Genomic DNA, 55,775 nt, shown 5'->3' on the forward strand with positions numbered 1-55,775 from the left:
TTGTACGTGGCGAGAAGCACCGGGAACGGGGGGCGGCCTACAGCGCAGAGTTTGAATATCAGCAGGCCATGTCCATTGATGAAGAAAATGTTCGTGCCAATTTTGGTTTGGGATTGACGTATCTTGATCGTGGGGACCAGGTGAAGGCCAACGATATTTTTGAACGATTAGTCGGGCTTGAAGCTGCGTTTGAAGCCGAACATAAGCATTTGTTCAACGATTTTGGCATCAATATGCGTAAGAACAAAATGTATGATCAGGCCTTGCAATATTATCTGCGGGCTGAAGAACTGGTGAAGAACGACGAGCATCTTTTTCATAATATTGCCCGGTGTTATTTTGAAAAGGGCAATGTGGAAGAATGCAAGAATTACCTCATTAAGAGTTTGGCAGTTAATCCGGACCTTGAAGCAAGCAAACAATTTTGGACCTATCTCCAAACACAAGGATACGTTAAAGACGGCGAAGGGCCGGGCGTATCTATCGAAGTGCAGCCTCGTGATTCTTCCCAGAGTGGGGAAAATACGGGGAAATCGAATGGGGCGGGCGGTGCTCCTCTTTCCATGAAATTGGATTAACGGGGTTAGAATTCGCTGTATGGCGGATGAGCAGGAGTTTCCATGAATCAAGATAGAGTTCAGGATTTCCTTCGAGAGCTTCCGGGAATGCGTGAGGATTTACCGTTTTCTCCAGAGGTTTTGCAAAAACTTTTTGTTCAGACAGGGAATAGGTCAGTGGCTTCCCTTGAGGATGTGGGCGAGACCTTGAGCGTCGATCAGGGATTAACCACGCGTATTTTGAGTCTCGCCAATTCTGCCTATTACGGTCTGCAAGCCGAGGTTCAGTCTGTCACCCGCGCAGCCGCTGTTCTTGGCATGGCTGAAATTCGTAACATAGTTATCGCGCTGGGTGTTTCTGGCCTGACCAAGGCGTATTCAATTCCAGAAGATTTTGACCTTGGAGAGTACTGGGCGCATCAGTTCCTTGTCGGTATGGTCTCCAAAGAATTGTCCCGTATGACTGACGTGGGAAAGCCCGACAATATGTTCACCGTTGGTTTGCTGCATGATATTGGCAAACTTATTACGGCTTTGAAACGTCCTGATGATTGGCAGGCTATTCGTGAACTGGCTGAAGACGATGAGTTGACCGACTCGGCGGCTGAAGAGGAATACTGGGGATTGGATCACGCCGTTGTCGGCGCGTTGGTGCTCAAATCCTGGGATTTACCTGCGGATCTGGTAGAACCGGTCAACTGGCATCATTCCCCGGCGCTGGCCCCGGACCATTCCCTTGAAGCGAATATTATCTGTCTGGCAGATGCCGTGGTCCGTACCGTTGAAGACTCCGAAAGCTTTTATGCCGAGAAGGTCGAACAGCTTTGTTCGGACGTGGAAGTTGATATGGATGACATAATGGAGACTGCCGAAGAAATGTTTGAATCTGGCGATATCGAACAATTTGTGAAAACACTTTCCTAACCTATCTGGAATATACATTGCCTTGCATTTGGAAACCACGCGGTGAAGAAACCGCCCCAGCCTCTGTCGCGTCGATTGCAGAGGAATTGTCTGTGTCTCCGTTAATCGTTGAAATCATGTGGAATCGTGGCTTGACTGACGTGGAGGAGATGGACAAGTTTCTCAGTCCGTTGCTTCGTCATATGGCGAATCCAGCCGAAATTCCCGGTTTGACACAGGCTGTCGAGACTCTGGCTGAAGGGCTGGCTGAAGGTCGAACTCTTGCGGTCTGGGGCGACTATGATGTGGATGGCATAACGGCCACGGCTGTCATTAAAGAATTTTTCGTCATGCATGACACGGAGATCATGCACCATCTGCCCAATCGTATGGAAGAAGGCTACGGCATGAATGTCCCCGGTGTAGAACGCCTGCACGAACAGGGTGCCACCATGCTGCTTACCGTGGATTGTGGTATTTCCGATATGGAACCTGTGGCTCGTGCTCGCGAACTCGGTATGACCGTGATTGTTTCGGATCACCATCTGCCGGGCGATGGGTTGCCCGATGCCCATGCTATTTGCGACCCGCGTTTGGAAGATGGCGGCCCGTGTGATGACCTTGCCGGAGTGGGTGTGGCTTTTATGCTTATGGTAGCCCTCAATAAATTGCTTCCCGGTGATCCTGTCGATGTTCGTCCGTTGCTCGATCTTGTCGCCCTTGGTACCATCGCTGACATAGTCAAGCTGACCGGCCAGAATCGTATTTTGGTCAAGAATGGTTTGCTTCTTATCAAGGAAGCCAAACGTCCCGGCATGGCCGCGCTCAAGGTTGTCAGTGATTATGAACGCGGTGCGGAACTCGGCGCCGGTCAGATCGGATTCAACCTCGCGCCGCGTATCAATGCAGCCGGACGTATGGGTGACCCGACCAAGGCGCTGAATCTTTTGCTCGCCGATGACTTTGATACGGCTATGCCCATTGCCGAGGAGCTGAATGCCATCAACATGGAGCGTCGCCGGCAGGAGCAGGAGATTTCGGATCAGGCTTTTGAACAGGCGGAAAGCATGCGTCACATGGCCGGTCTGGTTTTGTACGGCGAAGATTGGCATCCCGGCATAATCGGCATTGTGGCTTCTCGTGTTGTTGAGAAATTTTATCGTCCCACGCTCATTTTGTGTTCGCCTGAGGCCTCCGAAGGATTGCTTAAGGGGTCCGGCCGGAGCATTGCTGAATTTAATCTGTATGAAGGTTTGAAAGCAGTCAGTGGGGTGTTGGTCGGGTTTGGTGGACACAAGCAGGCGGCGGGGATGTCTCTTGAGGCTGAAAATTTGACCGCCTTGCGCGAACAATTCAACCAGCACGTGATAGATACGCTCGGTCCAGAGCCTTTGACGCCAACGCTTAAGCTTGACCACGAACTTGGCTTTTCCAACATCAACAATACATTGCTTCAGGAATTGGAGCTTCTCCAGCCGTTTGGCATGGGGAATCCCGAGCCGGTGTTTGCCACCCAGCTTATTACTGTTGCTGAGCATCGAACCTTTGGTCGCGAACGTGAACACGTCAAACTCGTACTTCAGGATAAGGAGACTGGTGCCAAGTTTCCTGGCAAGGCATGGCGCATGGGCGGTAGCCTTCCGAAAGAGATTCAGGGCAGAACCATGCGGTTTGCCTTCACCCCGAAGATCGACCGTTTTCGTGGCATCCCGAAGATCGATCTACGTATCCGAGATTGGCTGTATTGATGCAGTAGAATAAAATAATTCAAACCAGAATGGCGCACCATGCATTAAGCAGGGTGCGCCATTCTGGTTTTGAATTGAGATCCTTAAGTGAGCTGCCAACAGGCAACCTTCGCCGCAGGCGACACTTAAAGTTTTGGAGAGCCCAGAGAACCTTTTTCAAAAGGTTCTCTGGCGGGTCCAGGGCAGGCCAGAGCCGCCGGAGGCTCTACACGAAGTCGGCCGCGTTGTAGCTTGACCGGACGAGTGGTGCGCTGAACATGTGCTTGATGCCGCGTTTCTTGCCTTCCTCGGCGTACATGTCGAAAACTTTTGGCTCTACATAGCGTTTGACCATGGGATGCTGGCGGCTGGGCTGCATGTACTGGCCGATGGTGACGATGTTACAGTCCACGGCTGCGAAATCGTCGAGAACCGTCATGATCTGTTCGTCGTTTTCACCTAGACCGACCATGATGCCGGACTTGGTGGGAATGTTCGGAGCCATGCGTTTGGCGTTGACGAGCACGTCGAGAGACTGACGGTAGTTTGCCTGTGGCCGGATGTCGTCATAGAGGACCGCCACGGTCTCAAGGTTGTGGTTGAGCACGTTGGGACGAGCATCAAGTACGATTTTGAGAGCGTCCTGATCGCCTTGGAAATCTGGGATGAGCACTTCAATGGTGCAATCGGGCATGATTTTTTGCACGGCTTTGATGGTGGCCGCAAAGTGAGCGGAACCGCCGTCTGGTAGGTCATCGCGGGTGACGGATGTGATGACCACGTGTTTGAGCTTGAGGCGTTTGGCTGCCTCGGCCACACGGGCTGGTTCCGTCGGATCAAGTTGTTCGAGATCGCCAGAAACGATGTTGCAGAAGGCGCAGTTGCGCGTGCAGATCGAGCCCATAATCAGGAACGTTGCCACGTTCTTGGAAAAACACTCCCATTTGTTCGGGCATTTGGCGCTCTGGCAGACCGTGTTGAGGTGCAGGTCGGCTATCAGGCCAGAAGTGTTAGTGAAGTTTTCGTTATTTGGCAGCTTGATGCGTAACCATTTCGGAATCCGTAAAGGCTTTTCTGAATTCTTTTTCAAAGACATTTTTAGCGTCCTTCATATCTATTTCTTGTCCGGCTTCTGCCGAGAGGGAAGTGGGAACCGCTCCCTGTATGCCGCACAGTGTGATGGCGTTGAACAGGCTGACGTCACTGCCGATATTGAGAGCCAGACCATGATAGGTGACCCAGCGGCGAACGCCGATGCCCATTGAGCATATTTTTCGTGATTCGTCCACCCATACGCCGGGATGCTTGGGGCGTCGGATGGTCTGCACGCCAAAATGCGCGCAAGTGTTCATGACAGCCTCTTCCATGTCGTGGAAGAATTTTCTCATGCCGCCGGGGCGTTTTTCGACCCGCCAGATGGGGTAAGCCACGAGCTGGCCTGGAAAGTGACAGGTGATGTTTCCGCCACGGGTGGTCTGGGCCAGTTCGATACCGTGTTCGGCCAGTAAAGCCTCATCCATGTGCAGGTTTTCGGCTCCGCCCTGACGGCCAAGCGTAATAACCTTGGGGTGTTCGAGGATGAACACGGTATTGTCTTCGGAACCGGCTGTGACTGCTTCCAATGTTTTGAGTTGCAGGGCTTCGGCTTCTTTGTAGCTGATCAGCCCGAGATCTATGATTTTCATTATTTTTTGGTCGGTTTTGGCGTGTACGGGAGAATTATTGCCTTGGATTTGAGATCAGTCTTCGGCTTTTCAGGCCATGTCGGAATAAACGTTTGGCCCGGGAAGAGTGACCGGGTCTTCGGGGGAATGTCAATGAGAGTCAACCCGCGGTCGGAACAGGCGTATTGGCCTCTGTTGCCGTGCAGTTTGAATGGTTCGGATATAGCCCGAACTGCTCCCCAGCTGTCACTGCCCTTTTGGGAGAAATAGAGAAAGTTAAGGGTGACGTTGTCCTTTTCAAGCTCTGCATCTTTTGAAATCTTTTCCAGCCATTTCGGAGCATCTTTCACAGAGAAGTTGAAGTGACACCACGGGGCACTCTGGGCCATGGCAGGCATAGGACATTCTTCACAGTGCGGGCAGGGGGCGATGGGCTTGAAGCCCTTCTCAAGCATTTGTGTACGCATTTCACAGATAATACGTCCGGTCATACGTACGCCTGTCTCGATCAGCAGGATACGGCCAGTGTCTTTTGTCGAACTCACAATGTGTTTCGACAGCATTTCAGCCTGTGTGCGCGTGGTTCGGCCTGACCAGTCCAGTTCGTTGAATGCGTTGGCGACCATGAGCAGGTCGACTTTTTTATGGAGTCGATCCGTGAACCGGGCTTTGACGGTTTTGATGCGCCACGGGGAATCTTTTCCTGCCATGGCGTGAAAAAGTTTGAGACCTGTCTGCATGGATTTGGGGGAGAGGTCCATACAGGTGAAGTTGAGCTTGCGGGTGCGCAAATGTGGGCGCGACATCCACAGAGCCAGCACGGCAGTCAATGGACCAGAACCGAGATCGGCTATTTCGCCACCGTCAGGGATATCCAGTTCCAGACCGGCAAACAGCCGGGACATGCGATACAGGTTCCAGGGCAGGAAATAGTAGAGATACGGCGACAGGAATTTGTCGTCGGTCATGTATTCCTTGCGGCGTTGGGTGCGCTCATTGGTAAGACCTCGCGACATGTCCCTGATGTCATATTTTAGGTGGTCGCGGTGTTTGCCTTTGAGGGGCCATACCTTTTTCAGGTGAGCACCGAAACGTTCCAACTCTGACGCATTCTTCGGGGTGAGATTGGGAAAGAGTCCATCAATCGACATAGCTAAACCGCATCCTTTGTATAAATTCATCACCAAATCCCGCATCGTTTGTCAGGTCTAGCTGGATCATGGTGTCGGGCAGGGCTTCGGCGAATTGCCGGGCCTGCTTGCTCGTGGTCAGTATTTCAGTTCCTCGCAGGGAGGAGTTGCCTGCCTTAATTGCTTTGTTTTTGCAACCTGCGGGCAGGAATCCGAGAGTTTCTAGATCACCCAGGCTCACATATTCGCCCAGTGCTCCGGCAATGTAAATTTTTTTCAGACCTGCCGGACCGAAGTCGGCAGCGTTAAGCAGAGCGGACATGGCCAGATTGAAGGCTGCTTTTACTTTGAGGATTTCTTCGATGTCTGAAGCAGGAAGGTGGAGCGTGCTGTTGATGACAAAGGCCGGTTCGCCTTGAATGGTTGTTACCTTGTTGGCCAATTTTGCTGCCAACGGAGTCGAGCCTGTACAGAATTGCCCTGATTCGTTCACCACGCCATGCTTGCGCAGGATGGCGACGAGCGAAAGATATCCTGTACCGGTCATGCCGATTCGCTCGGAGGCTGTGTCGTCGAAATAGAGTGCTTCAAGACCACGAGGCGTCAGGGTGAATCCGGTGATGGCTCCGGGGCTTGCGGTGCGTCCAAAGGAGAGTCCAACACCCTCAAGAGCTGGTCCCATGGGGACACTGGCACAGAATCGTTTGTTCGGGGACAGGGCGAGGATGAATTCTCCATTGGTACCGAGGTCGGCCAATAGAAATGGGTAATCGGTCGTTTGTCCGTATTCCAGCGCAGTTAATCCGGCGGAAAGATCTGCGCCTACAAACGGTGCGAGTAGGGGCGGAATGTATACAGCCGGTAGCTCGGTTGTCAGGTGTTGTTCGTCTCCACCAGTGTAAGACAGTGTGTACGGCGCGGTGGCGAGGTCGTCCGGTTTCATGCCGAGCAGGATGTATGTCATTACCGAGTTGCCGGAAATAACGAGCGAGGTACATGAGCCGACGAGCATGGCAGCCGTTGTCTGTACCAACTCTGTGAGTCGATCAAGAATGAGAGCGCGTAACACGGTCCGCCCTTCCGGGGTGGCCGCGACCGCCAATCGAGACATGACCTCGGAACCGAGACCTGTCTGCGGGTTGAGTTCCTGTCCCGATGCCACGGGGACGTCATCAACAAGGGCAGTCCAGTGAATGGATGTGGTGCCGAGATCGACGGCCAGAGAAAAGTTTCCGGTTGTGTCTGCAAGGGTGTGCTTGGTCGGTTTTGAACGTATAGGTTCCGGCAGTTCAATGTCACATGATTTTGACGGGTGCAGACAGGCGAGTCGCCAGCCTTGAGCAACTGCTTCATCGCCGAGTTTTTTTATTTCGTCGGCAGTATGCATCGGAGTATCATTAACATAGCGCACCCGGCACAGCCCACATTTGCCCAGTCCTGAGCAAAGTGGCACGCCATACCACAGGCCACCCAAAAAAATGGTGCGGGCCAAGGTGTCGCCGGAGTTCGGCTCAAGGGCGATATGTTCGCCGGTATGTGTATGAATGCGTATACTCACCATGTTCTCCGTTAGTGTCGGGAGACTATCTTATGGGCCGAGCCATGTAAATGTTGTTAGACGCTCTTGGCAGTGGGGGGACTGGCCTGTTATCATTGTACCCGTAAGGGGAAAACGTGTTCAAAAATCCATTTAAAGTATCGGTCAAACAATCTTCTGGTAAGCGTATCGCTTATCGCGCCAAGATCAGTGGTTTGCACGTCAAGGTTGTCGGGCGGCCTTCCGTGTATTCGGCTTCGGATTTGAGTCCTACGGGGCTTGGATTGTCCGGTTCCACGGGTATGCGCGAGGGGGATGTTTTTGTCTTGAGTTTGTATCTAAAAGGAAAGCGGGTGGCCACTGATCTTCATGCCAAGGTTGTTCGGGCCAAGCAAATGTTTACCGGTCTGGTTTTCGTCAATCCTGACAGACGGCAGATGGATGCCTTGCACGCTCTGGTGCTTGAAGAGCAGAAAGAACAGGCGGAAGAGCGGAAAAAGATTCGATACAGGTTTGATTAGCAGCGGTTCATGCGTTTGAGCGCGTCATCCAGATGCTTGAGCCAAATATCCACCAGCCGGTCGTATTCTCCGGCTCCTTTTAACAGCGGCTCACATTTGATACCTGCTGTTTCAAGGCGGGATTTCCAGCTTGTCTCGGAGTCGCCGATCATGTCGCGTGCAACGTGCCAGCCCGCTCCGAACAGGAAGGGAACAAGGTACGCCTTTTTGACATCGTCCGCTTTGAATCGTTCGATAACGACATCGATGCCCGCTTCTTTCTGATGTTCCATGACTCCCATGTGTACGGTCTTGTCCCGTTTCTGGAAGGCGCGATGCATGGCCTCATAGTAGATGCTGCCGTCATGCCGGGTGCCATGTCCCATGAAGAGCACTGCGTCGTTTTCGCCTTTACCTTCTTCTGCGATAGACATGATGATGTCGGCTACCTGCTCAAGACCTGTCTCTCCTGCCACCAAGGGGAAGCCCACCTCTACGCGGTTGAAGCCGTCTTCCTTGAGCATTTGGTCATTGGCCAGACTGAGGAGTTCATGAAACTCGGTGCCGGGGATGAGGTGGAGTGACTGAATGGCCACATGGGTCACACCGTCTTCAAGGAGCCCTTCAAGTGCCATGGGGACGGAATCCACTGCCTCGCCTGCTTTTTCCATATGACCACGGATGATGCTGGAAGTGTAGGCTACGCGCACTGGCACATCGGGATATGCTTCATTGACCCGTTCGATGATGTGATCGAGAGAGGCCATGGCGTTTTTGTTGCGTGAGCCGAATGCGGCGAGGACAATGGCTGTTTTCATCATTTTTTGTTCTTTTTTACCAATGCCAGCGAAAAATAGTGTGGCGTTTTCGGTGCATCCTTGATGTCCATGAGAATGGATTCGTCATCCATGCCCAACCGGGAGACCAGTACGGTCTTGTCATCCAGGCGGAGCCGGGTCAGGGTCTCCCGTATTTCTTCAAAGTTTTTGTACGCCTTGAGAATAACGGCATTGTCCGCCACGTCAAGCTGTGCTTCCAGTTTTTCAGGGTCTGTGACGCCGGAAGTGATGAGCAGGGATTCTTTGGATTCGCACAGGACCAGTCCTATTTTGGATGCCGCGGCGTGAAAAGAGGTGATCCCGGGGATGGCCTGAAGTTTGATCGACGGGTCTTTGATGAGCAAAGTGCGTTGTAAATATCCATAAGTGGAGTATGTCAGTGGATCGCCCAGCGTCAGGAAGGCCGCGTTTTGGCCGTTATCCAGAACTTCTGCCACAATGTCGGCGTTGGCCGTCCATGCCTTTTCCAACTCGTCCTTGTCCTTGGTCATGGGGAACCCAAGCTGAATGACTCGTACACCTTCCCTGAGGTGCGGTTTGGCAATGGCGTATGCCGTGGAGTAGTCGTTTTTGGTAGATGCGGCGGCAAAGATGACATCGACCTCGCCAAGCGCGCGCACAGCCTTGAGGGTGAGAAGTTCCGGGTCGCCAGGGCCGACGCCTATGCCGTAGAGAATGCCTTTATTCATTACGATATTTCCTTTTGGCAGAGCACTATTACTCGTGCTCTGCTGTGTACCAATGTTAGTTGTGATCTACCCGGTGCAAGAGTTCATGGACTGTTTCGATGCCTTGCAAAAGTCGCATGGTGGGGCGCGATACAAGATGTTCATCTACCAGAAAAACACCGTTGTTCAAGACGGCCATGATGCGGGATGCGGCCGGACCGTTTTTGATGGTGTTGATTGATACCTGATTCATGGGACCTATCTGGGCCAGATAGACATCAATTTTGCTCGATTTTGCCAGCAGTCGTTCCAGTCCATACGAGGCGATGTTTGTGCCACGTCTCGGTCTGGCGTCGGTGGCGACGTTAATTCCGCCCGCTCTTTTGAGAACGAACAGGGGCATGGAGCCGGGGGAGAACGTGGAAAGTTTGGAATGAATGGATTCAAAGAATACCGTGGGGCGTTCGTTGAGTGGGAATTCATCCAGTCGTTTGTCAGCTTCTACCAAGCCGTCCTTGAAATCTTCGATCATATATTCAGCTTGCATTTCTCGACCGGTCAGATGGCCGAGGGTACGCCAGTAGTTGTACATATCGCTGACGGTGTTTGGTTGGAGAGAAACGACCGTGATGCCATGTCGTTTAAGGGTGTTCCATAATGCAGGATAACCACGCTTTAACATGGGGCGGATAAGAATCAGATCCGGCTTGGCTGCAAGAAATTTTTCTACGCCGTCTCGTGCATTAAAAGCGGTTTTTTGCAAGGCAAGGGCCGGGTAGTCTTCGGTTCGACTGACGCCTATTATTTCATCTTTCAGACCGAGGCCAAAGAGGTTCTCGGAATGAGCGGCGTACAGCGATATGATGCGTGTAAACGGTTTATCAAAATTGACAGTTTGCCCGGAGTCGTCGGTGATGGTTCGCGCCAGAGCGGGTGTGCAGAGCATGAGTATGCAGATGAAAGAGAAGAGAATACGAATCAAGAGAGTTCCTTTAAAGCGTAAGAGATGTGCAGGCCTTTGTCCGTGTTCAGGACATGAGCCTGAATGCGGAAAACAGCGTTGATGGTTTCAGGGGTCAGGGTTGTTTCGACGCTTCCATGCGCGTGGACTCGGCCTTTATTCAGGATAACGAGAGTGTCGCAGAAGGCTGCCGCCAGATTAAGGTCGTGTAGTACGGCCACAATGGTCCGGTTTCCTTCGGATGCCAGCCGTTTGAGTTCGGTCATGGTGGTCAGTGCGTGACGAATATCCATGGATGAAGTTGGTTCGTCAAGGAGCAGAGCCGGTGTGTTTTGTGCCAGTCCTCGTGCCACGACAGTACGTTGCTTTTCTCCACCGGACAAGTCGGCCATATATCGATTTTTCAAGTCGCCGAGGTCCATGGATTTCAGCGAGCTTTCGACGATAGAGAGGTCGTTTTTTGATGGACGGGCGAACCGTTGGATATGTGGATGACGCCCCATGAGCACGGTCTCGAAAGCCGTGAATGGAAAATTGAAGTCGAGTTCCTGAGGGACCAGAGCGCACTGCTGAGCAAGTGTCTTTGGGGTGATGGATGTCACCGGAGTTGTGTTGAGTTCAACGGTTCCGTTTGTTGGAGAGCTATGTCCGGCCAACAGGTCAAGCAAGGTGGATTTACCACTGCCGTTGGGGCCGACAATGCCGTATAAGTGGCCTGGCTCAAAGGCAAGGTTGATGTCGCGCAGCACCGGGGTGTCGGTGTAAGCGAAGGAAACAGTATTGAGTGTGAAGGTGGCGGTGTGCATGGGTTACCCCCGGCGCCTTTTGGAGCGGGTGAATATCCAACAAAAGATCGGGCCACCGATGAGCGCGGTGAGAACGCCAATGGGAACTTCATGGGGCAAACCTGTGCGGGTCAGGGTGTCGGCTGCGAGTAATAGTATAGCTCCGTTCAAGCCTGAGGCTGGAAGAAGCCAGCGGTTGTCCGGCCCGATAATCATGCGCATGAGATGAGGAATAATTAATCCCACGAAGCCGATAACCCCGGAGACGGAAACGCAGACCGCGCTGATCAGGGATGCCGTGACCAAAAGTATGAGACGAACTTTGCCCGTATCCACGCCCAGACTTTTGGCAGAGCGAGACCCCAGACTCATGATGTTGAGGTCTCGGGCGAAAAATAGGCAGACCGCAAAGCCGAATATACCGGTTCCGGCGGTCAGGATGACGTCAGTCCAGGTGCGGGCTACGAAGCTGCCCATAAGCCAGAACACGATCACTGATACTTTTTCGTCGGCCAGATATTTGATGCAGCTCAGTCCGGCGGACAGAATGGCGGAAACAATGACGCCTGCCAGGATCAAGTTAGTGGGCGACAATTCTCCGTCGCGTCCTGACATGGCGATGACCGCGAAAAGCGTGGTCGTTGCTCCGGCAAAAGCCATGAGCAACAGTGTTGCCTGCCCGAAGAATGACAGGCCAAGCAAAAGGCTCAAGGCCGCTCCGAATGCTGCGCCGGAAGAGACGCCCAGCGTGAAAGGATCGGCCAGTGGGTTGAGGAGTAACCCTTGAAACACTGTGCCGGCCACTGCAAGGCCAAAGCCCACAGCTGTGGCAGTGAGAATACGGGGAAGACGTACTTCGAAAATAACGCTTGTTTTGAGCGGGTCTATGGAGTCCGTCGCCCCTCGCAGAGCATCCGTCAGCGCTGTCATGACTTCACCCGGTGAGACCGGAATGAAGCCAAGACCGGTAGCAACGATCACCAACGCGGCCAGTGAGACTGCGAGCAGAGTGAGGGTTGCCCCTTTGCTGATGGATATACGAGAAGCGACGGTCATTATATCTTTTTAGGGAAGCATGTGCGTTTGAGCCATGGCGTCTTTCAAGTGGCGTACGTAAATGTCAGCCCATGTGTCGACAGAACCGAGACCGCTCAGGTCGATGGTTACGTCAAAACCCGCCTTGGTCAGCATGACTTTCCATGCATCGTCTTCGTCACCGGCCATATCGTTGGAAGCGTGGTCGCCTGCAACGATCATGAAGGGCTTGAGCAGGATTTTCTTTGACCCTGAAGCTTTGAGGTTTACCAGCATGTCATCGAAAGCAGGATAGCCTTCAACGCAGGCCACAAAGATTGGGTGACCGTATGTTTTCTGCATTTCACTTTGGAACTGGGCGTAAATGCCGGTGGAGAAAAAATCGTTGCCGTGTCCCATGTAGACAAGAGCAGCATTCATTTTTTTGGCGGCATCGACGTCAGCTTTGAGAGCTTTGGTGGCATCGGCGATGTCGTCAGTGTACGGATACACATCTCCGGGCATGCCCAGAGCCGGACGGCCAAGGCGCAAGCTTTTGAAGGGAACGGATTTGGCCTTGAGGGCGCGAATGGAGCGCAAGCCGATCATCGTTTGGGTCAAGTCGGAGAATTCTTCACCGGCAAAAACATGAAGGGACTGCACCGCAATAGCCTTGTAGCCTTCGTCCTGAAGGTCGGCGATGGTTGCCAAAGGACCTTTGACGCTGAGGATGTCAGCAGGCACACCGGCATTTTTTTTCTGCCATGCCGTGTCGTTTTGGCGTTCATGCCAAATGTCACGGATGATGCTTGAGGTGAAAGCGAGTTTGACCGGAGTATCGGGGTAGGCCTTTTCAACTTTGTTGCGAATGTTCAGGATGGATTTGAGTGCTTCGGGATACGATGTTCCGAATGCGGCCAGGACGATAGCGTCTTTGACCGGGCCTTTTTCATGATGTCCGGCCTGCGCCGGGGCCACCATGAGGACCGTGAGAAGACAGGAGAAAAGTACGACATTGAGTCTGTGGATAGACATGACAACTCCAAGAGAGGCTGATTGGGGGAAATGAGAAAACCCTTCCTCGACGATTTTCGAGGAAGGGAAACCGTTTTATCCCTTCGTACCTGTAGTGGTAAGCCCTCGTACCACCGAGGCAAAACCTATGGCTTTCTAGGCAGGTCTTCCGGCTGGCCCCTTCTACTTTCGCCTTCCCAAGGAGAGTCCTCAGTGGCATGAATGAAAGCAGTCTGGCGGGGCGTCACGGCGGCGGGTCCGCTCCCGATTTACACGGGATTCCCTATGAAGTCCTTTCGGACACCTAGAAGGGGTCTACTATGCTTGTAGAGCTGATCGTGTCAAGCTGGCTGTAGCTCCCTGTTCCATACGTTCTTGAAAATGCTGGATCATTTTTTCAGTGTCGATAACCAATGCGTCGGACTCACCCATCATGCCGTAACCGAGGATAGGGATATGGAAGATTTCTTCCACCGGGACTGTGAAGCCCGTGATGACTACTTGCTGTTGTTTGAGCACTTCATCGACCAAAACGGCTGCTTTGTAATCACCTACGCGGACGACAATGGCCTGAGCCATTTCTATATTGTTTTGTTCTGGAATCAGGTCCAGAAGGTCTGCCAGTCTAAGTAGTGAATGAACTTCTCCACGGACGTCCACGGTTTCACGTCCATCGGGCAGCGCGACCACGTCGTTGAGGCGTGGCATGTAAATCTCCATCACATCCCTGCTGGGAACGATAAAGGTATCTCCACCAACTTTGCAGACCAGGGCTTCGACGATGCCTTCGTTGGCTGAGCGATCGAGAGGGATTTCAATGGTAAAGGCTGCCCCTTTGCCCAGTGTACTTTCGATTTCAACATCGCCGTCCAGTGTTACTTTGATGGCGTTGACCACCGCGTCCATCCCGACACCGCGGCCTGATACATCCGTGACCTGTTCAGCTGTGGAAAAGCCGCTCTGGAGGACGAACTGGAGGATTTCTTTTTGTTCGTATTCAGTTTCGGGGTCAGCCAGTCCTTTTTCAAGGGCCTTGGCGAGAATCCTGTCTGGATCAAGTCCACGACCATCATCCTTGACTTGAATATAGGCGTTATCACCTTTACGCCATGCAGCCAGAGTGACGACACCGGCTTCTTTCTTGCCGGCGTTTTTACGACCTTCAGGGTCTTCCAGTCCGTGATCCACAGCGTTTCTCAGCAGGTGGACCAATGGTTCATTGAGGCTCTCAACGATGGTCTTGTCCAGAGCGAGTTCATCACCTTCGACAACGAAGTCGAGTTTTTTGCCGATCTTTTGGCTCAGACTTTTGACCAGACGGTGCATGGGCATAAAAATTTGTTTGAGTGGTACCAAACGGATGGCGTTTACTTCTTGCTGGAGTCTGCTGATGACATTGTCGAGCTCGCGCAGGGAAGAGGCCACCTGATTCATGTTGCTTGCGCCACCTTGGGCGATGACTGCGTAAGTGACCATGAGTTTACCCACCAGTTCGATCACTCGGTCCAGTCTGTCTGTACTGACGCGGATGGATGAGATTGCCTGTGCGGAAGGCTTGGCTTCCGGTTTGGCCTTTTTAGACTCGGTTTTTTCTTTTTCTTTGGGTGCATCAGCCTCTTTTTCCTGTTCGACTTCGGCTGTTGTCGTGGCTGGTTCTTCAAATGCCATGGCCGCTTCGGCTTCAGATTCTTGGACAACAGGTTTGGATTTGGTTTCGATCTTGGCCAGAGCGTCGGCACTGTTGTCGAGCAAGCCCCCCAGAGCGAAGAAGAATTTTTTTTGTGCTTCACAGATACCGAGCATTGCGGTGGTGATGTCTGCGTTGACAGGAGCAATCCCGTCCGAAAGCATGTCGAGAATGGCGATGACTCCGACAGAGGAGAGGCGCATATGCGACAGGCCGAGTGCATCGACAACCTCTCCGGCTCCCTGGCCGGTGGCGTCTACTTCGAGGATCTGTTTTTCTATGTCCTCAATGCACTGAATAATGCTGTCCTGCATGAATTTCCCCTTATTGAGTCGTGAAATAGGTGTCTTCGTCCGGGTAGACGGCAATGGTCTGGTCGAATCCCCAGGAATACAATGTTACTTTGGCATCTGGTGTGAGATTGCAAGCGGCAATCTTGAATGTCGTCCCCATACTGGCCACAGCACCCCAGGCTCCGGAGCCGAAAGTCAGCACTTCGGAGAGGTCGAGCAGAATGGAATCGCCCGGTTCGACTCCCAGAATTGCAGAAATGATCGGTTTGAAGTGTATGTCTTGATGGACGCGGATGTCTTTGACGCGGATGATGGTCACAGTGTCGCGTATTTCCACTTCGACGCCTGCACCAAGGACTTCGGCCTCGGCTATACCGCTGCTTGAAGCTTCGGTTATGAGGGAGAGGACTTCTTCCTGTTCTTCTACGTCGAGGTTGTCGTCACGGAGTTGCTCAAGAACCTGAAAGATCATGTTCACACCCCGCGAAAGCAGGGTGACGTTCTCCGAAGAGGATTCCACTTCACCAGACTGGACCTTTTTCAGGAAGTCCTCGATTTTGTGGGTGAAGTGAGATGCTTCTTCAAAACCCGCCATGAATCCGGTCACGCCCTTAATCGTATGCAACGGGCGTGCGAGTATCTCGATGCCTTCGCCGAGGTCGGCACCTTCAAGCATCTCAAGCCCTTCCATGACTTGGGGGTAATATTTGTCGTTGACCTCGGAGAAGAACTCTTCGATCATAGGATCTTCGCTCATGAGCTATCCTTGGCTACTTGTTCAAGAGTCCGAGTTTTTCCAACTCATCATACAATCTTTCTTTAGCAATCGGCTTGACGATGTAAGCTGAAGCTTCACCGTCGTAAAAAGTTTTTATGACCGTTTGAGGGTCGTCGAGGGCCGTGGTCATTATGACCTTGACCTTTGGTTTATAGCCTCTGTCCGTTTCAATGGATCGAATTTTTTGCAGCGCTTCAATCCCATCAACTTCGGGCATCATGATATCCATGAGAATGAGATCATAGGGCTGTTTTTCTGCATGACTGATTTTGAATGCCTCTACTGCTTCTCTTCCATTGACAACAATGTCCACTTCAAAAAGGGTCATCAAAAATGAACGGAGGACCTTTCGGCTGAGAAATTCATCTTCAACAATAAGTGCGCGCATCATTTTCTCCGGTTATAACCTGATGGAAAAGGGCTTGTTACTCTCTTCTCGACCTTAAAATAGAAAAAAGTCAATATGATGATAAAAAATTATCATACGTATGACATACGTGTTTTTTTGTCTTTTGGACACCCTCTCATGAGTTGTTCACACTTGCAAATCTGCGTGAGAATCGTTACCAACCCGCATGTCTCGCGAAATAACAGAGAAAAGAAAACAACGGATCGATCAGGTTCTAGCCAGACGGCAGAAGGATCTGACTATGGTTATGGACAACATCTGGGATCCGCACAATGTTTCGGCTGTGCTGAGAAGTTGTGACGCTTTTGGCGTGTTCGGAGTCCATTTGTACTATACCACATCGGAGTGGCCGGACTTGGCCAAGAAAAGTTCGGCATCCGCAAAAAAGTGGATTCAGCGTACCCGTCATATTGATGCGGCGAGTATGGTGGACGACTTACGCGGCCAGGGAATGCAGATTCTCAGGACTGGATTTTCCGAAACGGCAAAGCCTGTTACCGCTTTTGATTTTACCCGTCCTACGGCAATAATCTTGAGTAATGAGCATCGGGGAACTTCTCCTGAACTGGCCGAGTTAATTCAAGATGAGATATACATCCCCATGCACGGTATGGTACAGAGCTTTAATGTTTCTGTGGCTGCGGCTATTATTTTGTACGAAGCCTCAACACAGCGGGATCGAGCCGGTATGTATGAAACCTCTTCGTTTTCCGAAGATGAACTCGAAACGCTGAAAGCTGAATGGTATACGCGATAGGAGTATAATTATGCATGATTTACTGAAGGTCATGAACTCCGGCGGCGTCGTTCTCTACCCTACTGAGACGTTGTATGCCGTAGGATGTGACGCAACAAGTCAGGAAGCGTGTGAAAAAGTGGCGACCATCAAAGGTCGTGCAGAAGATAAACCACTTCCGTTGATTATCGGTGGCATGGATATGCTCGAACTGGTTACCGAGGAGAAGTCCTCTCATTTGATTCATTTGGCCGAACTTTTTTGGCCTGGTCCTTTGTCCATTTTGGTCAAGGCGTTGCCAGAATTGCCGGAACTGTTGTCTGATGATGAGGGATATACTTCAGTTCGATATAGCGGACATCCATTCGCCGCAGAGTTGTCCCGTCGTATGAAGAGGCCACTTGTTGCCACCAGTGCAAATATCTCTGACAAGCCCTCGGTGGCTCTTCCCGAAAGCATTGATTCGGAATTGCTTGAACTGGTTGATAAGGCCTACCTTGATCCGCCGTGGCCCCGTGGTAACAAGCCTTCAACGGTTGTCCGGCTGGTTGGTGCTTCTCAGTTGGAAGTTCTCAGAGAAGGTGCGGTGACCGTCAAAATGCTTTGCGACAAAGGATATTCCGTTTCCGTGAAGACATCGTGATTTTGAGTTTATTATTGTTTTAGATCGGCTTCTCTCCATTATGGAGGGAAGCTTTTTTTTGATGGAGATGAAAGAGTTGAAACCGTTTTGCATGTCTTTTGTATCTAGGGGTAAAAATTTGTACTCGAACACACGATAAATGGCGTTTTTCCCGAAGCGGGTAAAAAAAATTGTACTGTTTTGGCAAACAAAGTCGGAGTATGAAATTTAAAATGTTTTTTTAAGCAACTGATATAATAGTATTTATCTAAATTTTATACTTTTTTTATTCGTTTGGCACGAGGGTTGCTATATTAAAAGTATCTTCCTTCTTTATTTTGCACACGAGAAATAAAAGGCTTCACCGGACGGTCCGATGAAGCCTTTCTCGCGTGGTGTGAGTAAAATTTATTTATTGAATAAAATTAGATATTTAAAAGTTTTTAAGATGTTTTGATTCCGTCCTTGTGTATGGGCCTTGATGTGAGTCGCTGGCTGTTTCTTCGTAAACGGGGCGGTTAAAAAAATTGAATTTTGATTCACTGTTTGACTTGGTTGTCCGGTTTATGGAGACTTTACTAAAGTGAACCTGTGATCTGGAGTCTGTCATGGTAAAAATTCGACCGTGTCCCCATTGCGGTGAAGAAATTGAAGTCTATCGAAATCCCACGCCCACCGTGGATGTTGTGATTCTCATGTCGTCTGCCGAAGGAGATGGCGTGGTTCTCGTTGAGCGTAAGAATCCTCCGCTTGGTTGGGCATTACCTGGTGGGTTTGTGGATTATGGTGAGTCTTGTGAGGATGCGGCTATCCGTGAGATGAAGGAAGAAACTGGGCTGGATGTGGAGTTGATGGGGTTGCTTGGAGTTTATTCTGATCCGGAGCGCGACAAGCGGCAACATACCATGAGTGTGGTGTACATCGGCGTACCCAAAGACCCATCGGCATTGGCTGCAGGTGATGATGCCGCTAAGGCAGAAGTTTTTCCATTGGGTGAATGGCCTGAGTTGACCTTTGATCATAATAAGATCTTGGGCGACTTCATGACGTATGTTTCTGAGAACGGTGGAGAAGGGTGTGTTGACGGCTTTCCGACTCAGGCGTAGTTCTCACGCGGATGTTTCATAACCATTTTAAACGAGTTGAATAGATAGTATCATGCGCACATTGTGTATCACTCTTGGCGACCCGTGCGGTCTCGGCCCTGAGCTTGTTGTCCGGCATTTTGTTGATGCTCCTTCGGTCACTGATCGATTCTTGTTGCTTGGATCGCTTTCGGCAATGGATAGGGAGCTTGAAAGAGTCGGTGAGATCCGTTTCTTCGAGGTACTGGATGATCCGGCACAGATCAGCGAAAAAAATGCGGGAGTTTATCTTTTTGAGCCTGCGACACTTTTCGGGTTGGAGTATCCTCTTGGACAGGCCTGCACCAATGGAGGCAGGGCCGCCGGAGTCAGTTTGGATATGGCGGTCGAGGTACTCAAATCCGGTCTGGCTGATGGTTTACTTACTTGTCCATTGAATAAGGCCATGCTTCAGTCTGCTGGATTTGATTTCCCGGGACATACGGAATTTTTGGCTGAAAAACTTGGTGTGGGTGCGGATCAGGTTTGTATGCATCTGTGTGGTCATGATCCAGATGATGATAGGCCCAAGTTGCGTGTGAGTCTGGCGACTACCCACCCGCGTCTCAGTGATGTTCCGGCGCTTGTGACCGAGGAACGGCTGTTGCGTTGTTTGCATCTGACCACTGACTTTGTGCATACGTTGGGGCTTGAAGGCCCTGTAGGTGTGTGTGGCCTCAATCCTCATGCCGGTGAGTCTGGTCGAATAGGGGATGAGGAAATCAAGACTATTATTCCCGCCCTTGAAACGGCGCGTCGTGAAGGGCTTGATGTCGTTGGTCCTATTCCGGGTGATACCATTTTTTACTTTGCGGCCAAAGGTGAGTATTCGGCTGTGCTTGCCATGTATCACGATCAGGGTTTGGCCCCGCTCAAGCTGTTGCATTTCAGTCAGGCGGTGAATGTGACTCTTGGGTTACCGTACCCTCGTACTTCGCCGGACCATGGTACAGGATATGATATCGTGGGCACTGGTGAGGCATCCATACAGAGTTTTCGGGCTGCTTTGGATATGGTACAGCGGCTTGTTGAGGCAAAGGGGTAAATCATGGCACAACGATGTATTCTTTTGGATCGCGACGGGACTATTATTTTTGATAAGCATTATCTGCACGATCCCGACGGTGTGGAATTGCTGCCTGGAGCCGCGCAAGGGCTTTTGCGGATGCAGGAGATGGGATATTCTCTGGCCGTGTTAACCAATCAGAGCGGTGTTGGGCGCGGGTATTACAACGAGACGTCCGTTCGTGCCTGTAACGATCGTATGGCCGAACTACTTGCGCGGCATGGTGTTATTCTCAATGGTGTTTTCTTTTGTCCTCACACGCCTGAAGATGGATGTGATTGTCGAAAACCGAATCCAGGTCTCATGGAGCAAGCTGTTCAAGCTTTAGGGTTTGATCCGGCTGAGAGTTACATGATCGGGGACAAGCAGGCAGACATGGGAGTGGGGCAAGCAACTGGTGCGACGACTATTCTTGTGCGAACCGGCAAAGGCGCTGAGCATGAGGAGTTATGTCAGAACTCGGCTGACCATGTTGTCGATGATTTGCAGGCTGCTGCCGATATTATCCAATCTTTCGAAAAGAATTAAGAAGCCTTCGGCGACCAGAGGGGGGAATCTCTTGAAAGAGGTTCTCCTCTCTGGTTCCGCTGAAAGCGACTCTCGCTAGGGCCGTCTGAGACCAAAAAAAGGCTCCGTTTCGGGAGCCTTTTTTTTGAGTGATTTGATTTATACAGACGAATTTATTGCGTCGTTTTCTTTTGGGCAAATTTGAGCATTTTGACGGCTTCGGCGAATTCCGGGTTGAGATCCACCGCCACTTGTGCGGATTGCGCCATTTTAGGCCATTTCTTCCAGTCGAAGTAGAGACGGCCCATGTTGTAGTGGAGATACTCGTCTTCGCTGGTCAGTGTCAGGGCCTTGAGATAGTACTTTTCAGCGGTTTCAAAGTCCTTCATTTTGCGCAGAACCATGCCGATGCGATTGTACAAGTGGATGGCGTTGGGGTCGTCCTTGAGGGCGTCGTCCAACATTTCATACGCTTCCTTGTATCGTCCGGCATTGAGATAGCGGTCAGCGATGTCTGCCTTGAGGTCGGTATCCCCTCCAAAGTCGGTGACAAGCTGATTGAAGGTCGATGTGGCTTTATTCCAATCCTGACCATCCAGATGTTTCTGGCCTTCTTCAAGGGCAGCTTTTTTCTGCGCTAGAATGGCCTCCATGTCATCTTGGACCGATTCATTGAGAGCCTTTTGCAGTTCTTGCAATAGTTCACGCATGGCATCTAGCAGGGCACGTTCCTGCCCTGGTTCATAGCTTATGACTAAAGGATATATCTTACGGAGTTCGCCATCCGAGTTGAGCGCATAGGTGACCTTGCGCAAGATATCTTCGAATTCTTCCCGTTCGTTTTTCAGGACTTGATTCTTGAGAAAAAGAATCAGGCCGTCATGAATAGCTTGAACAGCGGGCATGTATTTGCCCTTTTTCAGAAGAGTAGGGACGGAATTCATCTTCTTGCGTGATTTAATCAGATCCGTGGACATACTGTGATCCTGTTTGGGGTCTAAATTCCGGTACTTTTCCGAACCATATCACGAAAACGAGCAAAGAAATAGCGGCTGTCGTGCGGTCCGGGACCTGCTTCGGGGTGATGTTGGATAGCCAAAAGCGGTTTTTCCTTGTGCCGGAAACCTTCCAGAGTGTCGTCATTGAGATTCTTGTGGGTGGGTTCCAGGAAGTCCAACCCTTCGATGTCAACGCAGAAACCGTGGTTCTGTGAAGAAATCTCAATCTTCTCAGTGTGCAGATCAATGACCGGATGGTTACAGCCGTGATGGCCGAACTTGAGTTTGAAAGTTTTGCCGCCCATGGCCAGACCGAGAATTTGGTGGCCGAGGCAAATGCCTGCGATCGGGTATTCGTTGGACAGTTCCTTGGTGGCTTGGACTGCGGTTGCAACGGCAGCCGGATCGCCGGGGCCGTTGGATAGGAAGATTGCATCCGGTCCGAGTTCTCGTACCTCTGCCGCAGTGTAGTGCGAGGGCAGGACGATCATGTCGAAGCCTTCGGCAGCCATGAGGCGTAGGATGTTCCATTTGATGCCGAAATCGAACACGGCCAGCTTGGGGCCTTTGCCCGCCCATGCGAAATTCTTCATGTCGTCAATGTAAATCGGCTTGGTGCCGTCCCATGTGTAAGGGCGGTCACAGGACACGCGGTCGGCCAGATTCAAACCTTCCATGTTTTCAATGGATTGGGCTTTTTTGACGAGTTCTTCGGGGTTGACGTCACCGGTGGCAATGTATCCACGCTGTGCGCCATGCAAACGCAAATGGCGTGTCAGGGCGCGGGTGTCGATGCCTTCGATACCCATAACACCGACTTCGGTCAGATAGTCGGGCAGAGACATGGTGGATCGCCAGTTGCTCGGACGTTTGCAGCATTCCTTGACGATGAAGCCACCGACTTGGACCTTGTGGGATTCCACGTCCTCGGGGTTCACGCCGTAGTTACCAATAAGCGGATAGGTCATGGTGACCATCTGTCCGGTGTAGGAGGGATCGGTCAGAATCTCCTGATAGCCGGTCATGCCGGTGTTGAAGATGACTTCGCCGCTGGCTTCGCCCTGTCCGGTGAAACTCGTCCCCTTGAAAATGGTGCCGTCTTCGAGGGCAAGTATCGCTTTCATCAATCGTTCTCCAGAATGTTCTTCACAGTTGCGAGATCGTTGGGCCTGTCCACGCCGTGGCAGGTGTGCCTTGTCTCAGTCACATAAATATCGATACCGTCTTCAAGCAGACGGAGTTGCTCCAGCTTTTCACGTTGTTCCAATGGGCTTGGTTCGAGACTGCCGAACCGCTCCAGAGCCTCCATGCGGAATGCGTACAGCCCAATGTGGAGAAGGAATCCGTGCATTTTTTCATCGCGATCATGGGGGACGAGGGAGCGAGAAAAGTAGAGTGCTCGTCCATTTTTTGCTCGAACAACCTTCACCCGATCGGGGGAGAGGGCTTCGTCTTCACCTATTGCTGTCGCCAGAGTGGTCACTCGGACGGTGCAGTCAGTGAAAGGAGTTACAAGTTCGGTCAGCATAATCGGTTCCAGGCACGGTTCATCGCCCTGAATATTGACCACCACGGCCTCGGAGTCGATGTTGAGCTTCCGTGCGGCTTCCAATACCCGATCCGTTCCGCTGGAATGGTCGGTCCGGGTCATGACGACCGGCACGTTTAATTTTTCGGCTGCCTCGAATATGCGAGCATCGTCAGTTGCTAGGGTAACGCTTGTCATTTGAGGACATTGTGCGGCCCGGGAGTAGACGTGCCAGAACATGGGCATGCCTTTGATTTCAACCAGAGGTTTGCCGGGAAAGCGGGAGGATTCATACCTCGCCGGGATTATGCCGTGACATTCGGGAAATTCGCTCATCTCGTTCCGTGGTGCGTTCTTAGTCTTTATTGAGAAAATCAGCAACCTGTTTGCAGACGGCTTTTGCGCCGCCCTTGTGGTCCGCGATATATTCTTTTGCCAGTTTGGCGACATTGCGTCGAGCAGGAGTTTTATCCAGAATGGAAATCAAGGCGTTTTGCGCTGCCTGCCAATCTTTGGCCTCCACAGTCAGACCCGAGTCAAAGATGTCTTTGCCTACCCATGCGAAATTTTTCCAATGGGGACCGGTAACCGGGGTCACGCCACAGGTTAGCGGTTCAAGGAAGTTCTGTCCGCCGAGAGGAGCAAGGCTGCCGCCGACAAAGGCTGCTTGAGCCAATCCATAAGCCGGGACCAATTCTCCGAAGGCATCCCAGAGAATGACAGTGCCGGGCAGGGCGGGGCCATTGAGACGAGATCTGTGTATCCAGTTCAACCCTGCTGAGTTCATTGCCGTTTCCCATATTTTCATGTGGTGCATGTGTCGCGGGAATAGACCGAGAATTGTTGTGGGGCGTTCGCGCATGAGGCCAGCGGCCAACTTGGTTACTTCCAGTTCTTCCTGTCGGCGCACTGAACCGAAAACGGTGAATGTACTTTTAGGTGAAATAAGTTTTTTGAGCGGGTTGTTTTTTCGGGCCATGGGAGCGGCATCCGCCATGCGGTCGAATTTGATGTTGGGCATGACCCAGACTTTTTCACGACCGAATAGCGTGCCGAACCGCCTGCCGTCAGCTTCGGATACGGCCATGATCGTGTTTGGTGACACTGCACGAAATAGATCGGGCCATGTCAGATATCCAGCTAGGCTTTTGGTAGACATCCGCCCGTTGGCGAGCAGAATGTTCACCTCGGATTTCTTGCATGCACTCAAGAAGCCGGGCCAGAGTTCCGTTTCAAGGATCAGGGCCAGCTTGGGACGTACATGATCGACTACGCGATCCATCAAATCGGGATCATCAAAAGGGAAATACCATGGCTGAATAGCGAGTCCGGTTTTGCGTCCGTTGATGTCATCTGCGGCCCGAAATAAAGTCTCATATCCTTGCAGGGTGTTGGTGGTGACCAGCACACGCAGACTTTCAGAAAAGGGTGATTTGAGGTTTTTGAGCACTTCCCACGCCAAATATGCTTCTCCGCCACTGGCTGCCTGCATCCAGATGTGGGCCGGGGCGGGGAGGCCGCCGGACAGCGTGCGTTGTTCCCACCCATCCCGGAGGCGAGAGTTCAGCTTCAGGAGCGGTGTCGCGCACTTCCATCCCAGGCTGTATGCCTTCAGGGCCATGCTCACGGATGTCTGAACCATATTAGTGTGTCCTCGTTTCCATGCCCAGTCGGATGAGTTCGGCTATAAGGTCAGTGAAAGAAAGGCCGATGTTGGCCGCGGCACGAGGCAGCAGGCTCGTTGGGGTCATGCCGGGCAAGGTATTGACCTCCAGCAGAAAAGCTTCGCCTTTTTTCGTGACCATGAAATCACCTCGACTGTATCCTGTGAGACCTAGCGCGGCGTGTGCCGTTACCATCTGTTGTTGAATGGATTTGGTGAGAGTGTCGTCAACGGGTGCCGGACAGATTTCCTCTGCTCCATCAGCCGCGTATTTGTTTTCGTAGTCAAAGAAATCGGCGTCACTTTTGGGCTTGATCATTATCAGTGGAAGCGGACGGTCGCCGAGCATACCGCATGTCAGTTCCACACCGGGAATGAATGATTCCACTAAAGCGGACTGACACATGGAAAAGACCTTATCAAGTGCTGCCGGGAAATCTTCAATGCGTTTGACCAGCGACATGCCGAGGCTGGAACCGCCCTTGTTTGGTTTCACGAAAACCGGGAGGTTCAGTTTAAGCTGTGCTTCTCGGCCTTGAGTGGGAGTGACGATCTGCCAGTCTGGTGTTTTAATGCCCTTATCTTCGAAGACTTCTTTGGACGCAGCTTTGTTCAGGGCTAGGTATGACGCGGCGGGACCGGCTCCTTGATATGGGCAGCCTGCCTTGTCGAGCACCGCTTGTACTAACCCGTCTTCACCTGGAGTGCCGTGCAGGTTGATGAACGCAAAGTCCGCCTGTTTGGCTGTTGCCAATAGTTTTTTGAAATCATCAGCAGGGTCGAAGAAGGAAACGTTGTGACCGAGTTCGTCCAGGGCCATTCGAATCTTGGCAGCGCCGGACAGGGAAACTTCCCGTTCGTCAGACCAGCCGCCAGCTATCAAAATCACATGCATTCAAGTCCACCTTGAGCGTATCGCATAAAAGTTTTTCCAGAGTGAGGGCCTGTTCTTCGGTGGCTTTGATCCTGTCCATGAGGTTCAGGGGGATGCCGTACCGTTTGATAAGGTCCTTGAACCGTTCTTCGATGGAGACAAGTTCGGTATGGTTAACGCGTTTGTCTGCATAAATCACGGCCAGTGGGGTGAAGTATTTTTCAAGATCCAGTTCGAACGGCCAGTAGACATGGTGTGTGACCCCCGAAGCAATGGTCGGGTTGTTGGTCAGTTCCATGGCCCAGGCTCCACCGAGCTGGCTATGGTTGCCGCCGTGAAGGATGCAGTAGGTCTTGGCGATATCATGCAGCAGGGCCGACGCACGGACGGTGGCAACATCCACGGGCAGACCGACTCCTTTGGCGTGATGAGCCATGAAGGTCGCGATGTTGGCAACCTTCGTGCTGTGTTCTGCCACGTTTTCCAGCATGTCGTATCGAGCCCAGTACTCTGCGCAACGCGCATCGTTCGGGACGGCGAGTGTTGGGTCAAACACCATGCCCGGAGGTGGTGTGAGTGGCGAGCCGTATTGTTCTGCGGCGATATCGGAAGTGTCTTTTTCGCTCATGATTCGGCGGCGTGAAAATTGTTTCAGTTGGGGGGCTGCGTCAGTGCAACCTCTTTAAATTACCTACCAGTACGTTGAGAAAAAATAAAGCTGATGCATAGAATAAAAAAAAGGGATCATTGAATAGGGAGGCCAGAGATATCTCCCTTCTATCGTAATGTCTCTCATGGTATGCTATGTAAAAAGTACAGAAAACCATAAGTTGGTTGTTATGGTATATTTACAAATTGTTTTCGCCCTTACAAGTGTGTGCATCGCGGGCATTGCCTGGGTGATGTGGCGTATATATAAACGGCATCGGCTGCCGGGTGTCAATTGGTGGGCTTACGGAAGTGGGGCCATTGCCTTGACTACTTTGTTGTCTGCAATCAGTGAATATGTCGGCGAGTGGGCAAGGGCTGTGATCGCCCATGTCCTTTTGGTCGGCGGTTTCGGTGCCATTTGGATGGGGACACAGCTGTTTTTTGGCCGGAAGTTGGGGAGATGGTGTTTTATCGCTTTTGATTGTTTTCTAATTATTCTTTGTATCGTCTTTTTTTGGTATTGGCTTATTAACCCTGCGTATCAGCTGCGTCTTGCTATGGGATGTGTATTGCTGCTGTTGATATCCCTCGCCATTTCCCAGACCTTTTTTGCTTTTAGAGTGGGGCAGAGAGCTGTCACCGCGGCCGGTATATATTACAGCGCATTTGCTTTCATTAATGGATTGCGAACTGTCCACATCCTCTTGTTCCCAGAGCCGGACGCCTATTTTTTATCTGGTATGAGTGCAAAGATACTTATGTCATTAATGATTCCCATTCTTCTTGCTGCAATGACGGCACAGCTTTTTATACTTCGGCACGAGATTTATTTTTCCAGCGAAAGGGAAGAATGAGCATTAAATAATTTTAATGTATGAATACCCGCTCCGGCGTTCTTCCGATAGAGTTGGTTTTTCATTTGCCCCCATCTTTGAGAAGGTATATGACTGTCGCTAATCTCTATGAAATTGACCCACCAATACCATAAAGGATCATGATTTGAGCTTCGAATTCTTGGAAAAATTCCGCGACCCTGAACTGTGCAGGAAAATGCTGGACAGAATGGAGGCCGAGCTTGAGAGCGACCTTCGTTTCATGGAAGTTTGCGGCACGCATACAGTGGCTATTTTTCAGAGCGGACTGCGTTCGCTCCTCCCCAAGAAAATCGTGCATCTGAGCGGCCCTGGCTGCCCAGTTTGCGTGACCCACGAGTCCGAGGTGAATGCCTTTCTGGATCTCGCGGCTAACGAACGCGTCATTATGGCGACATTCGGCGATCTCATGCGCGTTCCCGGCGACAATGGACGCAACTTGAAGAAAGCCGTGGCTGACGGTGCTCGGGTGAAGGTGGTTTATTCTCCCTTCGATACCTTGAAGCTGGCAAAAGAGAACCCCGACGATCTTGTGGTGTTCATCGGCGTTGGTTTCGAAACGACAGCCCCGACCATCGCCGCCACCATGAAAATGGCGCGTCAGCAGGGCATCAAAAACCTGCGTATTCTTTGTTTTCACAAAACCGTGCCCCTGGCTCTGGATGCATTGTTGTCTGACGAAGCCATCAATGTGGACGGTTTTATTTTGCCCGGTCACGTCTCTGCCATTATTGGGACAAAGCCTTACGAGTTCATTGCGGAGAAATATAATAAATCCGCTGTGGTCACAGGGTTTGAACCGTTGGATATCCTCCAGTCTCTGAATCAGATGATTGATTGGCGCAAAAAGGGTGAGGCTCATGTGGTCAATAACTATACCCGCATCGTGGGTGAAAACGGTAACACCAAGGCCGTTGAGATCATGTATGAGGTTTTCGAACCCATCGACGCCTTATGGCGCGGAATAGGGCTTATTCCCGGTTCTGGTCTGGAAATTAGGGCTGAGTGGGAAGAATTCGACGCCAAGAAAGAATTCGGTATCACCATTGAAGATTGTGCCCCTCTCAAGGGATGCAAATGCGGTGACATACTTAAAGGTATCAAGCAGCCCGACGAATGTCCGCTCTTCGGCAAACCGTGTACTCCGGCCAACCCGGTCGGTCCCTGTATGGTTTCCACCGAGGGCAGTTGTGCTGCATATTACAAATACAAACTGGATTAGCCATGTCTGATAAAGTACTTCTCGATTACGGCAGTGGAGGACGCGCTTCACAGCGCCTCATTTCCCAGCTCTTTCTGGGCCATTTCGGCAACGATGAACTGAACCGCCTCAATGATGCTGCGGAATTGTCCATGTCCGGTCGGCTGGCCATGTCCACCGATTCCTTTACCGTGGACCCCATTTTCTTCCCCGGTGGGAATATTGGTTCCTTGGCTGTACACGGTACGGTCAACGACGTCGCCATGATGGGTGCCATTCCCCGATACATGACCTGCGGGTATATTATCGAAGAAGGCTTGCCCATGGATGATCTTGAAAAGATCGTCGAAGCCATGGGTGAAGCTGTACGACATGCCGGCGTGTCCATCGTTTCCGGCGATACCAAGGTTGTCCCCAAGGGGGCGGTAGACAAGATTTTTATCAATACCACAGGGGTTGGTGACATTATCGTGGACCCGGCTCCCAGCGGTGACGCTGCCCGGTCCGGTGACGCTGTGCTCATTTCAGGTACCATCGGTGATCACGGTCTGACCATTCTCGGTACTCGTGAAGGCCTTGAATTTGAGGCCGATGTTCAGTCCGATTCCGCAGCCCTCAACCATTTGCTCGTAAAAATGGTACAGGAACTGCCCGAAGTACACGTCATGCGTGATCCTACTCGTGGCGGTCTGGCAACGACGTTGAACGAGATTACCATCAGTTCCAACGTCTGTTGCGAATTGCAGGAGAACGACATCCCGGTTCGGCCTGAGGTCAAGGGCGGTTGTTCCATTCTTGGTCTCGATCCGTTGTATCTTGCCAACGAAGGCAAGTTCATTTGCATTTTGCCCGAGGAGCATGCCGAAAAGGCCCTTGAGATCATGCGCGCTGATCCGCTCGGTCAGGATGCCTGTCGTATCGGCACCATGACCGACGCCAACCCTGGTAAGGTCGTGCTCGTCACACAGCTCGGCGGTAAGCGCCTGCTGGGTATGCTCGAAGGCGAGCAGTTGCCGAGAATTTGCTAGTTGAACAGCGAATTAATGAATGTAAAAAAAGGCCTCCGGGAAACCGGGGGCCTTTTTTGTTTGGTAAGTTGAGGGTTCTTAATCCGCCGGAGGTATACCAGTCGCTAGCGTAAGGCTCTTTGGCGATCCTGTATGAGTGAGGCTGCTTTTTGTGCAAGATAGGTGATTTCGGGCTTGGATACTTGATCGTCTGCGCCGACGGTTTCGCCTCGGTGTCTGAGTTTCTCGGTAATGAGCGAGGAGAAGAGGATGACCGGTAAGTCTTGGAGGATCGGGTCTTCCTTGATTTTTTTTGTAAGATGATGACCGTCCATCATGGGCATCTCGATATCTGAGACAATGACCTGAACGTAGTCTGTGATAGGACGGTTATCCAAGGCGGCCAGCCGCTTGTATTCCTTGAGTTGTTCCCAACATTCCCGACCGTTGTTGGTTTTTTCGACGCGGAAACCGGCCTGACCAAGCATGTCGCGAATCATTTCTCGAATGAGCGGGGAGTCGTCGGCGATGAGCGCTTTGTATCCGGCGGCGTCGTCGAATTCGACGTTGTCGTCAAATCGTAGCCGCATGTCCGGGTTGAGTTCGGAAACGATGCGTTCGAGATCGAGAATAAAGACTATACGGTCATCGAATTTGACCACGCCGGTAATGGAGTCGGAGGACAAGGCTGAGACGTATTTGTTTGGGGCTTCGACGTCTTCCCAGGAAATGCGGTGAATGCGGGTGACGCCGGAAACCATGAAGGCAGACGTGACCTGATTGAATTCAGTGACAATGATCTTGGGCGGTTCGTTTTCGACACGTTTTTTCTTGAGCCAGATACAGAGGTCGAGCAACGGGATGATTCGGGAGCGGAGGTTGAATGCGCCGAGCACTGAATCATGGGAAGTCTCAGGCATCTCGGTGACTTCTGGCTTTCGGATGATTTCAAGGACTTTGGCGACATTGACGCCGTAATACCCTTTGCGGCTGGGTATCCGTCCTTTATCGTGCTCCAGATCTTCTTGATTTAACTCGGCTTGATCGTCTTCCTTGGGTTCTTCCTCAAGGTAGAATTCCACAATTTCGAGTTCATTGGTTCCGGCCTCTAGCAGAATGTCGGTCGACTCAGTGGCCATGGAGATACCGCTTCCTTGTCAAAAGTATGAAATTATTCAGGGCAGTGGAGATTGTGTAAACCCTATTGGCAAATTTCGTCAACTTCCGGTTTATCTGAGATATTGCTAGCCGGTTCCATATTTGCGATGACGCTGGCCGCATTCTCGAGATCTTCCCAGTTTTCGCATTCGAGCAGGGAAGCTCGCAGAACGCGAATACCTCTAAGGCTTTTCGCGTACCGAGGGATGATGGATCGAATTTTACGAAAGGAACGGCCATCGCCTTCATATTGGCGAGTGAGCCGAATATGCTCGCGGACAATTGCGGCCAGGAATTCACCGTCGCGTACAGGAAGTTCCTTGCCCTGTCGCAGGGCGACGTACCGGGCGAATATGGATGGGTCATAGAGTGCACCACGAGCGAACATGATGGCATCGATGCCAGTTTCTTCTATGCAGCGTATACCGTCCTCTGCTGTGAACAGGTCTCCAGAACCAACGACGGGTATGGAAACGGATTTCTTGAGTTCTGCAAGTTTGGACCAATTGGCCGAGCCGGCGAACATTTGTTTGCCGTAGCGCGGATGCATGGTCACCCAGTCCACTCCGACGTCTTCTAGGCGTTTGGCGAGGTCGATGAATACTTCTTCGTCTTTGTTGAAGCCGAGGCGGAATTTGATGCCAACACGACCACCTTCTGGATGTTCGGTTGCTTTTTTGACCATGATGTCAGCCAAGTTTACCAGTTTGTCGAGATCTTCCATGAGCTGGACGCCTGAACCGGATTTGAGAACTTTGCGGACAGGGCATCCGGCATTGAGGTCGAAATTGCGGTACCCCATGCCGACTAATTTTTCCATGACCGGTTCGAAATATTCAGCCTCTGCTCCAAAGAGTTGAAGAACCATAGGGTCATCTTCCGGGCAAGTGGCAAGCAGGCGGCGTGTGCCTGCATTTTTGAAGGCCAGGCCTTTGACAGAGACCATTTCCGAGCACCCTACGCCACAACCATACTGCTTGGAGAGCAGGCGGAAGGGGAGGTCGGAATATCCGGCCAGCGGTGCGAGCCATGGTGAGTCGGGGGTGATGGTGAACATATTCATAGAGAAGGCAGATAAGACTTGATACGCCGAGAGTCAAAGAAAAATACTCATGTGATGCATTTTGAGAGGAGTTTTTTCATTGGGTGACCAGTTTTATGCGGGAGATATTCGCGAGGCATTTTGTTGGTGAGAGGGGGCTTCTTATATAAAGTAGTGGTAAAGAGGGTGATCATGATGAAGTTTGCAAAGCCTTTTTGTTGTGTGGGAGCAGTTTAATGAGAATAAATACAGGGGAGGAGTCGATGGATTTGGTGCTCAAGAAGTGAAAAATGATAGTAATTATAAAAAAAAGGAGAAGAGAAAACGATCTGAGTTAAGAAAAAATCAAGCCAAATCAGAGGGCTTTTTGTAAAGGCCTTTAAAGTGTCTTCAAATTCATTAGAAGCGTTTTGGGAGGGCTGAATTGCTTGATAATAGCGGTATAACAGGGAAAGCTGGTAATAGAGCGTTATCTGTGTGATGTTTGGCTGTGAGTGGATTTGCAAATAAATTTAAAAAAATAAGGGAACAGGGTTGACAAACACGGAGAATTATAATTAAACCGGCCCGTCCTTGAGCGGAAGAAACCGATTCAAACGAATTGCAAAAAGGTTTCGAAAAACTCTTGATTTTTGAAATAGTGGCGTATATAGACTTCGTTCCCCGTGAGCTGGCGTAGCTCAATTGGTAGAGCAGCTGATTTGTAATCAGCAGGTTGCGGGTTCAAGTCCCATCGCCAGCTCCAAATAGAATGGTGGGGTTCCCGAGTGGCCAAAGGGAACAGACTGTAAATCTGTCGGCGTTCGCCTTCGGAGGTTCAAATCCTCCCCCCACCACCAAATTTCTTTTTCGAATCACACTGTAGGAGGCCGGTTAAAAGCCGCTGATGGACTACAGAGAGTGAGCGGGAATAGCTCAATTGGCTAGAGCATCAGCCTTCCAAGCTGAGGGTTGCGGGTTCGAGTCCCGTTTCCCGCTCCATTTTAGCCATCTCTCATCCATCTACATTATATACAGTGTGCTTTAGTTCGCGAAGCTCAGTTGGCAGAGCCATCCTTGATTAAGGATGAAATCCTCTGTACAAGACGAGATGTGAACTTCGGTTTGGATGTTTTTGTTGGTTATTGAATTGTTAGAAAGTATTTAGAGAATAAAACCTACACAACTTTATGATTAGGGGGTTACTGTAATGGGTAAAGCTAAATTTGAACGGAGCAAGCCTCACGTCAACATTGGTACCATTGGCCATATTGACCATGGTAAAACCACTTTGACTGCAGCTATCACCAAACTGGCTGCTATGGCCGGTAATGGCGAATACATCGCTTTCGATGAAATCGATAAGGCTCCTGAAGAAAAAGAGCGCGGCATCACCATTGCTACCGCTCACGTCGAGTACGAGACCGAGAACCGCCACTACGCACACGTAGATTGCCCCGGTCACGCCGACTACATTAAGAACATGATCACAGGTGCTGCCCAGATGGATGGCGCTATCCTGGTCTGCGCAGCCACTGACGGTCCCATGCCTCAGACTCGTGAGCACATCCTGCTCGCTCGTCAGGTTGGTGTTCCCGCCATGGTCGTTTTCATGAACAAATGCGATATGGTCGACGACGAAGAGCTTATTGAGCTTGTCGAAATGGAAATTCGTGAATTGCTTGACAAATACGAATTCCCCGGCGACGATATCCCGGTCATTCAGGGTTCCGCTCTGAAGGCTCTGGAATGCGATTCTGTTGATGATGAAGCTGCAAAGCCCATCTTTGAACTGCTCGCAGCCTGTGACTCCTACATCCCCGAGCCGGAGCGCGACATTGATATGCCGTTTCTCATGCCCGTTGAGGATGTCTTCTCCATCTCCGGCCGTGGTACTGTTATCACCGGTCGTGTTGAGCGCGGTGTCGTCACCGTTGGTGAAGAAGTCGAAATCGTCGGCATCAAGGACACCATCAAGACCACCTGTACCGGTGTCGAGATGTTCCGTAAGTTGCTCGACCAAGGTCAGGCCGGTGACAACGTCGGTCTCCTGATCCGCGGTGTGAAGCGTGAAGAAGTGGAACGTGGCCAGGTTGCTGCCAAGCCCGGTTCCATCAATCCGCACACCAAGTTTAAGGCTGAGGTCTACGTCCTCTCCAAAGACGAAGGTGGACGTCACACTCCGTTCTTCACCGGCTACCGCCCGCAGTTCTACTTCCGTACAACTGATATCACTGGTGTCGTCACTCTGGACGACGGTGTCGAGATGGTCATGCCCGGCGATAACGCCACTTTTAATGTCGAGATGATTGCACCTGTCGCCATGGAAGTTGGTCTGCGCTTCGCTATCCGCGAAGGTGGCCGTACTGTCGGTGCCGGTGTCGTCACCGAGATCGTGGAGTAATCATGCGCGTCAATATTCAGCTGCAGTGCACCGAGTGCAAGCGTAAAAATTACGCAACGCAGAAGAACAAGAAGAATACTACCGGACGTTTGGAAGTGAAAAAGTATTGTCCTTGGGACAAGAAACACACGGTCCACAAAGAGTCCAAGTAGTTTCGATAGCGCAGGGGTATAGTTCCAACGGCTAGAACGCCGGTCTCCAAAACCGGATGTTGGGGGTTCGAATCCCTCTACCCCTGCCAACTTAGTCTTTGATAGCGGCGCGGGGTCTTGTTTGAAATATGACAAGGCCCCGCAACCCGCTCAATAATTTGGGAAAGTGATATGGCCAGGAAAAAAAGCAAAAAGGTCTCTGAAAAGCAGGCCGCACAGGCTCAGGCAACCGGTCCGATGGGCAAAATCAAAGAACTGATGCAGTTTTTTGAAGAGTCAAAGGTCGAGATCAAAAAGGTAGTCTGGCCTTCTCGCAAGGAGACAATCACCACCTGCATCGCAGTGTTGGTCGTTTCCGTGGTCATTGCTATTTATCTGGGTGTGGTGGACTTGGCGTTCTCCAAGATCGTCGAAGTCGTCCTGTCCTAGAACCAAAGCTACTTGCAAAGGCTGGAATAAAATATGGATGCCACAATGGAAAACGCTTCTCCTCGCGGTCGTTGGTACATAGTTCATACCTATTCAGGGTTTGAACAACGTGTCGAGCTGACTGTCCGCGAGATGATGCGGACCGGACAGGACAAGGGCCTCATCGAAGAGGTCGTCATGCCCACCGAAAAGATCGTCGAGATGGTCAAGGGTGAGCGCAAGACGTCTACCCGAAAGTTCTATCCCGGCTACATCATGATCAAGATGATCCTGACTGACGACTCCTGGCATCTGATTCAGTCCATTCCGCGTGTTACGGGTTTTGTGGGCGGTAAGAATCGGCCCACCCCTATGCGCGACAGTGAGGCGGAAAACATCCTCAACATGATGGAAAGCCGCCAGGAGAAACCCCGTCCCAAGTTCAACTTTGAGCGTGGAGATGAGGTTCGGGTTATTGATGGCCCGTTCAGCGGCTTCAACGGTGTTGTGGAAGAAGTCAATTACGACAAGGGTAAGCTCAAAGTCTCCGTCTCTATTTTCGGGCGTCAGACTCCTGTGGAGCTCGACTTCGTCCAAGTGGACAAGGGATAGCCCGGATATAATCGCTAACAGCGAATTTCTCATCGAGGAATACAATGGCCAAGAAAGAATTAGGAAAGATCAAACTGCAGATTCCCGCTGGCAGTGCCAACCCCTCCCCGCCGGTCGGTCCGGCTTTGGGTCAGCATGGTGTCAACATCATGGAATTCTGTAAGGCGTTTAACGCCAAGACACAGGACCAGAAAGGCCTGATCATCCCGGTAGTTATTACCGTGTATCAGGACCGTTCCTTCGATTTTATCACCAAAACTCCTCCTGCAGCAGTGCTGTTGCTTAAAGCCGCTAAGCTGGAGAAGGGTTCCGGTGAACCCAACAAAGAAAAGGTCGGCAAGGTCACCAAGGCTCAGGTCCAGGAGATCGCCGAACTGAAAATGGTCGATTTGAACGCCAATGACATTGAGAACGCCATGCTTCAGATCGAGGGCACAGCCCGCAGCATGGGTATCGAAGTCAAGGGTTAATAGAGGAAATACACAATGCCTAAGCATGGAAAAAAATACCGTAACGCCGTCGGTGAACGTGACACCGCCGCGCGAGTCGGTGTCGAGGAAGGCGTCAAGGTCACAGTCGAAGGTGCATTTGCAAAATTCGACGAGACTGTTGATGTCGCTATCAACCTCGGCGTGGATCCCAAGTACTCTGATCAGATGATCCGTGGTGCAGTTAGCCTGCCCAACGGACTCGGCAAAGATATTCGCGTTGCCGTTTTCTGTAAGGGAGAAAAGGAAAATGAGGCCAAGGAAGCCGGTGCTGATTTCTTCGGTTCCGACGAATTGGTCGAAAAGATTCAGGGTGGCTGGCTCGGGTTCGACAAAGCTGTCGCTACTCCAGACATGATGGCCGTGGTCGGTAAGATCGGCCGTGTGCTTGGTCCCCGTGGTCTCATGCCTAATGCAAAGACTGGCACAGTCACTATGGATGTTGCCAAAGCTGTCACCGAACTCAAGGCCGGTAAGGTCGAGTTCAAGGTTGATAAAGCTGGCGTCCTGCATGCCCCCATTGGAAAGATTTCTTTTGGAGCAGAAAAGCTTCTTGAGAATCTCAGGGCTCTGTTGGATATCGTCGTGCGCATGAAGCCGTCCTCTGCAAAGGGTACGTACATGAAAGCGCTGGCTGTCTCCTCCACCATGGGACCGAGTGTCAAAATTGACCCGCTGACTGTCCGGAAATTCTTGGACGTTTAGCAAAAATAATTGAATGCCGGACTCCCGTTAATTCGGGAGTCCTGTAGATAATCGCACGGAAGGTTGAGTCAGAGACGGCAGGTGAGGGTTGTTACCCACTTAATATCCTGCTTAGACAACGCTTTGACCTGCTTTCCGGGCCGAACGACGAGGAGTGGTAGATGAAAAGGCAAGAAAAAGCCCAGATCATCGAGCAGCTGCACGAAAAAGCTTCGCGCGCCAGCATCGCCGTCGTCACTGACTTCAAAGGTCTTTCTGTTGAAGAAATGACCATTTTGCGCGCTAAGTGCTTTGAAGTTGGCGTCGACTACCAAGTCGTTAAGAATACCCTGGCCCGGTTGGCTCTCAAGGATACCGAACACGGTGAATTGAGTGAACACATGAAAGAGAACTGCGCTGTAGCACTCGGGTATGACGATCCTGTCGCCCTTGCTAAAGCGTTGGCCGATTTTGGCAAGGAGAACAAGAAGTTCTCCATGCGTTTCGGTACTCTGGAAGGCCAGTTTCTTGACAGCGACGGCGTAACAGAACTTTCCAAGATGCCCAGCAAGCCTGAGCTTTTGAGTTCTGTACTTGGCACAATGCAGGCAGTACCCCGCAATTTCGTGTGTCTGTTCGCAAACATCGAACGCAAGTTCCTGTATGCTTTGACAGCGATCAAAGAGCAGAAAGAAGCTGCGTAAACAAGGTTCAAAGCGAATCAATTTTTAAGGAGAATTTATTATGGCTGATATCACCAAAGAACAGGTTGTCGAGTTCATCGGCAACATGACCGTCCTGGAACTGTCCGAATTCATCAAAGAACTTGAAGACGTCTTCGGCGTCGAAGCTGCTGCTCCTGCTGCTGCTATCATGGCTGCTCCTGCTGCCGGTGGTGCTGCTGAAGCTGAAGAGCAGACTGAATTCGATGTCATCCTGAAGGGTGCTGGCGGCAACAAGATTGCAGTCATCAAGGCTGTCCGCGCTATCACCGGTCTGGGTCTGAAAGAGGCCAAGGCTCTGGTTGACGAAGCTCCTAAGGCTCTGAAAGAAGGCGTTGCAAAGGATGAGGCTGACGAAGCAGCCAAGCAGCTTGAAGAAGCTGGCGCCGACGTTGAAGTTAAGTAACTTCGACTATTTAAGCTAATATAGCAAAGAGCGCTCGCCCTTGCATGAAGGGTGTTGCGCTCTTTGCTCTGTATGTATATATACTGGTTTAATAGCCTTTTTATTTTTGGGTTCACACGCTGTAAGACATAAAGTCTGCTCCTCGTCGGTGTGCTGGGGTTTTGGTTCCAGCTACAGCTTATCTACCCGTTTTCCCGCGCCAATATCATCATTTCGATGTGCGGTGCGCCTGACAGAGGGCAAGGGTCTCCCATAACCCCGCGCCCCAACCATCAACCGCTCATGCATGAGGGTACAATGGGTCAACTGAGAAAAAAATTCGGCAAAATCGTCAACACGCTCCCCATTCCGCATCTCCTGGAACTCCAGGTAGATTCGTACAATCGTTTCCTGCAGGAAGGCACACCGCCGGCTAGCCGTGGAGACTTTGGGCTTGAGGGTGTATTCCGTTCCGTGTTTCCCATTGAAGATTTCAACAAGACCGCAAGCCTTGATTTCGTTTCTTATGAAATCGGCGAACCAAAATACGACGTCGATGAGTGCATCTCGAAAGGCCTGACCTACGAGACGCCCATCCGTATCACTGTCCGTCTCGTAGTTTTTGACGTGGATGAAGAGACTGACAACCGCACGATTCGCGATATCAAGGAACAGGACATTTACTTCGGAACGCTTCCGTTGATGACAGTAAAGGGTACCTATGTAATAAATGGTACTGAACGTGTTATTGTTAACCAGCTTCAGCGTTCTCCCGGTATCATTTTCGAACATGATTCTGGTAAATCACATTCCAGCCGCAAGGTGCTTTATTCAAGTCGCATCATACCCATGCGCGGCTCTTGGCTGGATTTCGACTTCGACCACAAGGACATTTTGTACGTCCGCATTGACCGTCGCCGGAAGATGCCAGTCACCATCCTGCTTAAAGCGATGGGACTTTCTCGTACTGATATCCTTGATTATTTCTACGAAATTGAATCTTATTCTTTGCTTAAAACCAAAGTACAGCGCAAGGTCGTAGAAGAGCAATTCCGTAAGGAAGAAGCTTTTGCCGACATTAAAATCGGTGATAAGGTTGTGGTCAAGAAGGGCCATAGCTTCACAAAGGGTGCTTGGAAGAAGCTCGTCAAGAACGAGGTTAAGAATATCGAGGTTGATCCGGTTTCTTTGCTCGGATTGTACTTGGCAAAGGACATCGTCGATAAAAATGGCGAAGTTTTGGCTGAGGCTGCCGAAGAAGTTACCGTTGAACTCCTTGAGAAGCTCCGTGATGCCAAGATTAAGGATCTGGACGTGCTGCATACTCGCGGCCTGGACGTTTCCTCTGCCTTGCGTGATACGCTTCTTCTGGACAAGACTACGGATCTCGAGACCGCACAGATCGAGATTTATCGCAGGCTTCGTCCCAGTTCACCTCCCACGCCTGAAATTGCGTCGAACTTTTTTGAGAATTTGTTCCGCTCTTCCGACTACTACGATCTGTCCAGCGTGGGTCGTTACAAACTTAACTCTCGTCTGAATCAGGACGTGGATTTGTCCACTCGCACTTTGACCAACGAGGATATTCTTCTCGCAGTCAAGGAACTTATGCGACTCATGGACACCCATGGTCCAGCTGATGATATTGACCATTTGGGCAACCGTCGTGTTCGTCCGGTGGGAGAACTGGTAGAAAACCAGTACCGCATCGGCCTCGTCCGCATGGAACGCGCTATTAAAGAGCGCATGTCTTTGCAGGAAGTCGCTACGCTGATGCCCCATGATCTGATCAACCCCAAACCGGTTGCTGCAGTGCTGAAGGAGTTCTTTGGAACTTCACAGCTCAGCCAGTTCATGGATCAGACCAACCCGCTTTCCGAAGTTACTCACAAGCGTCGTCTGTCCGCTCTTGGACCCGGTGGCTTGACTCGTGAGCGTGCTGGTTTTGAGGTCCGCGATGTGCATACCTCTCACTATGGTCGTATTTGTCCTATTGAAACGCCTGAAGGACCGAATATTGGTCTGATCGTTTCTTTGACGACGTACGCCAAGGTCAACGATTATGGTTTTATTGAAACACCGTATCGTAAGGTTGTGAACAAGCAGACCACCACTGATATATCCTACATTGACGCCTCCAAGGAAGCCAAGGAGATTGTGGCTCAGGCCAATGCTCCTCTGGATGATAAGGGTGTTTTTGTTGATTCACGTATCAATGCACGTATTGCCGGCGATATTCAACAAGTCGCAGCAGAAGAAGTCACCTGCATGGATATCAGCCCGAGCCAGACGGTTTCCATCTCGGCTGCGCTGATTCCCTTCTTGGAACATGATGACGCCAACCGTGCGCTCATGGGTTCCAACATGATGCGTCAGGCTGTTCCTCTGCTTCAGGCTGAGGAACCCCTGGTCGGTACCAATATGGAAGGTCCGGTCGCTCGCGACTCAGGAGCTTGTGTGCTGGCCGAAGAAGACGGTATCATCCACTTTGTGGATGCTGAACGTGTTATTATCAACTATGATAATGGGATTTCCCCGAATACCGGCGGTGCCAAGCATTACGAATTGCAGAAATGGCACAAGTCCAACCAGAACTCCTGCTTTGGACAAACTCCCCGCGTACAGGTGGGGCAGCGTGTCAAAAAGGGTGCAGTTCTGGCTGATGGCCCCGGCATTGATCATGGTGAACTCGCCCTGGGTAAGAACTTGCTTGTTGCGTTCATGCCTTGGTGTGGTTTCAACTACGAGGACTCCATTCTCATTTCCGAGCGTATGGTCAAGGAAGACGTGTTTACCTCGATTCACATTGAGGAATTTGAATTGGTCGCCCGTGACACAAAGCTTGGACCCGAAGAAGTGACCCGTGATATTTCCAACGTTTCTGAAGAAATGCTTCGGAACTTGGATGAGTGCGGTATCATTTGTATTGGTGCTCGCATCAAACCGGATGACATTATGGTCGGTAAAATCACGCCCAAGGGCGAGACACAGCTGACTCCGGAAGAGAAACTCCTCCGTGCTATCTTTGGTGATAAGGCTCGCGATGTGAAAAACACCTCTTTGAAGGTGCCGCCGGGAATTTCCGGTACCATCGTTGACGTCAAGGTCTTCAACCGTCGTTCCGGCGATAAGGATGACCGCACCAAATCGATCGAAGATGCGGATCTCGCAGCCTTTGATGTCAAGGAAATGAAGCATATCGCTTCCTTGACCGCTTCGACTCGTGACAAAGTATGGGCAGCCTGCGAAGGTGGAAAGCTCAAGAAAGAGCTGATTGGACCCAAGAAGACCAAGCTTGGCGCAGTCGGCGAGGTTATCGAGCGAGAAGCGCTGGATGCACTTCCTATTAAAAAGATGATCGGTATATTCGATAAGGATATCAATGATCAAATCAAGCTGATCGCTGCCGATTATGAGCAGCAGGTCGCTTTTATAAAGAACATCTATGACGTCAAGCGCGATAAAGTCACCGAAGGTGACGATCTGCCTCCGGGCGTCATCAAGATGGTCAAGGTCTATGTCGCCGTTAAGCGTAAATTGAGCGTGGGCGATAAGATGGCTGGCCGTCACGGTAACAAGGGTGTCGTATCCTGCATTCTTCCTGAGGAAGATATGCCGTTCTTTGATGACGGTACTCCCATGGATATCGTTTTGAACCCGCTGGGCGTTCCCTCCCGTATGAATATCGGGCAGATCATGGAAACCCATTTGGGCATGGCCGGTCGCAAGCTCGGTCAGCAGGTTACAAAGATGATGGAAGAGAGCGGCAACGCGCTCAAGGACATCCGTGAGGACGTCAAATCCATCCTTGATACACCTGACATGTACGAACTCATCGACTCCATGAGTGATGAAGAGTTTGTGACAGCGCTCAAGCAGTTGAAGAACGGTATTGTTGCCAAGACACCTGTGTTCGACGGCGCGAATGAAGACGGCATCTGGGGCTGGCTTGAGAAAGCCGGGCTCGCCTCTGACGGTAAGTTCATCTTGTTTGATGGCCGTACTGGCGAACCGTTCCACAGCCGTGTCACTGTTGGCATCATGTACATTCTGAAACTGCATCACCTTGTTGACGAGAAGATTCATGCCCGGTCTACCGGTCCTTACTCGCTCGTTACGCAGCAGCCTTTGGGCGGTAAAGCTCAATTTGGTGGCCAGCGTCTGGGTGAGATGGAAGTCTGGGCTCTTGAGGCCTACGGCGCCGCCTATCTTCTGCAGGAGTTCCTCACCGTCAAATCTGATGATGTGCAGGGCCGTGTGAAGATGTACGAAAAGATTGTCAAAGGTGATAACTTCCTGGAAGCCGGCTTGCCGGAATCCTTCAACGTTCTGGTCAAGGAACTCATGTCGCTGGGTCTGGATGTGACTTTGCACTACGAAGACCGTAAGCGTCCCGTTGCTCCTGCTGCTCCCGCAGCCATGAAGCCGCTGGTGGACTAAGGCCGGACTGTTAAAAGGTAATAGGCCCGGTCAGTCGAAAGACTGGCCGGGCATGAAATAACTTCTTACGATAGGGGATATCCATGACGTTGGACGATCTGTTCACATTGCGTGGAGCGCCGAATGCTGCTGCCCAAGGGCGTAACCTGAAGGCTATCCAGATATCCATTGCTGCGCCTGAGACTATTCGTGAATGGTCTTTTGGCGAGGTTAAAAAACCGGAAACCATCAATTACCGTACCTTCAAGCCGGAGCGGGATGGCCTTTTCTGTGCCAAAATCTTCGGTCCTGTGAAAGACTACGAATGCAACTGCGGTAAGTACAAGCGCATGAAGCACCGCGGCATCGTCTGCGAAAAGTGCGGCGTTGAGGTCATTGCCTCCAAGGTTCGCCGTGAGCGCATGGGCCACATCGAACTTGCTGCTCCTGTTGCACACATATGGTTTCTGAAGACTCTCCCTTCCAAGATCGGTACCCTGCTCGACATCACCATGGCCGATCTGGAAAAGGTCTTGTACTTTGATTCCTTCATCGTTCTTGATCCGGGCGAAACCCCGCTCAAGACGCATCAGGTCGTGTCTGAAGATCAGTATTTTCAGGTTATCGACCACTTCGGTGAAGACGCATTGACCGTTGGTATGGGGGCAGAAACTGTCCGCACCATGTTGCAGGCGCTTGATCTGCCGACCCTTCGTGCTGAATTGCGTGAAGAGTCTCAGACCACACGGTCCCAGACCAAGAAAAAGAAAATTACCAAGCGACTGAAGATCGTCGAGGCTTTCCTCGAGTCTGGCAACAAGCCGGAGTGGATGATCATGGAAGTGATTCCCATCATTCCGCCCGAACTTCGTCCGTTGGTTCCTTTGGATGGTGGTCGTTTTGCCACTTCCGATCTCAATGATCTGTATCGGCGCGTTATCAACCGTAACAACCGTCTGAAAAGACTGTTGGAACTGGGCGCTCCTGAGATTATTATCCGCAACGAAAAACGTATGTTGCAGGAAGCCGTTGACGCATTGTTCGACAACGGTCGACGCGGCCGTGCCATTACGGGCACAAATGGTCGTCCGTTGAAATCCCTGTCCGACATGATCAAGGGTAAACAAGGTCGCTTCCGTCAGAACCTTCTGGGTAAGCGTGTTGATTATTCTGGTCGTTCCGTTATTGTTGTTGGTCCCAAGCTCAAGTTGCATCAGTGCGGCTTGCCCAAGAAGATGGCTCTCGAACTTTTCAAGCCGTTCATTTATTCCGAGCTTGAAAAACGTGAGTTGGCCACTACCATCAAATCTGCAAAGAAAATGGTCGAGCGCGAAGATCTGGTCGTCTGGGATATCCTGGAAGACGTGGTCCGCGAGTATCCGATCATGCTTAACCGCGCACCGACCTTGCATCGATTGGGTATTCAGGCTTTTGAGCCTCTGCTCATCGAGGGTAAGGCCATTCAGTTGCATCCGCTCGTCTGTTCCGCATACAACGCGGATTTCGATGGTGACCAGATGGCCGTCCACGTTCCGCTTTCAGTGGAAGCGCAGATCGAATGCCGCGTTTTGATGATGAGCACCAACAATATCTTGAGTCCGTCAAACGGAACTCCGATCATCAACCCGTCGCAGGATATTGTTCTTGGACTGTATTATCTGACAACTCCGCGTTCCTTTGAAAAGGGCGAGGGAATGACTTTCTCCGATTCGGCAGAAGTCATCTCCGCTTACGATTTTGGTGTTGTTGGTATTCATGCCAGGATCAAGGTTCGCATTGACGGCGAGATTATTGAAACGACTACTGGTCGTATTATTGTTGCCGAGCTGTTGCCAAAGAATGTTCCTTTTGCTTTGGTTAACTGTGTTCTCAATAAGAAAAATATTGCAGCTCTGGTTACTGGTGCTTACCGTCTGGCCGGTACCAAATCCACGGTTATTCTGTGTGATAGAATCAAGGATCTGGGTTACGAATTCGCAACCCGTGCTGGTGTGACCATTGGTGTCAAGGATCTCAAGATTCCTGATGCCAAGCCTAAGATGCTCGCTACCGCCAATGTAGAGGTTGACGAAATCGAGAATCAGTTCCAGGACGGTATCATCACCCGTACAGAGAAATATAATAAGATTGTTGACGTTTGGACCAAGGTTACAAACGACATTTCCAACGAAATGATGCAGGAGATATCTACGGACATTTTGACCGATCCCAAGACCGGCAAAACCGAAGTAAACTCCAGCTTCAACCCAATCTATATGATGGCGACCTCTGGAGCTCGAGGCAACCAGGACCAGATGCGTCAGTTGGCTGGTATGCGTGGTTTGATGGCAAAGCCTTCTGGTGAAATTATCGAGACCCCAATTACGGCTTCCTTCCGCGAAGGCCTGTCTGTTCTCCAGTACTTTAACTCCACTCACGGTGCACGAAAGGGCTTGGCTGATACCGCGCTCAAGACTGCAAACTCTGGTTACTTGACCCGTCGCCTCGTGGATGTTGTCCAAGATGTGACAGTGTCTGAAATTGATTGCGGTACCGTGGATGGTCTTGAAATTGGTCACCTTATGAAGGGTGGTGAAATCAAACAGCGTCTGGCCGAACGTGTCCAAGGTCGTGTGACCATGTTTGACACTTTTGACGAAGATACTGGTGAATTGGTCATTCCGGCCAATTCCATCATTGATGAAGCTTATGCCCAGAAACTCGATAAGTCGGGTGTGAACTCCATTCTCATTCGTTCCGGTTTAACCTGTAAGTCCAAGCAGGGCATATGCGCCATGTGTTATGGTCGAGACCTTGCACGCGGCCATCTGGTCAACGTCGGTGAGACGGTCGGTATTATCGCCGCTCAGTCCATCGGTGAGCCTGGAACCCAGCTGACTATGCGTACCTTCCATATTGGTGGTACCGCATCCAAGGAAATTGAATCTTCGAACATCGAATCCCAGCACAATGGTCGCACCGTGACTTCTCGTATGCGTACTGTCGTCAACTCCGAAGGCCACAAAATGGTGCTCGGTAAGAGTTGTCAGGTTGGAATTATTGACGAGCAGGGCCGTGAGCGTGAAAAATACACGCTTCCATCCGGTTCTCGTTTGTTGGTGGACGAAGGGCAGGATATCAAGAAGGGAACCCCTCTGGCTGAGTGGGATCCGTACATGGAGCCGTTCATTGTTGACGTTTCCGGTGCTATCAAATTCAAGGATATCATTGAAGGCAAGACCGTGCAGGAAGATCGTACTTCCAAGGCATCCTTCACCATTATGGAATACCGTACTACCAACTTCCGTCCCTCGGTCGGTCTGTTGGGTGAAGACGGAACCCCCGTGCAGCGTCCCGGCACCGAAATCGATGCCAACTTCGCTATGCCTGTGGGCGCCATTCTGATGGTTAAGGACGGTGATATGGTCAAGGCCGGTGACGTTATCGCACGTAAACCACGTGAGTCTTCCAAGACGAAAGATATCGTTGGTGGTCTCCCGCGCGTCGCAGAGCTGTTCGAGGTACGCAAACCCAAGGATATGGGTGTTGTCACCTCCATTGACGGCATTGTCACCTTTGGTGCTGAAACCAAAGGTAAGCGCAAAGTTGTTGTCACGCCGGAAACCGGTGACGTTCAGGAATTCCTTATTCCCAAGGGTAAGCATATCACGGTTCAGGAAGCTGACTTCGTGGAAGCAGGTGACCTGCTGACAGAAGGCAACCCGGAACTGCATGATATCTTGCGCATTAAGGGTGAAAAGTTCCTGGCTGGTTACCTTGTTGAAGAAATTCAGGATGTGTATCGTTTCCAGGGTGTTAACATTAACGATAAGCATATTGAAATAATAGTGCGTCAGATGCTTAAAAAGGTTTCCATCCTCGAACCTGGTTCTACCTCCTTCCTTATCGGAGAGCAGGTGGATAAGATCAGGTTTATGTTAGAGAACAATAAGGTCTCAGATGAAGGTGGCACTCCCGCTATAGCCGAGACTTTGGTTCTGGGTATTACCCAGGCATCTTTGTCCACGGATTCCTTCATCTCTGCAGCTTCCTTCCAGGAAACAACCAAGGTTTTGACCGAGGCTTCTTTGAAAGGTAAGTGTGATCATCTGCGCGGCTTGAAAGAAAACGTCATTGTTGGTCGTTTGGTGCCCGCTGGTACCGGCTTCCGCAAGTACACCGAAGCAGGCATTGCAGTGCCGGAACAGACGGAGCGCCCGGATAAGTTCCTTGAGGAACTTGAAGAGAGCCCGTTACTGGTTGACGTCCCGCAGGCCTAGGAACGAAAAGAAAATAACACGGTATCAACCGTGTCTAATTGATTGAAAAGATTGGAGAGGTCCGACCTCTCCAAATCTTTTTGGTAAGAGAACCGAAAAGTATCCGAGAAGTTCGGGGCGAATCACTTGACAAGCCCGGAGTTTTTAGATTACTTGCGGTCCTCTTTGCGCAATCTTTGCGCGTGGGTAATCTATTAACTATTGATTGGAGGATGAATGCCCACCATTAACCAACTCATCCGTAGAGGCCGCAAAGCGCAGCCCAAGCGGAAGAAAACCCCGGCTCTGATGGAATGCCCTCAGCGTCGTGGTGTTTGCACTAGGGTTTACACAACAACCCCTAAGAAGCCGAACTCCGCGCTTCGTAAGGTTGCTCGTGTTCGCCTGACCAACGGCATGGAAGTAACTGCCTATATTGGTGGTGAAGGCCATAACCTGCAGGAACACTCCGTGGTTCTTATTCGTGGCGGTCGTGTAAAGGATTTGCCAGGTGTTCGTTACCATGTTGTCCGCGGTACTCTCGATACCTCCGGTGTTGATGATCGTCGTCGTGGTCGTTCCAAGTACGGCACCAAGCGTCCTAAATAGGTTAGCCTTTTTCTAAATGCCCGGGGAGGGATGACAAAGTAGGGCGGAGGCTGCCCCAAATAATGTCCCCCCGGCGGAACTTCAAGGAGAAAAAAATGCCTCGTAAAGGTCCTGTCCAAAAGAGACAGATCCTGCCGGATCCAGTATACGGCAGCAAACTCATCACTCGCTTCATCAACCGGCTTATGCTGGATGGTAAGAAGAGTACTGCAGAAAGAATTTTCTACCAGGCTATTGAAACCCTGGCTAATAAGACTAACGAAGAGCCTTTGAGAGCTTTCGAAAAGTGCTTGGACAACATTCGTCCTTCTTTGGAAGTCAAATCCCGTCGCGTCGGTGGTGCCACCTATCAGGTACCTCTCGAAGTTCGCCCGGACCGTCAGACCGCTCTCGCCATTCGTTGGCTGATCGGTTATGCACGTGGTCGCGGAGAGAAGGGCATGGTTGCCCGTCTGTCTGGTGAACTGCTGGACTCCTTCAATAACCGTGGCGGCGCTGTCAAGAAGCGTGAAGATACCCACAAGATGGCTGAAGCTAACAAAGCTTTTGCTCACTACCGCTGGTAGTCACGGAGTATTACAGTGGCGAGAAAAGTACCCAGAGACAAACAGCGCAATATCGGTATTATGGCCCACATCGATGCGGGCAAAACTACTACGACAGAGCGCATTCTGTTTTACACCGGCGTTTCCCACAAGATCGGTGAAGTTCACGACGGCGAAGCTACCATGGACTGGATGGTTCAGGAGCAGGAACGTGGTATTACCATTACTTCTGCTGCAACCACCTGCATGTGGCGCGACCATCGTGTCAATATCATTGATACACCTGGTCACGTTGACTTCACCATGGAAGTTGAGCGCGCTCTGCGCGTGCTGGATGGCGCTATAGCCGTTTTTGACTCCGTGGCCGGAGTCGAGCCTCAGTCTGAGACTGTCTGGCGTCAGGCGGATCGCTACCGCGTTCCTCGTATGGCGTTTGTCAACAAGATGGACCGTGTTGGCGCGGATTTCTTCCGTTGTGTTGATATGATGAAGACACGCCTCGGCGCCAAGGCCGTTCCCGTTCAGCTGCCCATCGGTGCAGAGGACGAGTTTGAAGGTGTTGTCGATCTCATCGAAGGAAAGGCTTACATCTATGATCATAAAGATCATGGTGCCAGCTTCTCCACCGTTGATGTGCCTGAAGAGCTTCAGGACCAATATGAGTTGATGCGTTCCGAGATGATCGAAGCCATTGCCGAGGAAGACGAAGTCCTTCTCGAAAGGTACATGACTGAAGAGGAACTGACCGCTGATGAACTGCGCGAAGGTGTGCGTAAGGCTACTAACAGCCTGACCATCTGCCCCGTTCTGTGCGGCACCGCATTCCGCAACAAAGGCGTTCAGCCTCTGCTTGACGCTGTTGTCGATTACATGCCGTCTCCTCTCGATATCGAAACCATGAAGGGTATCGATCCTCATACCGAGGAAGAAATCGAATGCCCCTGCGACGACGACAGGCCGCTCGCAGCTCTCGCTTTCAAACTCATGACTGACCCCTTTGTCGGCCATCTGACCTTCCTGCGTATCTACTCCGGTAAGATCGTCAGCGGTGACACTGTCATGAACGCTGCCACCGGCAAGAAAGAGCGCATTGGTCGCCTTTTGAAAATGCACGCTAACAAGCGTGAAGAAATAAAAGAGGCATACGCTGGCGACATCGTCGCTGCCGTCGGCCTCAAATACGTAGCCACTGGTGATACCATGTCGGATCTCAAGAACGCTGTCGTTCTTGAATCTCTTGATATCCCCGATTCAGTTATTGAAGTGGCTATTGAACCCAAGACCAAGGCAGACCGTGACACATTGTCCGCTGCTCTCGTCAAGCTTGCCAAGGAAGATCCATCTTTCCGCGTCAAGGGTGACGAAGAGACCGGACAGACCCTGATCGCCGGAATGGGCGAGTTGCATCTCGAAATCATTGTTGATCGTCTCCTCAGGGAGTTCAACGTGAATGCAAACGTGGGTGCACCCCGCGTTGCGTACAGAGAGACCATCTCCGCACCGAAAAAGGTCGATGTCAAACACGCCAAACAGTCTGGTGGTCGTGGTCAGTATGGCCACGTTATCCTGGAAATCGAACCCAATCCTGAGAAAGGGTACGAATTTGAGGATGCTATCAAGGGCGGCGTTATTCCCAAGGAATACATCCCCGCTGTTGATAAGGGCATTCAGGATGCCATGAAAAACGGTATCGTCGCCGGTTTCCCGGTTGTCGATGTGAAGGTCAAGCTTGTTTACGGCTCCTATCATGAAGTCGACTCCAGCGAACAGGCCTTCTATATTGCCGGTTCTCAGGCAATCAAGGAAGCTTGCAGAGGCGCCAAGCCGGTCTTGCTTGAGCCGATTATGTCGGTTGAAGTTGTGACCCCCGAGGATTACCTCGGTGATGTCATGGGTGACTTGAACGGCCGTCGTGGACGCGTGGGTGAAATGGAAGCCCGCACCGGTGTCCAGGTTGTTCGGTCTTTCGTCCCGCTTTCCGAGATGTTCGGATATGCCACTGATCTTCGTTCGAAGACACAGGGCCGCGCGACGTTCACCATGCAGTTCGATCACTACGAAAAGTTACCGAACAGCTTGGCTGAAGAATTGATGAACGGAAAAGATTAACGTAGAGCCGAGGATTTTCCCTTTGCTTGACACTGCGGCGAGTCGGGTGTAATCAACCCGACCGCTGCAATGAACCGTGCCATTATCAATTTTGGCACGAGCAAAGATAAATCCTTTGAGGAGAAAGCACTATGGCTGCTTCGATGGCGAGCGATCGCATCAGAATTAAATTGAGATCATACGATTACCGTATTTTGGACAAGGCTGTCACCGAGATCGTTGACACCGCCCGGAATACGGGTGCGGCAATTGCCGGCCCCGTGCCGCTGCCCACCGACATTCATCGTACTACTGTTCAGAAGTCTGTTCACGTTGACAAAAAGTCTCGTGAGCAGTTTGAAATGCGTATTCACAAGCGTCTTCTGGATATTCTTGAACCAACTCAGCAGACTGTTGACGCTCTTGGCAAGCTTTCCTTGCCTGCCGGCGTGGACGTCGAGATCAAGCTCTAGGAGTATAGTTATGGCTAAGACTCTCGGATTGCTTGGCAAGAAGCTGGGCATGACACGCATTTTCACTGACGATGGTAAAATCTGTCCTGTAACCGTTATTGAGGCTGGTCCTTGTTCGGTTATGCAGATTAAGACCACAGATAAGGAAGGCTACAACGCTTTGCAGCTCGGTTATGATTCCATCGCCGAACGCAAAGTGAACAAGCCCATGAAAGGCCATATGGCCAAGGCCGGTAAGGACCTCTATCGCACACTCAAGGAATTTCCTCTTGAAGTAGTAGAAGAGTACGAACTGGGCCAAGAAATTACCGTCGACATTTTTGCCGCCGGTGAAAAGGTCAAGGTTACCGGTACCTCCAAGGGTAAAGGTTTCCAGGGTGTCATGAAGCGTCACAACTTCGCTGGCTCCCGCGCCTCCCATGGTGCTGAGAAAGTTCACCGCGTTCCCGGTTCAGTCGGTAACGCTACTTTCCCAGGCCGCGTTTGGAAGGGCAAGAAAATGCCCGGCCAGATGGGTAATGCACGTGTGACCTTGAGCAACGTGGAAATCGTCGATGTCAGGCCCGAGGACAATGTCCTGTTGGTCAAGGGCCAAGTGCCCGGTCCCAACAACGGCCTCGTGATGATCCGCAAGAACGGCTAAGAGGTATACGTCATGGCTAAAATACAAGTTGTAGATCAGAATAATAAGAAAGTGGGCGACTTCGAGTTGGCTCCTGAGGTTTTCGAGGTAGAAATTATGCCCGAAATTCTCAACCACGTTGTCCGTGCCCAGCGCGCATCTGCACGTCAGGGAACCCACGCTACTAAGAACCGTGCTTTGAAGACCGGCGGTGGCCGCAAGCCCTGGCGCCAGAAAGGCACCGGTCGTGCTCGTGCTGGCTCCGTCCGTTCGCCTCTGTGGCGTGGTGGTGCTACCACCTTCGGCCCGCAGCCTCGCGATTACTCCTTCAAAGTGAACAAGAAAGTCCGCAAGCTGGCTTTGAAAATGGCTTTGTCCTCCCGTGCTTCTGAAGAGAAGATCACAGTGGTCAAGTCCATTGATCTCGCAGAGATCAAAACCAAGGCTTTTGCTGATGTCGCTGAGAAGCTCGGCATGACCAAGACCCTCATCGTCGCAAAGGGCGTTGACAAGAATCTGGAGCTTTCCGCACGGAACATGCCCCATATCAAGGTCATCGAAGCCGACAAGCTGAATGTTTACGATGTGCTGCTGTACCCCGAGCTGGTAATGCTCGAGACCGCTGCTCAAGACGTTCAAGAGAGGTTGAAGTAATGGATTATTCACAAGTACTGCTCAAGCCCGTTGTTTCTGAAAAGGCCAACGAAGCCAAAGAGCATTCCAATCACGTCTCTTTTTACGTCCACCCCGATTCTAATAAGGTCGAGGTAAAGAAGGCCGTTGAGGCAGCCTTTGACGTTAAAGTCGAGTCTGTGAATATTGTCCGGAAGAAAGCAATGCCGCGTATGAAGTTCGGTCGTGCCACCGGTGGTCGCATCGCCGGTTACAAAAAGGCATACGTCAAGCTTGCTGCCGGTGACAAAATCGAAATATTCGAAGGAGTGTAACCATGGCAACCCGTAAGTTGAAGCCTACTTCTCCGGGCCGCCGGTTCCAGACGATCTCTGATTTTGCTGAGATCACCAGGACCACTCCCGAGAAGTCGCTGACCAAAGGTCTGACCAAGAAGTCTGGCCGTAATAATAATGGTCGTGTCACCATGCGCCGTCGCGGCGGAGGACACAAGACGCTGTACCGCGTCATCGATTTCAAGCGCAATAAGCTTGGCGTACCCGCCAAGGTTGCCGAGATCGAATATGATCCGAACCGCAGCGCCCGTATCGCTCTTCTGCATTACGCAGATGGTGAGAAGCGCTATATCCTGGCTCCTGTCGGCCTGAATCAGGGCGATTCTATCGTCGCTGGCGAAGGTATTGACATCAAGCCCGGCAACGCCATGGATCTGGCAAAGATCCCGACTGGTACCATCGTGCATAACATTGAATTGCATCCTGGAAAGGGTGGACAGTTCTGCCGCGCAGCCGGTACATATGCACAGTTGATCGCCAAGGAAGGCAAATACGCCCTCCTGCGCATGCCTTCTGGTGAGGTCCGTAAGGTCCTGGCCACTTGCTGCGCCACTGTCGGTCAGGTTGGTAACATTCATCACGAGAACATCAAGATCGGTAAGGCTGGCCGTAACCGCTGGCTCGGTCGTCGCCCGAAGGTCCGTGGTGTGGCAATGAACCCGATCGATCACCCGTTGGGTGGTGGTGAAGGTCGTAGTTCCGGTGGTCGCCATCCGGTGTCCCCATGGGGTACCCCGGCTAAGGGTTATAAGACCCGGAACAAGAAGAAGGCTTCCTCGAAGCTCATCGTCAAACGCCGCGGCCAGAAGTAGGAGTATAACTAATGCCTAGATCTCTTAAAAAGGGCCCGTTCCTTGACGGTCACCTGATCAAGAAAATCCAAGTGGCTGGAGAAAATCAGGATCGTCGCGTGATCAAGACTTGGTCCCGTCGTTCCACGATCGTCCCCGAGATGGTCGGTATGACTTTCGCTGTCCATAATGGTCGTAAGTTCATCCCTGTGTTCGTTACCGAAAACATGGTCGGACACAAACTGGGTGAATTTTCCCCCACCCGTACCTACTTCGGCCACGTTGCCGATAAGAAAAAGTAGGGTAGGAGGACATCATGGAAGCTAAAGCAGTCTCTAAGTTCATTCGCGTGTCTCCGCGCAAGACTCGTCTTGTTGCCGAGAACATTAAAGGCAAGGGCGTCGAAGACGCTCTTAACATTCTTCGGTTCACTCCGAAGAAGGCCGCGAAGATCCTCAGCAAGGTCCTCTTTTCCGCTGTTTCCAACGCGGAACAGATGCCCGGAGTTGATGTTGATTCCCTGATCGTTGATACGGTCATGGTTAACGAAGGTCCTACCTGGAAGCGTATTCAGCCGCGTGCCATGGGCCGCGCTTACCGCATCAGGAAGCGTACCAGCCACATTACAATCGTAGTGAAGGAACAGTAATATGGGACAGAAAGTACATCCTTACGGTTTTCGTCTGGGGTATAACAAGAACTGGCTGTCCCGCTGGTACAGCAAAAAGGACTATCCTGCGTTCGTTCTTCAGGACGACCAGGTCCGCAAGTTCGTTAAGAAAAAATTGTTTCAAGCTGGCGTGTCCCGCATCGAAATCGAGCGGGCCGGCGGCAAGATTCGCCTGATCATCCACACCGCGCGTCCCGGTATTGTTATCGGTCGCAAGGGTGTAGAGATAGAAAAGTTGCGTGAAGAATTGCGTAACAAGTTTCAAACTGAATTCACCATTGAGGTCAACGAGATTCGTCGACCGGAGGTTGAAGCTCAGCTCGTAGCTGAGAACATTGCCCAGCAGCTTGAACGTCGAATTGCCTTCCGCCGTGCCATGAAGCGTACGGTGGGCCTTGCCAGGAAATTCGGCGCCGAGGGTATTAAAGTTGCGTGTGCAGGTCGCCTGGCTGGCGCCGAAATCGCACGCGGCGAGTGGTACCGTGATGGGCGTGTGCCTTTGCACACACTCCGTGCCGACATCGACTATGGTTTCGCCGAAGCAGCTACTACTTACGGTGTTATCGGAGTCAAGGTCTGGATTTTCAAGGGTGAGATTCTGGACAAAGAGGTAGAACAGTAATGCTTGCTCCAAAAAGAGTAAAATTCAGAAAGCGGCAGAAAGGCCGCCTCAGAGGCAAGGCCCAACGGGGTAACAGTGTGTCCTTCGGCGATATCGGCCTGAAGGCATTGGAGCACGGAAAGATCACAGCCCAGCAAATCGAATCCGCTCGTGTCGCTATCATGCGTCACATCAAGCGCGGCGGTAAAGTCTGGATCCGCATCTTCCCTGATTTCCCCGTCACCTCCAAGCCCGCGGAAGTCCGTATGGGTAAGGGTAAAGGCGCACCCGATGGTTGGGTTGCACCGGTGAAACCGGGTCGTATTATGTACGAAGTTAAAGGTGTTGACATCGAATTGGCTAAGGAAGCGCTCAAGCGTGCTTCCTACAAGCTGCCGATCAAGACCGCTATCGTTGTGAAGGAGGGTATGTAAATGCTGACTTCCAAGGAACTTCGTGAACTGGATGACGCCAAACTGACTGAGAAACTGACTGAATCCCGAAAAGATCTGTTTGCCATGCGTTTCAAGCATGCAACAGCTCAGCTCGAGAACACGCAGACTCTCTCCGGCGTCAAAAAGACTATCGCCCGTATCCTGACTATTCAGCGGGAACGACAGGGAGCGTAGAGAAATGGCTGAGTTTAAATACCAAGGCAACAAGCGTGTGCTCACCGGTCTGGTGATCTCCGACAAGGCTGACAAAACTATTGTCGTCCGCGTCGAGACACTGGTGAAGCATCCGCTGCTTAAGAAGTACATTCGTCGCCGCAAGAAATTCATGGCCCATGATCCGGCTAATGATTGTGGTGTTGGCGACAAGGTGCAGATTGTCGAATCGAGGCCCATGTCCCGCCGCAAGCGCTGGCATTTGGTGCAAATTCTCGAAAAGGCCGTCTAGGGTTAGGAGGAAACATGATACAAGTTGAATCCAGACTCGACGTTGCTGACAATTCCGGGGCCAAACAGGTCCTGTGCATCAAGGTTCTTGGTGGTTCCAAGCGCCGTTACGCCAGCGTCGGTGATATTATTGTAGTGTCCGTCAAAGAAGCCATGCCCCATTCCAAAGTGAAGAAGGGCTCGGTTATGAAGGCGGTTGTCGTTCGTACTAAGAAGGAACTCGGTCGTCCCGACGGTTCCTACATTAAGTTCGACAACAATTCCGCTGTGCTGCTCAACGCTAACATGGACCCCGTCGGTACCCGTATTTTCGGACCCGTGGCTCGTGAATTGCGTGCAGCCGGTTTCATGAAGATCGTTTCCCTCGCCCCCGAGGTCCTGTAAGGATATGATGATGAAGACTAAAATTCGCAAAGACGACAAAGTCATGGTCATCGCCGGAAAGGACAAGGGTAAGATTGGCAAGGTGTTGAAGATTCTCAAGAAGCAGGACAAAGTCCTGGTTGAGAAGGTGAATATGGTTCAGCGCCACACCAAAGCCAACCCTTATGCCCAACAACCCGGCGGTATCATCGAGAAGGAAGCCCCGATCCATGTATCCAATGTGGCTATTGTTTGCGATGCATGCACCAAGCCCACGCGGGTCGGGTACAAGAAGACTGAAGATGGAAAGAAGGTTCGCTTCTGTAAGAAGTGCAACGAAACCTTCAAGTAGGTATCAGTATGACACGTCTCGAGACAGTATATAATGAAAAGGTCGTCCCCGAGCTCCAGAAGGAGTACGGTTATTCCTCTTCCATGGAGATTCCTCGTATGACGAAGATCTCCTTGAACATCGGACTTGGTGAAGCTAGCCAGAATAGCAAGCTCATCGAACCCGCTGCCGAGGAATTGACCGCAATCGCAGGCCAAAAGGCCGTTGTCACCCTGGCAAAGAAATCCATCGCACAGTTCAAGCTGCGCGAAGGTATGCCGGTCGGCACTCGCGTGACTTTACGCGGCGATGCAATGTGGGATTTTTATGACAAGCTCGTGAGCTTTGCTCTGCCCCGTGTCCGCGACTTTCGCGGTATCCCCGATCGTGGTTTTGACGGTCGTGGTAACTTCACAATGGGCATCAAGGAACACACCATCTTCCCTGAGCTTGACATCGATAGAGTTGAGATGGTGAAGGGCATGAACGTGACAGTGTGCACGACCGCTAAGACAGATAAAGAAGGCAAGTCCCTTCTTGATCTGCTCGGTATGCCCTTTAAAAAGTAGGAGGACGGAAAGTGGCCAAAACAAGCTTACGTGTTAAGGCACGCCGCAAACCCAAGTTCAAGGTCCGCGCATACAATCGTTGTCCGATTTGTGGCCGTCCTCGGGCTTTTCTGAGGCACTACGGCATCTGCCGTATTTGCTTCCGTAACAAGGCTCTCGCTGGTGAACTTCCCGGCGTCCGCAAGGCGAGCTGGTAATTAAGGAGAAATGAAATGGCTGTTGTTGATCCTGTAGCCGACA

The 55,775-nt window shown here is 51.3% G+C and carries 62 protein-coding genes, 4 tRNA genes and 1 riboswitch (2 of these 67 only partly in view); of the genes, 45 read left to right on the forward strand and 21 right to left on the reverse strand.

The features are described from left to right. The 3 genes in view from SYK_RS17080 to recJ are tightly spaced (at most 42 nt apart) and all read left to right on the forward strand, a layout consistent with a single transcriptional unit that may run on beyond the window. Positions 1 to 578: the 3' portion of a tetratricopeptide repeat protein gene (locus tag SYK_RS17080; RefSeq protein WP_281761475.1), read on the forward strand. Its footprint begins 322 nt before the window's first position; 578 of the gene's 900 nt are visible here — the last part of the coding sequence; the start codon falls outside the window, past its left edge; the stop codon is at positions 576 to 578. A gap of 42 nt (positions 579 to 620) precedes the next feature. Continuing rightward, entirely contained in the window at positions 621 to 1,481 is an 861-nt protein-coding gene (locus tag SYK_RS17085; RefSeq protein ID WP_281761476.1) for an HDOD domain-containing protein, read from the forward strand. Between the two features lie 17 nt (positions 1,482 to 1,498). After that, positions 1,499 to 3,208: a single-stranded-DNA-specific exonuclease RecJ gene (gene recJ / locus SYK_RS17090; RefSeq protein WP_281761477.1), complete on the forward strand. Its 1,710-nt coding sequence runs from the start codon at positions 1,499 to 1,501 to the stop codon at positions 3,206 to 3,208. A gap of 205 nt (positions 3,209 to 3,413) precedes the next feature. Here recJ and lipA read toward each other — a convergent pair whose 3' ends face one another. Genes lipA through SYK_RS17110 form a run of 4 tightly spaced genes read right to left on the reverse strand, consistent with a single transcriptional unit; the run spans position 3,414 to position 7,539 of the window. Beyond that, the gene (lipA, locus tag SYK_RS17095; RefSeq protein WP_281761478.1) at positions 3,414 to 4,283 is read right to left on the reverse strand and encodes a lipoyl synthase; all 870 of its coding nucleotides are present in this window, start codon (positions 4,281 to 4,283) and stop codon (positions 3,414 to 3,416) included. After that, entirely contained in the window at positions 4,213 to 4,872 is a 660-nt protein-coding gene (gene lipB / locus SYK_RS17100) for a lipoyl(octanoyl) transferase LipB (RefSeq protein ID WP_281761479.1), read from the reverse strand. Before lipB ends, lipA begins: the two co-directional genes overlap by 71 nt. Next, on the reverse strand, positions 4,872 to 6,002 hold the full coding sequence (locus SYK_RS17105; protein WP_281761480.1) for a small ribosomal subunit Rsm22 family protein: 1,131 nt from the start codon (positions 6,000 to 6,002) through the stop codon (positions 4,872 to 4,874). The genes lipB and SYK_RS17105 overlap by 1 nt, the downstream gene beginning before the upstream one ends. Beyond that, on the reverse strand, positions 5,992 to 7,539 hold the full coding sequence (locus tag SYK_RS17110; RefSeq protein ID WP_281761481.1) for an ASKHA domain-containing protein: 1,548 nt from the start codon (positions 7,537 to 7,539) through the stop codon (positions 5,992 to 5,994). Before SYK_RS17110 ends, SYK_RS17105 begins: the two co-directional genes overlap by 11 nt. A 116-nt stretch (positions 7,540 to 7,655) precedes the next feature. Between SYK_RS17110 and SYK_RS17115 the strand changes: the two genes are divergently transcribed. Further along, entirely contained in the window at positions 7,656 to 8,039 is a 384-nt protein-coding gene (locus SYK_RS17115; RefSeq protein WP_281761482.1) for a PilZ domain-containing protein, read from the forward strand. Here SYK_RS17115 and SYK_RS17120 read toward each other — a convergent pair. The 9 genes from SYK_RS17120 to SYK_RS17160 form a co-directional block, all read right to left on the reverse strand. Continuing rightward, on the reverse strand, positions 8,036 to 8,839 hold the full coding sequence (locus SYK_RS17120; RefSeq protein ID WP_281761483.1) for a sirohydrochlorin cobaltochelatase: 804 nt from the start codon (positions 8,837 to 8,839) through the stop codon (positions 8,036 to 8,038). The genes SYK_RS17115 and SYK_RS17120 overlap by 4 nt on opposite strands. Next, complete coding sequence (cobI, locus tag SYK_RS17125) at positions 8,836 to 9,546, reverse strand: precorrin-2 C(20)-methyltransferase (protein ID WP_281761484.1); 711 nt, start codon at positions 9,544 to 9,546, stop codon at positions 8,836 to 8,838. The genes SYK_RS17120 and cobI overlap by 4 nt, the downstream gene beginning before the upstream one ends. A gap of 55 nt (positions 9,547 to 9,601) precedes the next feature. After that, a complete protein-coding gene (locus tag SYK_RS17130) occupies positions 9,602 to 10,507 on the reverse strand; it encodes an ABC transporter substrate-binding protein (RefSeq protein ID WP_281761485.1) in 906 nt (301 codons plus the stop codon). Beyond that, positions 10,504 to 11,292 carry an ABC transporter ATP-binding protein gene (locus tag SYK_RS17135; protein ID WP_281761486.1) on the reverse strand — a complete coding sequence of 263 codons (789 nt, stop codon included), beginning with the start codon at positions 11,290 to 11,292 and terminating at the stop codon, positions 10,504 to 10,506. The genes SYK_RS17130 and SYK_RS17135 overlap by 4 nt, the downstream gene beginning before the upstream one ends. A 3-nt stretch (positions 11,293 to 11,295) precedes the next feature. After that, the gene (locus SYK_RS17140) at positions 11,296 to 12,327 is read right to left on the reverse strand and encodes a FecCD family ABC transporter permease (RefSeq protein ID WP_281761487.1); all 1,032 of its coding nucleotides are present in this window, start codon (positions 12,325 to 12,327) and stop codon (positions 11,296 to 11,298) included. A 9-nt stretch (positions 12,328 to 12,336) separates the two neighbouring features. Continuing rightward, positions 12,337 to 13,320 (reverse strand): sirohydrochlorin cobaltochelatase, encoded by a 984-nt coding sequence (locus SYK_RS17145; RefSeq protein ID WP_281761488.1) that lies wholly within the window; start codon positions 13,318 to 13,320, stop codon positions 12,337 to 12,339. 121 nt (positions 13,321 to 13,441) lie between these two features. After that, positions 13,442 to 13,622: riboswitch (cobalamin riboswitch) on the reverse strand. Continuing rightward, positions 13,618 to 15,300, reverse strand: a complete 1,683-nt coding sequence (locus SYK_RS17150) for a chemotaxis protein CheA (protein ID WP_281761489.1) — start codon at positions 15,298 to 15,300, stop codon at positions 13,618 to 13,620. It overlaps the preceding riboswitch by 5 nt. Before the next feature lie 10 nt (positions 15,301 to 15,310). Further along, complete coding sequence (locus tag SYK_RS17155; protein ID WP_281761490.1) at positions 15,311 to 16,036, reverse strand: Hpt domain-containing protein; 726 nt, start codon at positions 16,034 to 16,036, stop codon at positions 15,311 to 15,313. A gap of 13 nt (positions 16,037 to 16,049) precedes the next feature. Then, a complete protein-coding gene (locus tag SYK_RS17160; protein WP_281761491.1) occupies positions 16,050 to 16,445 on the reverse strand; it encodes a response regulator in 396 nt (131 codons plus the stop codon). Positions 16,446 to 16,632: 187 nt separating this feature from the next. On the opposite strand from SYK_RS17160, the gene SYK_RS17165 reads away from it, so the two are divergent. The 5 genes from SYK_RS17165 (at position 16,633) to gmhB (ending at position 20,542) form a co-directional block, all read left to right on the forward strand. Further along, the gene (locus tag SYK_RS17165) at positions 16,633 to 17,223 is read left to right on the forward strand and encodes a TrmH family RNA methyltransferase (protein WP_281761492.1); all 591 of its coding nucleotides are present in this window, start codon (positions 16,633 to 16,635) and stop codon (positions 17,221 to 17,223) included. Between the two features lie 10 nt (positions 17,224 to 17,233). After that, entirely contained in the window at positions 17,234 to 17,845 is a 612-nt protein-coding gene (locus SYK_RS17170; RefSeq protein ID WP_281761493.1) for an L-threonylcarbamoyladenylate synthase, read from the forward strand. Between the two features lie 587 nt (positions 17,846 to 18,432). Next, complete coding sequence (locus SYK_RS17175) at positions 18,433 to 18,930, forward strand: NUDIX domain-containing protein (protein ID WP_281761494.1); 498 nt, start codon at positions 18,433 to 18,435, stop codon at positions 18,928 to 18,930. 52 nt (positions 18,931 to 18,982) lie between these two features. Further along, positions 18,983 to 19,993, forward strand: coding sequence for a 4-hydroxythreonine-4-phosphate dehydrogenase PdxA (gene pdxA, locus SYK_RS17180; protein WP_281761495.1), 1,011 nt, complete (start codon positions 18,983 to 18,985; stop codon positions 19,991 to 19,993). 3 nt (positions 19,994 to 19,996) lie between these two features. After that, positions 19,997 to 20,542 (forward strand): D-glycero-beta-D-manno-heptose 1,7-bisphosphate 7-phosphatase, encoded by a 546-nt coding sequence (gene gmhB / locus SYK_RS17185; protein ID WP_281761496.1) that lies wholly within the window; start codon positions 19,997 to 19,999, stop codon positions 20,540 to 20,542. A gap of 152 nt (positions 20,543 to 20,694) precedes the next feature. On the opposite strand, the gene SYK_RS17190 is transcribed toward gmhB, so the two are convergent. Genes SYK_RS17190 through SYK_RS17215 form a run of 6 tightly spaced genes read right to left on the reverse strand, consistent with a single transcriptional unit; the run spans position 20,695 to position 26,212 of the window. Continuing rightward, positions 20,695 to 21,498, reverse strand: coding sequence for a tetratricopeptide repeat protein (locus SYK_RS17190; protein ID WP_281761497.1), 804 nt, complete (start codon positions 21,496 to 21,498; stop codon positions 20,695 to 20,697). A gap of 20 nt (positions 21,499 to 21,518) precedes the next feature. Then, positions 21,519 to 22,643, reverse strand: coding sequence for a glutamine-hydrolyzing carbamoyl-phosphate synthase small subunit (gene carA, locus SYK_RS17195; protein ID WP_281761498.1), 1,125 nt, complete (start codon positions 22,641 to 22,643; stop codon positions 21,519 to 21,521). After that, positions 22,643 to 23,383, reverse strand: a complete 741-nt coding sequence (kdsB, locus tag SYK_RS17200) for a 3-deoxy-manno-octulosonate cytidylyltransferase (protein ID WP_281761499.1) — start codon at positions 23,381 to 23,383, stop codon at positions 22,643 to 22,645. The genes carA and kdsB overlap by 1 nt, the downstream gene beginning before the upstream one ends. Before the next feature lie 19 nt (positions 23,384 to 23,402). Beyond that, complete coding sequence (locus tag SYK_RS17205) at positions 23,403 to 24,689, reverse strand: 3-deoxy-D-manno-octulosonic acid transferase (RefSeq protein ID WP_281761500.1); 1,287 nt, start codon at positions 24,687 to 24,689, stop codon at positions 23,403 to 23,405. A gap of 1 nt (position 24,690) precedes the next feature. Beyond that, positions 24,691 to 25,605: a D-alanine--D-alanine ligase family protein gene (locus SYK_RS17210; RefSeq protein ID WP_281761501.1), complete on the reverse strand. Its 915-nt coding sequence runs from the start codon at positions 25,603 to 25,605 to the stop codon at positions 24,691 to 24,693. Then, positions 25,571 to 26,212, reverse strand: coding sequence for an HDIG domain-containing metalloprotein (locus SYK_RS17215; RefSeq protein ID WP_281761502.1), 642 nt, complete (start codon positions 26,210 to 26,212; stop codon positions 25,571 to 25,573). Before SYK_RS17215 ends, SYK_RS17210 begins: the two co-directional genes overlap by 35 nt. Positions 26,213 to 26,567: 355 nt before the next feature. On the opposite strand from SYK_RS17215, the gene SYK_RS17220 reads away from it, so the two are divergent. From SYK_RS17220 to hypE, 3 genes are all read left to right on the forward strand, one after another. Next, positions 26,568 to 27,089: a hypothetical protein gene (locus tag SYK_RS17220; RefSeq protein ID WP_281761503.1), complete on the forward strand. Its 522-nt coding sequence runs from the start codon at positions 26,568 to 26,570 to the stop codon at positions 27,087 to 27,089. Between the two features lie 145 nt (positions 27,090 to 27,234). Beyond that, positions 27,235 to 28,329 carry a hydrogenase formation protein HypD gene (gene hypD, locus SYK_RS17225; protein ID WP_281761504.1) on the forward strand — a complete coding sequence of 365 codons (1,095 nt, stop codon included), beginning with the start codon at positions 27,235 to 27,237 and terminating at the stop codon, positions 28,327 to 28,329. Positions 28,330 to 28,331: 2 nt separating this feature from the next. Further along, positions 28,332 to 29,336 carry a hydrogenase expression/formation protein HypE gene (gene hypE / locus SYK_RS17230; RefSeq protein WP_281761505.1) on the forward strand — a complete coding sequence of 335 codons (1,005 nt, stop codon included), beginning with the start codon at positions 28,332 to 28,334 and terminating at the stop codon, positions 29,334 to 29,336. Between the two features lie 104 nt (positions 29,337 to 29,440). Here hypE and SYK_RS17235 read toward each other — a convergent pair whose 3' ends face one another. After that, complete coding sequence (locus SYK_RS17235; RefSeq protein ID WP_281761506.1) at positions 29,441 to 30,454, reverse strand: chemotaxis protein; 1,014 nt, start codon at positions 30,452 to 30,454, stop codon at positions 29,441 to 29,443. Positions 30,455 to 30,516: 62 nt separating this feature from the next. Next, positions 30,517 to 31,536, reverse strand: coding sequence for a tRNA dihydrouridine synthase (locus tag SYK_RS17240; protein WP_281761507.1), 1,020 nt, complete (start codon positions 31,534 to 31,536; stop codon positions 30,517 to 30,519). Between the two features lie 648 nt (positions 31,537 to 32,184). On the opposite strand from SYK_RS17240, the gene SYK_RS17245 reads away from it, so the two are divergent. The 33 genes from SYK_RS17245 to rpsH all read left to right on the forward strand — a co-directional run. Then, a tRNA-Thr gene (locus SYK_RS17245) sits at positions 32,185 to 32,260 on the forward strand. Positions 32,261 to 32,268: 8 nt separating this feature from the next. After that, a tRNA-Tyr gene (locus tag SYK_RS17250) sits at positions 32,269 to 32,354 on the forward strand. A 65-nt stretch (positions 32,355 to 32,419) separates the two neighbouring features. Further along, positions 32,420 to 32,496 (forward strand) — tRNA-Gly (locus tag SYK_RS17255). Positions 32,497 to 32,704: 208 nt separating this feature from the next. Next, the gene (tuf, locus tag SYK_RS17260; protein ID WP_281761508.1) at positions 32,705 to 33,898 is read left to right on the forward strand and encodes an elongation factor Tu; all 1,194 of its coding nucleotides are present in this window, start codon (positions 32,705 to 32,707) and stop codon (positions 33,896 to 33,898) included. 2 nt (positions 33,899 to 33,900) lie between these two features. Next, positions 33,901 to 34,050 (forward strand): 50S ribosomal protein L33, encoded by a 150-nt coding sequence (gene rpmG, locus SYK_RS17265; RefSeq protein WP_264982167.1) that lies wholly within the window; start codon positions 33,901 to 33,903, stop codon positions 34,048 to 34,050. Between the two features lie 12 nt (positions 34,051 to 34,062). Further along, a tRNA-Trp gene (locus SYK_RS17270) sits at positions 34,063 to 34,139 on the forward strand. Between the two features lie 82 nt (positions 34,140 to 34,221). Further along, positions 34,222 to 34,479: a preprotein translocase subunit SecE gene (secE, locus tag SYK_RS17275; protein ID WP_281761509.1), complete on the forward strand. Its 258-nt coding sequence runs from the start codon at positions 34,222 to 34,224 to the stop codon at positions 34,477 to 34,479. A gap of 33 nt (positions 34,480 to 34,512) precedes the next feature. Next, positions 34,513 to 35,070, forward strand: a complete 558-nt coding sequence (gene nusG / locus SYK_RS17280) for a transcription termination/antitermination protein NusG (protein ID WP_281761510.1) — start codon at positions 34,513 to 34,515, stop codon at positions 35,068 to 35,070. Positions 35,071 to 35,114: 44 nt separating this feature from the next. Continuing rightward, on the forward strand, positions 35,115 to 35,540 hold the full coding sequence (rplK, locus tag SYK_RS17285) for a 50S ribosomal protein L11 (RefSeq protein ID WP_281761511.1): 426 nt from the start codon (positions 35,115 to 35,117) through the stop codon (positions 35,538 to 35,540). Between the two features lie 15 nt (positions 35,541 to 35,555). Further along, entirely contained in the window at positions 35,556 to 36,263 is a 708-nt protein-coding gene (gene rplA, locus SYK_RS17290) for a 50S ribosomal protein L1 (protein ID WP_281761512.1), read from the forward strand. Positions 36,264 to 36,424: 161 nt separating this feature from the next. Further along, positions 36,425 to 36,946 (forward strand): 50S ribosomal protein L10, encoded by a 522-nt coding sequence (rplJ, locus tag SYK_RS17295; RefSeq protein WP_281761513.1) that lies wholly within the window; start codon positions 36,425 to 36,427, stop codon positions 36,944 to 36,946. 40 nt (positions 36,947 to 36,986) lie between these two features. Then, the gene (gene rplL, locus SYK_RS17300; RefSeq protein ID WP_281761514.1) at positions 36,987 to 37,370 is read left to right on the forward strand and encodes a 50S ribosomal protein L7/L12; all 384 of its coding nucleotides are present in this window, start codon (positions 36,987 to 36,989) and stop codon (positions 37,368 to 37,370) included. Positions 37,371 to 37,667: 297 nt separating this feature from the next. Next, on the forward strand, positions 37,668 to 41,789 hold the full coding sequence (gene rpoB, locus SYK_RS17305) for a DNA-directed RNA polymerase subunit beta (protein ID WP_281761515.1): 4,122 nt from the start codon (positions 37,668 to 37,670) through the stop codon (positions 41,787 to 41,789). 83 nt (positions 41,790 to 41,872) lie between these two features. Then, positions 41,873 to 46,027, forward strand: a complete 4,155-nt coding sequence (rpoC, locus tag SYK_RS17310) for a DNA-directed RNA polymerase subunit beta' (RefSeq protein ID WP_281761516.1) — start codon at positions 41,873 to 41,875, stop codon at positions 46,025 to 46,027. A 216-nt stretch (positions 46,028 to 46,243) separates the two neighbouring features. Next, a complete protein-coding gene (gene rpsL, locus SYK_RS17315; RefSeq protein WP_281761517.1) occupies positions 46,244 to 46,615 on the forward strand; it encodes a 30S ribosomal protein S12 in 372 nt (123 codons plus the stop codon). Positions 46,616 to 46,710: 95 nt separating this feature from the next. Next, positions 46,711 to 47,181 carry a 30S ribosomal protein S7 gene (rpsG, locus tag SYK_RS17320; protein WP_281761518.1) on the forward strand — a complete coding sequence of 157 codons (471 nt, stop codon included), beginning with the start codon at positions 46,711 to 46,713 and terminating at the stop codon, positions 47,179 to 47,181. A 15-nt stretch (positions 47,182 to 47,196) separates the two neighbouring features. Next, on the forward strand, positions 47,197 to 49,269 hold the full coding sequence (fusA, locus tag SYK_RS17325; RefSeq protein WP_281761519.1) for an elongation factor G: 2,073 nt from the start codon (positions 47,197 to 47,199) through the stop codon (positions 49,267 to 49,269). A gap of 131 nt (positions 49,270 to 49,400) precedes the next feature. Continuing rightward, entirely contained in the window at positions 49,401 to 49,721 is a 321-nt protein-coding gene (gene rpsJ / locus SYK_RS17330; RefSeq protein ID WP_163808134.1) for a 30S ribosomal protein S10, read from the forward strand. Between the two features lie 10 nt (positions 49,722 to 49,731). Further along, a complete protein-coding gene (gene rplC, locus SYK_RS17335; protein ID WP_281761520.1) occupies positions 49,732 to 50,364 on the forward strand; it encodes a 50S ribosomal protein L3 in 633 nt (210 codons plus the stop codon). 12 nt (positions 50,365 to 50,376) lie between these two features. Next, complete coding sequence (gene rplD, locus SYK_RS17340; RefSeq protein ID WP_281761521.1) at positions 50,377 to 50,997, forward strand: 50S ribosomal protein L4; 621 nt, start codon at positions 50,377 to 50,379, stop codon at positions 50,995 to 50,997. After that, positions 50,997 to 51,290 carry a 50S ribosomal protein L23 gene (gene rplW / locus SYK_RS17345; protein ID WP_281761522.1) on the forward strand — a complete coding sequence of 98 codons (294 nt, stop codon included), beginning with the start codon at positions 50,997 to 50,999 and terminating at the stop codon, positions 51,288 to 51,290. Before rplD ends, rplW begins: the two co-directional genes overlap by 1 nt. Positions 51,291 to 51,292: 2 nt before the next feature. Further along, positions 51,293 to 52,123 carry a 50S ribosomal protein L2 gene (gene rplB, locus SYK_RS17350; RefSeq protein WP_281761523.1) on the forward strand — a complete coding sequence of 277 codons (831 nt, stop codon included), beginning with the start codon at positions 51,293 to 51,295 and terminating at the stop codon, positions 52,121 to 52,123. An 11-nt stretch (positions 52,124 to 52,134) separates the two neighbouring features. After that, on the forward strand, positions 52,135 to 52,404 hold the full coding sequence (rpsS, locus tag SYK_RS17355) for a 30S ribosomal protein S19 (protein ID WP_281761524.1): 270 nt from the start codon (positions 52,135 to 52,137) through the stop codon (positions 52,402 to 52,404). A gap of 14 nt (positions 52,405 to 52,418) precedes the next feature. Beyond that, positions 52,419 to 52,751, forward strand: a complete 333-nt coding sequence (gene rplV, locus SYK_RS17360; RefSeq protein ID WP_281761525.1) for a 50S ribosomal protein L22 — start codon at positions 52,419 to 52,421, stop codon at positions 52,749 to 52,751. A gap of 1 nt (position 52,752) precedes the next feature. Then, positions 52,753 to 53,394 carry a 30S ribosomal protein S3 gene (gene rpsC / locus SYK_RS17365; protein ID WP_281761526.1) on the forward strand — a complete coding sequence of 214 codons (642 nt, stop codon included), beginning with the start codon at positions 52,753 to 52,755 and terminating at the stop codon, positions 53,392 to 53,394. After that, a complete protein-coding gene (gene rplP, locus SYK_RS17370) occupies positions 53,394 to 53,807 on the forward strand; it encodes a 50S ribosomal protein L16 (protein ID WP_281761527.1) in 414 nt (137 codons plus the stop codon). The genes rpsC and rplP overlap by 1 nt, the downstream gene beginning before the upstream one ends. A 3-nt stretch (positions 53,808 to 53,810) precedes the next feature. Beyond that, positions 53,811 to 54,002 carry a 50S ribosomal protein L29 gene (gene rpmC / locus SYK_RS17375; protein ID WP_281763291.1) on the forward strand — a complete coding sequence of 64 codons (192 nt, stop codon included), beginning with the start codon at positions 53,811 to 53,813 and terminating at the stop codon, positions 54,000 to 54,002. 4 nt (positions 54,003 to 54,006) lie between these two features. Beyond that, positions 54,007 to 54,273, forward strand: a complete 267-nt coding sequence (gene rpsQ, locus SYK_RS17380) for a 30S ribosomal protein S17 (RefSeq protein ID WP_163808125.1) — start codon at positions 54,007 to 54,009, stop codon at positions 54,271 to 54,273. A 14-nt stretch (positions 54,274 to 54,287) separates the two neighbouring features. After that, positions 54,288 to 54,656 (forward strand): 50S ribosomal protein L14, encoded by a 369-nt coding sequence (gene rplN / locus SYK_RS17385; RefSeq protein ID WP_281761528.1) that lies wholly within the window; start codon positions 54,288 to 54,290, stop codon positions 54,654 to 54,656. 7 nt (positions 54,657 to 54,663) lie between these two features. After that, positions 54,664 to 54,987 carry a 50S ribosomal protein L24 gene (gene rplX, locus SYK_RS17390; RefSeq protein ID WP_163808123.1) on the forward strand — a complete coding sequence of 108 codons (324 nt, stop codon included), beginning with the start codon at positions 54,664 to 54,666 and terminating at the stop codon, positions 54,985 to 54,987. Positions 54,988 to 54,995: 8 nt separating this feature from the next. Beyond that, the gene (rplE, locus tag SYK_RS17395; protein ID WP_281761529.1) at positions 54,996 to 55,535 is read left to right on the forward strand and encodes a 50S ribosomal protein L5; all 540 of its coding nucleotides are present in this window, start codon (positions 54,996 to 54,998) and stop codon (positions 55,533 to 55,535) included. An 11-nt stretch (positions 55,536 to 55,546) separates the two neighbouring features. After that, entirely contained in the window at positions 55,547 to 55,732 is a 186-nt protein-coding gene (locus SYK_RS17400; protein WP_163808121.1) for a type Z 30S ribosomal protein S14, read from the forward strand. A gap of 15 nt (positions 55,733 to 55,747) precedes the next feature. Continuing rightward, positions 55,748 to 55,775, forward strand: partial view of a 30S ribosomal protein S8 gene (gene rpsH, locus SYK_RS17405; RefSeq protein ID WP_281761530.1) — the 5' end (the start) only. 356 nt of this gene lie beyond the right edge of the window; 28 of the gene's 384 nt are visible here — the first part of the coding sequence; the start codon lies at positions 55,748 to 55,750; its stop codon lies off the right edge, out of view.

This window comes from Pseudodesulfovibrio nedwellii (assembly GCF_027923765.1).
GTDB classification, from domain to species: Bacteria; Desulfobacterota; Desulfovibrionia; order Desulfovibrionales; family Desulfovibrionaceae; genus Pseudodesulfovibrio; species Pseudodesulfovibrio nedwellii.

Coding starts and splice junctions, on each gene's coding strand:
- SYK_RS17085 (WP_281761476.1), top strand. CDS start 621: ATGAATCAAGATAGAGTTCAGGATTTCCTTCGAGAGCTTCCGGGAATG.
- lipA (WP_281761478.1), bottom strand. CDS start 4,283: ATGTCTTTGAAAAAGAATTCAGAAAAGCCTTTACGGATTCCGAAATGG.
- lipB (WP_281761479.1), bottom strand. CDS start 4,872: ATGAAAATCATAGATCTCGGGCTGATCAGCTACAAAGAAGCCGAAGCC.
- SYK_RS17105 (WP_281761480.1), bottom strand. CDS start 6,002: ATGTCGATTGATGGACTCTTTCCCAATCTCACCCCGAAGAATGCGTCA.
- SYK_RS17120 (WP_281761483.1), bottom strand. CDS start 8,839: ATGATGAAAACAGCCATTGTCCTCGCCGCATTCGGCTCACGCAACAAA.
- cobI (WP_281761484.1), bottom strand. CDS start 9,546: ATGAATAAAGGCATTCTCTACGGCATAGGCGTCGGCCCTGGCGACCCG.
- SYK_RS17135 (WP_281761486.1), bottom strand. CDS start 11,292: ATGCACACCGCCACCTTCACACTCAATACTGTTTCCTTCGCTTACACC.
- SYK_RS17140 (WP_281761487.1), bottom strand. CDS start 12,327: ATGACCGTCGCTTCTCGTATATCCATCAGCAAAGGGGCAACCCTCACT.
- SYK_RS17145 (WP_281761488.1), bottom strand. CDS start 13,320: ATGTCTATCCACAGACTCAATGTCGTACTTTTCTCCTGTCTTCTCACG.
- SYK_RS17150 (WP_281761489.1), bottom strand. CDS start 15,300: ATGCAGGACAGCATTATTCAGTGCATTGAGGACATAGAAAAACAGATC.
- SYK_RS17155 (WP_281761490.1), bottom strand. CDS start 16,036: ATGAGCGAAGATCCTATGATCGAAGAGTTCTTCTCCGAGGTCAACGAC.
- SYK_RS17160 (WP_281761491.1), bottom strand. CDS start 16,445: ATGCGCGCACTTATTGTTGAAGATGAATTTCTCAGCCGAAAGGTCCTC.
- SYK_RS17165 (WP_281761492.1), top strand. CDS start 16,633: ATGTCTCGCGAAATAACAGAGAAAAGAAAACAACGGATCGATCAGGTT.
- SYK_RS17170 (WP_281761493.1), top strand. CDS start 17,234: ATGCATGATTTACTGAAGGTCATGAACTCCGGCGGCGTCGTTCTCTAC.
- SYK_RS17175 (WP_281761494.1), top strand. CDS start 18,433: ATGGTAAAAATTCGACCGTGTCCCCATTGCGGTGAAGAAATTGAAGTC.
- pdxA (WP_281761495.1), top strand. CDS start 18,983: ATGCGCACATTGTGTATCACTCTTGGCGACCCGTGCGGTCTCGGCCCT.
- gmhB (WP_281761496.1), top strand. CDS start 19,997: ATGGCACAACGATGTATTCTTTTGGATCGCGACGGGACTATTATTTTT.
- SYK_RS17190 (WP_281761497.1), bottom strand. CDS start 21,498: ATGTCCACGGATCTGATTAAATCACGCAAGAAGATGAATTCCGTCCCT.
- carA (WP_281761498.1), bottom strand. CDS start 22,643: ATGAAAGCGATACTTGCCCTCGAAGACGGCACCATTTTCAAGGGGACG.
- kdsB (WP_281761499.1), bottom strand. CDS start 23,383: ATGAGCGAATTTCCCGAATGTCACGGCATAATCCCGGCGAGGTATGAA.
- SYK_RS17205 (WP_281761500.1), bottom strand. CDS start 24,689: ATGGTTCAGACATCCGTGAGCATGGCCCTGAAGGCATACAGCCTGGGA.
- SYK_RS17210 (WP_281761501.1), bottom strand. CDS start 25,605: ATGCATGTGATTTTGATAGCTGGCGGCTGGTCTGACGAACGGGAAGTT.
- SYK_RS17215 (WP_281761502.1), bottom strand. CDS start 26,212: ATGAGCGAAAAAGACACTTCCGATATCGCCGCAGAACAATACGGCTCG.
- hypE (WP_281761505.1), top strand. CDS start 28,332: ATGTCTGATAAAGTACTTCTCGATTACGGCAGTGGAGGACGCGCTTCA.
- SYK_RS17235 (WP_281761506.1), bottom strand. CDS start 30,454: ATGGCCACTGAGTCGACCGACATTCTGCTAGAGGCCGGAACCAATGAA.
- SYK_RS17240 (WP_281761507.1), bottom strand. CDS start 31,536: ATGAATATGTTCACCATCACCCCCGACTCACCATGGCTCGCACCGCTG.
- tuf (WP_281761508.1), top strand. CDS start 32,705: ATGGGTAAAGCTAAATTTGAACGGAGCAAGCCTCACGTCAACATTGGT.
- rpmG (WP_264982167.1), top strand. CDS start 33,901: ATGCGCGTCAATATTCAGCTGCAGTGCACCGAGTGCAAGCGTAAAAAT.
- secE (WP_281761509.1), top strand. CDS start 34,222: ATGGCCAGGAAAAAAAGCAAAAAGGTCTCTGAAAAGCAGGCCGCACAG.
- nusG (WP_281761510.1), top strand. CDS start 34,513: ATGGATGCCACAATGGAAAACGCTTCTCCTCGCGGTCGTTGGTACATA.
- rplK (WP_281761511.1), top strand. CDS start 35,115: ATGGCCAAGAAAGAATTAGGAAAGATCAAACTGCAGATTCCCGCTGGC.
- rplA (WP_281761512.1), top strand. CDS start 35,556: ATGCCTAAGCATGGAAAAAAATACCGTAACGCCGTCGGTGAACGTGAC.
- rplJ (WP_281761513.1), top strand. CDS start 36,425: ATGAAAAGGCAAGAAAAAGCCCAGATCATCGAGCAGCTGCACGAAAAA.
- rplL (WP_281761514.1), top strand. CDS start 36,987: ATGGCTGATATCACCAAAGAACAGGTTGTCGAGTTCATCGGCAACATG.
- rpoB (WP_281761515.1), top strand. CDS start 37,668: ATGGGTCAACTGAGAAAAAAATTCGGCAAAATCGTCAACACGCTCCCC.
- rpoC (WP_281761516.1), top strand. CDS start 41,873: ATGACGTTGGACGATCTGTTCACATTGCGTGGAGCGCCGAATGCTGCT.
- rpsL (WP_281761517.1), top strand. CDS start 46,244: ATGCCCACCATTAACCAACTCATCCGTAGAGGCCGCAAAGCGCAGCCC.
- rpsG (WP_281761518.1), top strand. CDS start 46,711: ATGCCTCGTAAAGGTCCTGTCCAAAAGAGACAGATCCTGCCGGATCCA.
- rpsJ (WP_163808134.1), top strand. CDS start 49,401: ATGGCTGCTTCGATGGCGAGCGATCGCATCAGAATTAAATTGAGATCA.
- rplC (WP_281761520.1), top strand. CDS start 49,732: ATGGCTAAGACTCTCGGATTGCTTGGCAAGAAGCTGGGCATGACACGC.
- rplD (WP_281761521.1), top strand. CDS start 50,377: ATGGCTAAAATACAAGTTGTAGATCAGAATAATAAGAAAGTGGGCGAC.
- rplW (WP_281761522.1), top strand. CDS start 50,997: ATGGATTATTCACAAGTACTGCTCAAGCCCGTTGTTTCTGAAAAGGCC.
- rplB (WP_281761523.1), top strand. CDS start 51,293: ATGGCAACCCGTAAGTTGAAGCCTACTTCTCCGGGCCGCCGGTTCCAG.
- rpsS (WP_281761524.1), top strand. CDS start 52,135: ATGCCTAGATCTCTTAAAAAGGGCCCGTTCCTTGACGGTCACCTGATC.
- rplV (WP_281761525.1), top strand. CDS start 52,419: ATGGAAGCTAAAGCAGTCTCTAAGTTCATTCGCGTGTCTCCGCGCAAG.
- rpsC (WP_281761526.1), top strand. CDS start 52,753: ATGGGACAGAAAGTACATCCTTACGGTTTTCGTCTGGGGTATAACAAG.
- rplP (WP_281761527.1), top strand. CDS start 53,394: ATGCTTGCTCCAAAAAGAGTAAAATTCAGAAAGCGGCAGAAAGGCCGC.
- rpsQ (WP_163808125.1), top strand. CDS start 54,007: ATGGCTGAGTTTAAATACCAAGGCAACAAGCGTGTGCTCACCGGTCTG.
- rplN (WP_281761528.1), top strand. CDS start 54,288: ATGATACAAGTTGAATCCAGACTCGACGTTGCTGACAATTCCGGGGCC.
- rplX (WP_163808123.1), top strand. CDS start 54,664: ATGATGAAGACTAAAATTCGCAAAGACGACAAAGTCATGGTCATCGCC.
- rplE (WP_281761529.1), top strand. CDS start 54,996: ATGACACGTCTCGAGACAGTATATAATGAAAAGGTCGTCCCCGAGCTC.